Annotated in this window: 50 protein-coding genes (1 of these 50 cut by a window edge); 20 read left to right on the forward strand and 30 right to left on the reverse strand. The window is 62.9% G+C overall.

Annotated elements, in window-relative coordinates:
* The 3 genes from hppD to Q1V51_RS05620 all read left to right on the forward strand — a co-directional run.
* Positions 1–1,006: 4-hydroxyphenylpyruvate dioxygenase (gene hppD / locus Q1V51_RS05610; RefSeq protein ID WP_300553992.1), on the forward strand; the 1,006-nt coding region annotated here is incomplete at its 5' end.
* 10 nt (positions 1,007–1,016) lie between these two features.
* The gene (locus Q1V51_RS05615; RefSeq protein WP_300553994.1) at positions 1,017–1,550 is read left to right on the forward strand and encodes a VOC family protein; all 534 of its coding nucleotides are present in this window, start codon (positions 1,017–1,019) and stop codon (positions 1,548–1,550) included.
* Between the two features lie 174 nt (positions 1,551–1,724).
* Positions 1,725–2,432, forward strand: coding sequence for a hypothetical protein (locus Q1V51_RS05620; RefSeq protein WP_300553997.1), 708 nt, complete (start codon positions 1,725–1,727; stop codon positions 2,430–2,432).
* Here the strand turns inward: Q1V51_RS05620 and Q1V51_RS05625 are convergent.
* From Q1V51_RS05625 to Q1V51_RS05635, 3 genes are all read right to left on the reverse strand, one after another.
* Complete coding sequence (locus Q1V51_RS05625) at positions 2,429–2,911, reverse strand: hypothetical protein (RefSeq protein ID WP_300553999.1); 483 nt, start codon at positions 2,909–2,911, stop codon at positions 2,429–2,431. The two genes, Q1V51_RS05620 and Q1V51_RS05625, sit on opposite strands and share 4 nt — an antisense overlap.
* A gap of 100 nt (positions 2,912–3,011) precedes the next feature.
* Positions 3,012–3,149: a hypothetical protein gene (locus Q1V51_RS05630; protein ID WP_300554002.1), complete on the reverse strand. Its 138-nt coding sequence runs from the start codon at positions 3,147–3,149 to the stop codon at positions 3,012–3,014.
* A 61-nt stretch (positions 3,150–3,210) separates the two neighbouring features.
* Entirely contained in the window at positions 3,211–3,903 is a 693-nt protein-coding gene (locus Q1V51_RS05635) for an SOS response-associated peptidase (RefSeq protein WP_300554005.1), read from the reverse strand.
* Between the two features lie 197 nt (positions 3,904–4,100).
* On the opposite strand from Q1V51_RS05635, the gene rfaE1 reads away from it, so the two are divergent.
* The 3 genes from rfaE1 to rfaD are packed head-to-tail and all read left to right on the forward strand — an operon-like array spanning position 4,101 to position 7,074.
* Positions 4,101–5,549, forward strand: a complete 1,449-nt coding sequence (gene rfaE1, locus Q1V51_RS05640) for a D-glycero-beta-D-manno-heptose-7-phosphate kinase (protein ID WP_300554008.1) — start codon at positions 4,101–4,103, stop codon at positions 5,547–5,549.
* Between the two features lie 5 nt (positions 5,550–5,554).
* Positions 5,555–6,085, forward strand: a complete 531-nt coding sequence (locus Q1V51_RS05645; protein ID WP_300554011.1) for an HAD family hydrolase — start codon at positions 5,555–5,557, stop codon at positions 6,083–6,085.
* 5 nt (positions 6,086–6,090) lie between these two features.
* Complete coding sequence (rfaD, locus tag Q1V51_RS05650) at positions 6,091–7,074, forward strand: ADP-glyceromanno-heptose 6-epimerase (RefSeq protein ID WP_300554013.1); 984 nt, start codon at positions 6,091–6,093, stop codon at positions 7,072–7,074.
* Here the strand turns inward: rfaD and glpK are convergent.
* Complete coding sequence (gene glpK, locus Q1V51_RS05655) at positions 7,071–8,561, reverse strand: glycerol kinase GlpK (protein WP_300554015.1); 1,491 nt, start codon at positions 8,559–8,561, stop codon at positions 7,071–7,073. The genes rfaD and glpK overlap by 4 nt on opposite strands.
* A 90-nt stretch (positions 8,562–8,651) precedes the next feature.
* Here glpK and Q1V51_RS05660 point away from each other — a divergent pair, with 90 nt between their 5' ends.
* The 5 genes from Q1V51_RS05660 (at position 8,652) to Q1V51_RS05680 (ending at position 15,648) form a co-directional block, all read left to right on the forward strand.
* Complete coding sequence (locus Q1V51_RS05660) at positions 8,652–9,593, forward strand: alpha/beta hydrolase (RefSeq protein ID WP_300554017.1); 942 nt, start codon at positions 8,652–8,654, stop codon at positions 9,591–9,593.
* The gene (locus Q1V51_RS05665; RefSeq protein ID WP_300554020.1) at positions 9,590–10,771 is read left to right on the forward strand and encodes an NAD(P)/FAD-dependent oxidoreductase; all 1,182 of its coding nucleotides are present in this window, start codon (positions 9,590–9,592) and stop codon (positions 10,769–10,771) included. Before Q1V51_RS05660 ends, Q1V51_RS05665 begins: the two co-directional genes overlap by 4 nt.
* A 144-nt stretch (positions 10,772–10,915) precedes the next feature.
* Complete coding sequence (locus tag Q1V51_RS05670) at positions 10,916–11,989, forward strand: efflux RND transporter periplasmic adaptor subunit (protein ID WP_300554023.1); 1,074 nt, start codon at positions 10,916–10,918, stop codon at positions 11,987–11,989.
* Positions 11,986–15,219 (forward strand): efflux RND transporter permease subunit, encoded by a 3,234-nt coding sequence (locus Q1V51_RS05675; RefSeq protein WP_300554026.1) that lies wholly within the window; start codon positions 11,986–11,988, stop codon positions 15,217–15,219. Before Q1V51_RS05670 ends, Q1V51_RS05675 begins: the two co-directional genes overlap by 4 nt.
* A gap of 12 nt (positions 15,220–15,231) precedes the next feature.
* Positions 15,232–15,648, forward strand: coding sequence for a DUF1330 domain-containing protein (locus Q1V51_RS05680; protein ID WP_300554029.1), 417 nt, complete (start codon positions 15,232–15,234; stop codon positions 15,646–15,648).
* A gap of 10 nt (positions 15,649–15,658) precedes the next feature.
* Here Q1V51_RS05680 and Q1V51_RS05685 read toward each other — a convergent pair whose 3' ends face one another.
* Positions 15,659–16,759 carry a PQQ-dependent sugar dehydrogenase gene (locus tag Q1V51_RS05685; RefSeq protein WP_300554032.1) on the reverse strand — a complete coding sequence of 367 codons (1,101 nt, stop codon included), beginning with the start codon at positions 16,757–16,759 and terminating at the stop codon, positions 15,659–15,661.
* Between the two features lie 100 nt (positions 16,760–16,859).
* Here Q1V51_RS05685 and Q1V51_RS05690 point away from each other — a divergent pair, with 100 nt between their 5' ends.
* From Q1V51_RS05690 to Q1V51_RS05705, 4 genes are all read left to right on the forward strand, one after another.
* Entirely contained in the window at positions 16,860–17,318 is a 459-nt protein-coding gene (locus Q1V51_RS05690; protein WP_300554034.1) for a hypothetical protein, read from the forward strand.
* 104 nt (positions 17,319–17,422) lie between these two features.
* A complete protein-coding gene (locus Q1V51_RS05695; protein WP_300554037.1) occupies positions 17,423–18,631 on the forward strand; it encodes a hypothetical protein in 1,209 nt (402 codons plus the stop codon).
* A gap of 134 nt (positions 18,632–18,765) precedes the next feature.
* Positions 18,766–19,908, forward strand: a complete 1,143-nt coding sequence (locus Q1V51_RS05700) for a hypothetical protein (RefSeq protein WP_300554040.1) — start codon at positions 18,766–18,768, stop codon at positions 19,906–19,908.
* 53 nt (positions 19,909–19,961) lie between these two features.
* Positions 19,962–21,773: an ATP-binding cassette domain-containing protein gene (locus Q1V51_RS05705; protein WP_300554042.1), complete on the forward strand. Its 1,812-nt coding sequence runs from the start codon at positions 19,962–19,964 to the stop codon at positions 21,771–21,773.
* On the opposite strand, the gene Q1V51_RS05710 is transcribed toward Q1V51_RS05705, so the two are convergent.
* The 3 genes from Q1V51_RS05710 to Q1V51_RS05720 form a co-directional block, all read right to left on the reverse strand.
* Positions 21,770–22,654, reverse strand: a complete 885-nt coding sequence (locus Q1V51_RS05710) for an AraC family transcriptional regulator (RefSeq protein ID WP_300554044.1) — start codon at positions 22,652–22,654, stop codon at positions 21,770–21,772. The genes Q1V51_RS05705 and Q1V51_RS05710 overlap by 4 nt on opposite strands.
* A 197-nt stretch (positions 22,655–22,851) precedes the next feature.
* Positions 22,852–25,500, reverse strand: coding sequence for a M14 family metallopeptidase (locus tag Q1V51_RS05715; RefSeq protein ID WP_300554047.1), 2,649 nt, complete (start codon positions 25,498–25,500; stop codon positions 22,852–22,854).
* A gap of 68 nt (positions 25,501–25,568) precedes the next feature.
* Entirely contained in the window at positions 25,569–27,584 is a 2,016-nt protein-coding gene (locus tag Q1V51_RS05720; protein WP_300554050.1) for an alkyl sulfatase dimerization domain-containing protein, read from the reverse strand.
* 165 nt (positions 27,585–27,749) lie between these two features.
* Between Q1V51_RS05720 and Q1V51_RS05725 the strand changes: the two genes are divergently transcribed.
* Positions 27,750–28,433: a Crp/Fnr family transcriptional regulator gene (locus Q1V51_RS05725; RefSeq protein WP_300554053.1), complete on the forward strand. Its 684-nt coding sequence runs from the start codon at positions 27,750–27,752 to the stop codon at positions 28,431–28,433.
* On the opposite strand, the gene Q1V51_RS05730 is transcribed toward Q1V51_RS05725, so the two are convergent.
* The 4 genes from Q1V51_RS05730 to Q1V51_RS05745 form a co-directional block, all read right to left on the reverse strand.
* Positions 28,362–30,245 carry an adenylate/guanylate cyclase domain-containing protein gene (locus Q1V51_RS05730; protein WP_300554056.1) on the reverse strand — a complete coding sequence of 628 codons (1,884 nt, stop codon included), beginning with the start codon at positions 30,243–30,245 and terminating at the stop codon, positions 28,362–28,364. The two genes, Q1V51_RS05725 and Q1V51_RS05730, sit on opposite strands and share 72 nt — an antisense overlap.
* A 57-nt stretch (positions 30,246–30,302) precedes the next feature.
* Entirely contained in the window at positions 30,303–30,911 is a 609-nt protein-coding gene (locus Q1V51_RS05735; RefSeq protein ID WP_300554058.1) for a hypothetical protein, read from the reverse strand.
* Positions 30,912–31,009: 98 nt separating this feature from the next.
* Positions 31,010–33,055, reverse strand: a complete 2,046-nt coding sequence (locus tag Q1V51_RS05740) for a toll/interleukin-1 receptor domain-containing protein (protein ID WP_300554060.1) — start codon at positions 33,053–33,055, stop codon at positions 31,010–31,012.
* Positions 33,056–33,318: 263 nt separating this feature from the next.
* Positions 33,319–34,155 carry a DUF3108 domain-containing protein gene (locus Q1V51_RS05745; RefSeq protein ID WP_300554062.1) on the reverse strand — a complete coding sequence of 279 codons (837 nt, stop codon included), beginning with the start codon at positions 34,153–34,155 and terminating at the stop codon, positions 33,319–33,321.
* A 115-nt stretch (positions 34,156–34,270) separates the two neighbouring features.
* Between Q1V51_RS05745 and Q1V51_RS05750 the strand changes: the two genes are divergently transcribed.
* Positions 34,271–35,227, forward strand: a complete 957-nt coding sequence (locus Q1V51_RS05750; RefSeq protein ID WP_300554065.1) for a hypothetical protein — start codon at positions 34,271–34,273, stop codon at positions 35,225–35,227.
* On the opposite strand, the gene Q1V51_RS05755 is transcribed toward Q1V51_RS05750, so the two are convergent.
* Positions 35,224–36,147, reverse strand: coding sequence for a hypothetical protein (locus Q1V51_RS05755; protein ID WP_300554067.1), 924 nt, complete (start codon positions 36,145–36,147; stop codon positions 35,224–35,226). The genes Q1V51_RS05750 and Q1V51_RS05755 overlap by 4 nt on opposite strands.
* Before the next feature lie 142 nt (positions 36,148–36,289).
* Between Q1V51_RS05755 and Q1V51_RS05760 the strand changes: the two genes are divergently transcribed.
* From Q1V51_RS05760 to Q1V51_RS05770, 3 genes are read left to right on the forward strand one after another with little or no spacing between them, the layout of a single operon-like run.
* A complete protein-coding gene (locus Q1V51_RS05760) occupies positions 36,290–37,501 on the forward strand; it encodes a DegT/DnrJ/EryC1/StrS family aminotransferase (RefSeq protein WP_300554069.1) in 1,212 nt (403 codons plus the stop codon).
* An 11-nt stretch (positions 37,502–37,512) separates the two neighbouring features.
* A complete protein-coding gene (locus tag Q1V51_RS05765; protein WP_300554071.1) occupies positions 37,513–38,223 on the forward strand; it encodes a class I SAM-dependent methyltransferase in 711 nt (236 codons plus the stop codon).
* A gap of 24 nt (positions 38,224–38,247) precedes the next feature.
* A complete protein-coding gene (locus Q1V51_RS05770) occupies positions 38,248–39,162 on the forward strand; it encodes a GNAT family N-acetyltransferase (RefSeq protein WP_300554074.1) in 915 nt (304 codons plus the stop codon).
* Positions 39,163–39,256: 94 nt separating this feature from the next.
* Here the strand turns inward: Q1V51_RS05770 and Q1V51_RS05775 are convergent, their stop codons facing one another.
* The 17 genes from Q1V51_RS05775 to Q1V51_RS05855 form a co-directional block, all read right to left on the reverse strand.
* Positions 39,257–40,423: a hypothetical protein gene (locus Q1V51_RS05775; protein ID WP_300554075.1), complete on the reverse strand. Its 1,167-nt coding sequence runs from the start codon at positions 40,421–40,423 to the stop codon at positions 39,257–39,259.
* Between the two features lie 28 nt (positions 40,424–40,451).
* Positions 40,452–40,760 (reverse strand): hypothetical protein, encoded by a 309-nt coding sequence (locus Q1V51_RS05780; RefSeq protein WP_300554077.1) that lies wholly within the window; start codon positions 40,758–40,760, stop codon positions 40,452–40,454.
* A 337-nt stretch (positions 40,761–41,097) separates the two neighbouring features.
* Complete coding sequence (locus tag Q1V51_RS05785; RefSeq protein WP_300554078.1) at positions 41,098–42,360, reverse strand: tetratricopeptide repeat protein; 1,263 nt, start codon at positions 42,358–42,360, stop codon at positions 41,098–41,100.
* Positions 42,353–43,561 (reverse strand): hypothetical protein, encoded by a 1,209-nt coding sequence (locus Q1V51_RS05790; protein WP_300554079.1) that lies wholly within the window; start codon positions 43,559–43,561, stop codon positions 42,353–42,355. Before Q1V51_RS05790 ends, Q1V51_RS05785 begins: the two co-directional genes overlap by 8 nt.
* Positions 43,558–46,695 (reverse strand): FG-GAP-like repeat-containing protein, encoded by a 3,138-nt coding sequence (locus Q1V51_RS05795; RefSeq protein ID WP_300554080.1) that lies wholly within the window; start codon positions 46,693–46,695, stop codon positions 43,558–43,560. Before Q1V51_RS05795 ends, Q1V51_RS05790 begins: the two co-directional genes overlap by 4 nt.
* Positions 46,692–47,489, reverse strand: a complete 798-nt coding sequence (locus Q1V51_RS05800; RefSeq protein ID WP_300554081.1) for a type II secretion system protein GspK — start codon at positions 47,487–47,489, stop codon at positions 46,692–46,694. Before Q1V51_RS05800 ends, Q1V51_RS05795 begins: the two co-directional genes overlap by 4 nt.
* A gap of 4 nt (positions 47,490–47,493) precedes the next feature.
* Entirely contained in the window at positions 47,494–49,536 is a 2,043-nt protein-coding gene (gspD, locus tag Q1V51_RS05805) for a type II secretion system secretin GspD (RefSeq protein WP_300554082.1), read from the reverse strand.
* Between the two features lie 62 nt (positions 49,537–49,598).
* Positions 49,599–50,021 (reverse strand): hypothetical protein, encoded by a 423-nt coding sequence (locus Q1V51_RS05810; protein ID WP_300554084.1) that lies wholly within the window; start codon positions 50,019–50,021, stop codon positions 49,599–49,601.
* The gene (locus Q1V51_RS05815; protein WP_300554086.1) at positions 50,011–50,559 is read right to left on the reverse strand and encodes a hypothetical protein; all 549 of its coding nucleotides are present in this window, start codon (positions 50,557–50,559) and stop codon (positions 50,011–50,013) included. Before Q1V51_RS05815 ends, Q1V51_RS05810 begins: the two co-directional genes overlap by 11 nt.
* The gene (locus Q1V51_RS05820) at positions 50,552–51,502 is read right to left on the reverse strand and encodes a hypothetical protein (protein ID WP_300554088.1); all 951 of its coding nucleotides are present in this window, start codon (positions 51,500–51,502) and stop codon (positions 50,552–50,554) included. Before Q1V51_RS05820 ends, Q1V51_RS05815 begins: the two co-directional genes overlap by 8 nt.
* On the reverse strand, positions 51,495–52,097 hold the full coding sequence (locus Q1V51_RS05825; RefSeq protein ID WP_300554090.1) for a prepilin-type N-terminal cleavage/methylation domain-containing protein: 603 nt from the start codon (positions 52,095–52,097) through the stop codon (positions 51,495–51,497). Before Q1V51_RS05825 ends, Q1V51_RS05820 begins: the two co-directional genes overlap by 8 nt.
* Positions 52,094–52,471: a hypothetical protein gene (locus Q1V51_RS05830; RefSeq protein WP_300554092.1), complete on the reverse strand. Its 378-nt coding sequence runs from the start codon at positions 52,469–52,471 to the stop codon at positions 52,094–52,096. The genes Q1V51_RS05825 and Q1V51_RS05830 overlap by 4 nt, the downstream gene beginning before the upstream one ends.
* Entirely contained in the window at positions 52,464–52,925 is a 462-nt protein-coding gene (locus Q1V51_RS05835; protein WP_300554094.1) for a type II secretion system protein, read from the reverse strand. The genes Q1V51_RS05830 and Q1V51_RS05835 overlap by 8 nt, the downstream gene beginning before the upstream one ends.
* The gene (gspG, locus tag Q1V51_RS05840) at positions 52,903–53,349 is read right to left on the reverse strand and encodes a type II secretion system major pseudopilin GspG (protein ID WP_300554096.1); all 447 of its coding nucleotides are present in this window, start codon (positions 53,347–53,349) and stop codon (positions 52,903–52,905) included. Before gspG ends, Q1V51_RS05835 begins: the two co-directional genes overlap by 23 nt.
* On the reverse strand, positions 53,349–54,560 hold the full coding sequence (locus Q1V51_RS05845) for a type II secretion system F family protein (protein WP_300554098.1): 1,212 nt from the start codon (positions 54,558–54,560) through the stop codon (positions 53,349–53,351). Before Q1V51_RS05845 ends, gspG begins: the two co-directional genes overlap by 1 nt.
* Complete coding sequence (locus Q1V51_RS05850) at positions 54,557–56,158, reverse strand: GspE/PulE family protein (RefSeq protein WP_300554100.1); 1,602 nt, start codon at positions 56,156–56,158, stop codon at positions 54,557–54,559. Before Q1V51_RS05850 ends, Q1V51_RS05845 begins: the two co-directional genes overlap by 4 nt.
* A gap of 125 nt (positions 56,159–56,283) precedes the next feature.
* On the reverse strand, positions 56,284–57,553 hold the final stretch of the coding sequence (locus Q1V51_RS05855) for an Ig-like domain-containing protein (RefSeq protein ID WP_300554101.1). The gene runs 6,755 nt beyond the window's last position; 1,270 of the gene's 8,025 nt are visible here — the last part of the coding sequence; the start codon falls outside the window, past its right edge; the stop codon is at positions 56,284–56,286.

A 57,553-nucleotide genomic window follows, 5' to 3' on the forward strand; every position in this document is an offset into this window, starting at 1 on the left:
TATCGAGCCGATTTTCGAAGCCATGGGCTTCACCCACATCGCCAACCACCGCTCCAAGGATGTCGAGCTGTGGCGCCAGGGCGGCATCAACTTCCTGATCAATTACGAGCCGGAAACCCAGGCTTACTTCTTCGCCAAAGAGCACGGCCCGTCCGCGTGCGGCATGGGCTTCCGCGTCAAGGACGCAGCCGCGGCCTATGAAGAATGCCTCGAGCGCGGCGCCGAGCCGGTGCTGACCGAGCCGGGCATTTCCGAGCTGGTCATCCCCGCCATCAAGGGTATTGGCGGCGCCTCGATCTATCTCATCGACCGTTTCGAGGACGGCAAGTCGATCTACGACATCGATTTCGAATATCTCGATGGCGTCGACATCCATCCGGAAGGCTGTGGCTTCAAGATCATCGATCACCTGACCCACAACGTCTACAAGGGCCGTATGGACTACTGGGCGAATTACTACGAGAATCTCTTCAACTTCCGTGAGATCCGCTATTTCGACATCAAGGGTGAATACACCGCGCTCTTGTCGCGCGCGATGACCGCTCCGGACGGCCTGATCCGTATCCCGCTGAATGAAGAGAAGTCGGAAAAAGTCGGCCAGATCGAAGAATATCTGCGCGAGTACAAGGGCGAGGGCATCCAACACATCGCCTTCTCCTGTGACGACCTCGTCGCCTGCTGGGACCGTCTGAAAAAGGCCGGCACCCAGTTCATGACGGCGCCGCCGGACACCTATTACGACATGCTGGAAGAGCGCCTGCCGGGCCATGGCGAGCCGACCGAGGAATTCCGCAAGCGCGGCATCCTGCTCGACGGCACCACCGAGGGCGGCTCCCCGCGTCTGCTGCTGCAGATCTTCTCGGAAAAGGCCATCGGCCCGATCTTCTTCGAGTTCATCCAGCGCAAGGAAGATGAAGGCTTCGGCGAGGGCAATTTCAAGGCCCTGTTCGAGTCGATCGAACGCGACCAGATCAATCGCGGCGTACTGAACACCGAAAACGCTTAAGGAGGCCGGCATGAGCGTCGAACTCAAGCGCATTCACCACGTCGCCTATCGCTGCAAGGATGCGAAGGAGACGACCGAGTTCTACAAGAAGGTGATGGGTATGGACCTGGTCCTGGCCATCGCCGAGAACGAGGTGCCGTCGACGAAAGAGCCCGACCCCTACATGCACATCTTCCTCGATGCGGGGATGGGCAATGTGCTGGCCTTTTTCGAACTGCCCAACTCCCCGGAGATGGGCCGCGACGAGCAGACCCCGCAATGGGTGCAGCACATCGCCTTCGAGGTGGAAGACCTCGACGCGCTGAACAAGGCCAAGGAGCATATTGAAGGCGAAGGCCTGGACGTGCTCGGCCCGGTCAATCACGGCGTCTTCAAGTCGATCTATTTCTTCGACCCGAATGGTCACCGCCTCGAACTGGCCGCCAATACCGGCACGCCGGAACAGATGAAGCAGCTCAATGAAGTTGCGCCTCTGATGATCGAGGAATGGAGCCAGACCAAGCGCGCGCCCAAGCACGCCGCCTGGCTGCACGAGCAGGACTAGCGGCGCCAGCCGCAGTCCCGGACTTGCCCCCTCTAACGGAAGCGGGGGATCCGGGATCGAGAGACGACAAACGCCCCGGCCCCCAGCGCCGGGGCGTTTTCATTTGCCGCCGCACACCGCATTGGGGATAAGGCTGACTATGACAGGCTATGACCAGTTAACCCCGGGGCTGCCATGATCATCTCCCGCCTCACCAAGGCCGTCCGCGAACAGAACTGGTTCGCTGTCGCGCTGGAATTCGTCATTGTCATTTCCGGTGTCGCCATTGGTTTCCAGATCACCGCCTGGAATGAAACCCGCCAGGATGAAGCGCGTGAAGCGCTGGTTCTGGCCCGGTTGCAGACCGATTTCGAGGTCATCCACGCCAATACCGAAACCGCCCTGGCAGACCTGGAACAGCGCGCCGGCCATGCCGCCGCCTTTGTCGAGGTGATCACCGATGAGGCGGTCCCCTCCCACTCCGAGGACTTCCGCACCGCCCTGGCCCTCACCATCGGCACACCGGTCCCGGCCGGCCGGTCGGCGACCTATATCGAGCTGCTGGCCAGCGGCGAGATGCGACTGGTCCGCTCAGAGGCCCTGCGGCGGGCCCTGGTCGAGTTTGATGAACAGGTCAGGCGGCACGAACTGGCCTATGGAACACTCGCCCAGCTGGTCATCGATAACAACGCCATTCTGCTGGAATACCAGTCACTTCTGATCGCGACACAGGGCGAAAACGGCCCCTATCAGGGCGATATCGAACGGATCCGCACGTCGGCGGAGCTGCTCTCCAGCGCCCAGTTGATGGACAGTGTCAGCCGCTTCAATCTGAGTTGGCACCAGGGCCGTCTGGAGACCGCGGATGCGGTATTGCAGGCCCTGGCCGCCGGTACGGACTAGTCCACCGGTTCACTCAGACGCGCCATCAGCGGCCGCGCCTTGAGGCTCCGGCTCAGTCGCTCGACCGTTTGCGCCAGGTCGACCCCCAGCTCCGCATCGAGCGCGCGATAAATCTCTTCCATCTTCGGCGACAGGCGCATCAGGGCCTCGGCCTGGCGATAGCCTACCTGGGTGAGGAGAAAATCTACCCGCTGGGCCCGCGGCTGCACGCTGCGCCGGGCATAGCGCTGCTCGACCAGCTTGCGCACCCGGCGCCCGACCACGGCCGGGCTCTCCCCGACGCTTTCGGCCAGCAGATTGAGCGACATTGGCCCGTACTGCCACAGGGAAAGCAGGATGGTGGTGCACTCCGGTGGGCTCTCGATGCCGTGCTCGGCGGCAATGGTCTCGACCTGGTTGTCGAGCTGGCGTAGGAGGCGGTGCAGCCGCGAAATATAGAGCATGCGGCCGAGATCGGGATCGTCATAAATGAGGGGCATGGCGGGGACCTGTCTTGTCCGCCAAACGTGATCACCTCGGGCTTGCCCCCGCCTTGCGGCCAGATTGCGCTTTGGTCATGCCGCAGACAGGTCCGGCCGCTCAGCCTTCGCGGCGGGCAAACAGCGCCGCCCAGGCCGTCAGAACGAGGCCGGCCACGAGCGGGGTCAGGAATACCATCCACAGCGCGGCAATATCGCTGCGCAGACAAGCCCCGGCCGGGTCCGCCGATATCTCCATACCGTGTGTGTCGCGCCACTTAGACAGTATTTGATCTCGGGATGGGTCACCGCCACCGCTCCTAGACCAGCCGGGCCTGGGTACCTTCGCCGGGCACGGTCAGCCACTCGCCCTCCTGGCGCACATTGCCGACCGATTTATTGGCCTCGGAATATTCCAGACTGCCATCGGGTAATCCCGTCAGCAGCGGTTCGATCGCGTCGCGGTCATTGGCGGGGTCGAGCCAGAGGTCATAATGATCCGGCCGCAGGATCACCGGCATGCGCGAATGCAGTTGCGACATTTCCTGATTGGGCCGGGTGGTGAGGATGGTGAAGCTCTCCACCCGCTGCCCCTCGATCTCGGTGCGATCCCAGAGCCCCGCAAACCCGAACCAGTCCTGATCCTTCACCGTGATCCACCAAGGCTGTTTGGCGCCCTTTTCACCGGTCCACTCGTAGAACCCGATCGCCGGCACGATGCAGCGGCGCTTGCGGAACGGGTCGCGGAAACTGGCGGTCGAGGCCGCAGTCTCAGACTTGGCATTGAAGGTGGAATATTTCATCTCCGACAACGGCTTGGACCAGAAATGCGGCACCAGACCCCAGCGCGCCATGACGGCTTCGCGGTGATCCTCGACATGACGGATGATCGGTGCGTCCTGCGTCGGGGCGATATTCCAGCGGGGCTGCATATTCAGCGCCGCCTGCTGGAGCTTGAACATCTCCTGCAGGATCCACCACTCCAGCTTTCCCAACGCATACCGTCCGCACATCCAGCCAGACTAGCGCGGCTGGCGGACGATCGCGAGCCCATTCGATTAGGATTTGAACCAGGATACTCCGGCCCCGCAGCCGGCGAGACCGGCGGGCCGGCATGCTTCATCCCGCGCTTTCGCTCGTCTCCACAGCAGCTTATACAGGTTGGAACTTGCGGCCCTGCGGCCGCGCGGCGCCTGAAGGGGGCTTTGGCATGTCGCGGACGAGTGATTGGATCGACGCCTTTTCCGGCCGGCGGCTGACCGTGTTCGGCGATGTCATGCTCGACCGTTTCACCTTCGGCGACACAACCCGGATTTCCCCGGAAGCCCCGACCCCGGTCTTCCGCGTCGACCGCTATGAGCAGATGGTCGGCGGCGCCGGCAATGTGGCGCGCAATATCGCGTCGCTGGGCGGTGACGCGGTTCTGGTCGGCCTGATCGGGACGGACAAGGTCGGCGATGCCCTGCTCGAGGCGGCGGCCTCGACCGAGCGACTGGAAACGCGCCTGGCTCGCACAACCGATGCCCGCACCTCGGTAAAAACCCGTTTCGTCGCCAAGAGCCAGCAAATGCTGCGCGTCGATGAGGAAGATGTCGGTCCGCCGTCCAGCGCCGGGCTGGACGACATGATGGCGGAGCTCTCACGCGCCCTCGACCAGGCTCATGCCCTGGTCCTGTCCGATTATGCCAAGGGCGTGCTCAGCGATGAGGCGATCAAGCGTGCCTCCGTCCTGGCTGCAGACCGCGGCATCCCGGTCATCGTCGATCCGAAATCGCGCGAGCTGTCGCGCTATCGCGGCGCCACGGTGATCACGCCGAACGCCAAGGAAGCGGAAGAAGCGACCGGAATCTCCTGTGCCGATGATGCCGGTGCCGAGCGGGCCGCCGCCGCGATCAGCGCCGCGGTCGGCTGCCCCTTCGTGGTCATTACCCGCGGCCCGAACGGAATGACCGTGCTCAACAAGGATGGCGAGGTCCGTCACTTGCCCACCGCAGCCCAGGAAGTCTTCGACGTCTCCGGCGCCGGTGACACGGTGGTTGCCGCGCTCGCCCTCGGCCTGGCCTGTGGTGCGCCGATCGAGGCGGCGGCCGAGCTCGCCAATCGCGCCGCCGGGGTCGTTGTCGGCAAGATCGGCACGGCGACCGTCTCGGCCGCCGAGCTTCATGTCGCCCTGCATGGCGGCGGACCGGACGGCTCCATTATTGTCGACCTTGAGGGCGCCAGGCGCGCGACGCAGGCCTGGCAGGCCCAGGGGCTGAAAGTCGTCTTCACCAATGGCTGTTTCGACCTCATCCATCCCGGCCACATCTCCATTCTCGGCTTCGCCAAATCCCAGGGCGACAAGCTCATCGTGGCCCTCAATACCGATGCCTCGGTTCAGCGCCTGAAGGGCCCGACCCGCCCGGTCCAGGATGAAGCTTCCCGCGCCACCGTGATGGCGGCCCTGCGCGATGTGGATCTTGTCGTGCTGTTCAACGAGGACACGCCGCTCGAAGCAATCACCGAGATTGGCCCGGACGTGCTGGTCAAGGGCGCCGACTACAAGCCGGACGAAGTCGTCGGCGGCGATGTGGTCCGGGCGCGCGGCGGCGAGGTTGTCCTGGCGCCGCTGGTGCCGGGCAAGTCCACCACGGCGGCCATTGCGCGGGCCAAGAGCTGAGCGGAATGACCGGACCTTACCTCGTCCTGCTTGATCGCGACGGCACCATCAATGTCGACAAGCATTACCTGGCCGATCCGGACGGGCTGGACCTGCTTCCGCAGGCTCTGGACGGCCTGAAGGCGATGCAGGATGACGGGGCGGTGCTGACCCTCGTCACCAACCAGTCCGGCGTCGGCCGCGGTTATTTCGACCTGGACACGGCCCATGCCATCAATGACCGCCTGGTCGGCATGCTAGCCGATGCCGGCATCCATATCCGGCATGTCGCCATGTGCCCGCATGCACCGGGCGAGGACTGTCACTGCCGCAAGCCTAAAACCGGCATGGCCGAGGAAATCGCCCGCGAGACCGGTCTCGAGCTGAGCCAGGCCTGGGTCATCGGCGACAAGGCCAGCGATGTCGAACTCGGCCTCAATATCGGCGGGCGCAGCCTCTTGATCGGGCCCGCCGATGCGGCCGATCATGGCCAGGCTGCCAGCGTGCCCCATCTCGCGGCGGCGGCCGCCCATATCCTTTCCAGCAAAGCGAGCTGACACCCATGTTCATCGTCACCGGCGGCGCCGGCTTCATCGGATCGAATATCGTCGCGGACCTTGCGGCGCAAGGCAAAGCCGTCGCCCTCATCGACGAGCTGGGCACTGACGCAAAGTGGAAGAATATCGCCAAGCATACGCTGGAGGACGTGATCCATCCCGATCAGACGTTCGAGGCGCTGGATTACCATGCCGGCCGGATTGAGGGCATCATCCATATGGGCGCGATCTCGGCCACGACCGAGCGCGATGGCGACCTGATTGCGCGCACCAATTTCACCCTGTCACGTGATCTCTGGGACTGGTGCTCGGCGCGCGATGTGCCCTTTGTCTATGCCTCCTCAGCGGCCACCTATGGCGATGGCGAGCAGGGCTTTGATGATGATGACGACCTCGTTTCGATGTCGAAACTGCGCCCCTTGAATGCCTATGGTTGGTCGAAATGGCTGTTTGATTGCTGGGCCCGCCGCCAGGTCGACGAGAAACGGGCCGCGCCGCCGCGCTGGGCCGGGCTGAAATTCTTCAACGTCTATGGCCCCAATGAGCAGCATAAGGGCTCGATGCGCTCGGTCGCCATCCAGGTCTTCGAACAGGTCTCCGAGACCGGCAAGATGAAACTCTTCGCCTCCGACCATCCCGATTACGAGGATGGCGGGCAGATGCGCGATTTCGTCTGGGTCGAGGATTGTGCCCGCACGGCAATCTGGTGCGCGACCGGTCTGCAGGAGAACGGCATCTACAATGTCGGCTCCGGCAAGGCGCGCAGCTTCAAGGATCTCGCCCTGGCGGTCTTCGCCGCCATGGAGCGCGAGCCGCAGATCGAATTCATCGACATGCCGGACAAGCTCAAGGGCCAGTACCAGTATTTCACCCAGGCCCGGATGAGCCGCCTGGTTGCGGCCGGCTGCCCGGTCAATGGCACCGCCCTGGAAGACGGCGTCGGCCAGTATGTCCGCGACTTCCTCGCGACCGACGACCCGTTCCGCTAGCCGGTCCGAACCCGTGCCACGGCCTTGGCCCAGCCGGCCCGCGCGGACTGGCGCGCCTGGCCGTCGAAGTCCGGCTTGAAAGCCCGGTCCGCCTGCCATAGCGCGCGCCCATCCTCGAGCGATTTGAACATCCCGACCTTGAGACCGGCCAGGAAAGCCGCACCCCATGCGGTCGTCTCGGTATTGACCGGGCGCACCACTTCGGCGCCGGACATGTCGGCCATGCGTTGCAGGAAGGCGTTATTGCGGGCCATGCCGCCATCGACCCGCAGGGCCTTGGTCTGCATTCCGTCCGCGGCCATGGCATCGAGCAAGTCACAGGTCTGCTGCACCGTGCTGTCGATCGCCGCAGCTGCGATCTCGGCCCGGCCATCACCGCGGGTCAGCCCGGTAATGGCGCCGCGCGCTTCGGGATCCCAATAGGGCGCGCCGAGCCCGGTAAAGGCCGGCACGAGATGCACGGTGTGATCCGGCTTGGCCGCCGCGGCGAGCGCCTCGATCTCGCTCGCCTGTGCGATCAGGCCCAGCCCATCCCTTAACCACTGGATTGTCGCGCCGGCGGAAAGTACAGACCCTTCAAGGGCATAACTCGTTTCGCCGGCGATACGATAGGCGATCGTGGTTAACAGCTTGGCCCTGGAAGTCACGGCTTCAGAACCCGTATTGAGCAGCATGAAGGCGCCGGTGCCATAGGTGGATTTCATCTCGCCGGGCGCAAAACAGGCCTGGCCGATGGTCGCCGATTGCTGGTCTCCGGCGACACCAAGGATCGGAATATCGCGGCCGAAATGGGCCGCATCCGTCGCCCCGAAATCATCGGCGCAATCCTTGACCTCGGGCAGCATGGAGGCGGGGACCTTGAACAGGTCCAGCATCGCCGCATCCCAGGTGTTGGAGCCGATATTGAAGAGCGAGGTGCGGCTGGCATTGGTGGCGTCGGTGGCGTGGACCTGGCCGCCGGTGAGGCGCCAGATCAACCAGCTGTCGACCGTGCCGAAGGCCAGCTCGCCGCGCTTGGCCCGGTCCCGGGCCCCATCGACCTGGTCGAGGATCCAGGCGATCTTGGTGGCCGAGAAATAGGGGTCGAGCAGCAGACCCGTCGCCGCCTGCACCGCCGCACCATGGCCGCCCGCTTCCAGCCCGGCACAGATCTCGGCGGTCCGTCGGTCCTGCCAGACAATGGCATTGTGCAGCGGCCGGCCGGTCTTGCGGTCCCAGACCAGGGTCGTCTCGCGCTGATTGGTGATGCCGATGGCCTCGACCCGCCAGCCCTTCTTCTCCGCGGCGCTCAGGGCTTCGCGTGCCGTCGACAGCACGGTGGCCCAGATCACTTCCGGATCATGTTCAACCCAACCCGGCTGCGGGTAGATTTGCGGGAATTCGGACTGGGCGATGGCAATCGTCTCGCCCTTGAGGCTGAACACGATGGCGCGCGAACTCGTCGTACCCTGATCAATCGCCAGCAAGGCCTTGCGCTTTTTGAACATCGTCTCCCCCGAATGATTTATAGCGGAACTATAACCGTGACGGCGGCGGACGAAACACGCTAGGTTCAGCGCGGGCAGGGAAAGACTTTTATGACCGATCCAGAATTCCAGCAGTCGCGGCTGAAAAGCCCGACCGGTGCCGATCTGGCGCTCTACACCTATGAGGCCGAGACAACGCCGCGCGGCATTGTCCAGATCAATCACGGCCTGGCTGAATATGCCGGCCGCTATGCGCCCTTTGCGGCCTATCTCGCCTCACGCGGCTATCATACCATCGGCCACGACCATCGCGGCCATGGCCGCACCGAAGCCGAGGACGGTGCCCCGCGTCGCTTTGCCGACAAGGATGGCTGGATCAAGGTGATGGATGATGTCGCCGCGGTTCAGGCCGAGGCGCGTAAGCGCTGGCCGGGTCTGCCTCTGGTCATTTTCGGCCACTCGATGGGCTCGGTGATTTCGATGAATTTCGTCATGCGCCATCCCGATGCGGTCCAGGGCGCAGCGCTGTGGAATGGCAATATGGCGCTTGGTGCCAACAAGGTCGCCATGCGGATCGTCCTGTTCTTTGAAGCCCTGGTCGGCGGCCCCTTCACACCCAGCCTGACGCTGGAGAACCTGACCTTCAAGGGCTGGAACAAGCGCTTCCCGGAAGGCCGCACGGACGCCGATTGGCTGTCCCGCGATACCGCCGAGGTCGACAAATACGCCGAGGACGAGATCTGCGGCTGGCCGTCTTCCGTCTCGCTCTGGCGCGATTTTCTCGGCGGTGTTTCCTATGCGGAGAAGGACCAGAACCTGGCCAATATCCCGCGCGCCCTGCCCTTCCACCTGATCGGCGGGTCCAAGGACCCGGCCACGGATAACGGCAAGGCCGTCAAACACCTGGCCAAGCGCCTCAAGCGCGCCCAGTTCCGTGATGTGCAGCTCGAAGTGCTCGAGGACTTCCGCCACGAGACGCTGATGGAAATCGGCCGCGAGGAGCAGATGGCGGCCTTCGCTGACTGGCTGGACCGCGTCACCGGCCACGCATGAGCCGGGCCGACGTCGCCATTATCGGCGCCGGCGCCGCGGGCATGTTCTGCGCCATCGAGGCTGGCCGCCGCGGCCGCAAGGTGGTGATCATCGATCATGCCAAGGCTCCGGGCGAGAAGATCCGCATTTCCGGTGGCGGCCGCTGCAACTTCACCAATATCCACGCCGCGCCGGAAAATTTCCTCAGCGAGAACCCGCATTTCGTCAAATCGGCGCTGAAGCAATACACCCAGTATGACTTCATTGACTGGGTCGATCGCCACGGCATTGCCTGGCATGAAAAGACGCTGGGCCAGCTCTTCTGCGACAACTCCGCCAAGGACATTATCGCCGCCCTGCGCGAGGATATGAGCGAAGCCGGGGTGGATCTGCACCAGCGCGAAACCCTCGAGTCTTATGCGCGCACCGCGGACGGGTTTGCCCTTACCCTCGGATCCGGGGAGCGGCTGGAGGTTGGATCCCTCGTTATAGCCTGTGGCGGCAGGTCGATCCCGAAAATGGGCGCCACCGGGTTTGGCTATGAGATTGCCGAGCATTTCGGCCTCGCCGTCACGGAAACCCGCCCGGCCCTGGTGCCGATGACCTTCGATACGGCCGCCCTGGAGGAGTTCTCCGCCCTTGCCGGTGTTGCAGCGGACGTTCGTGCCTTCAACGCCAAGGCCAGTTTCGACGAGGCCATGCTGTTCACCCATCGCGGCCTGTCCGGCCCGGCCATCCTCCAGCTGTCCTCCTATTGGCGCGAGGGCGAGGATATCGAGATCCGCCTGGCGCCTGGCACCGACTGGCTCGAGGCCCTGCGCGACCGGCGCAAGAACCAGGGTGGCCAGTCTCCGGAAGCCGTCCTCAGCCAGATCCTGCCCAAACGCCTGGGCAGTTTCCTGGCCGAGAAAATGGGCGCCCAGGGCAAGCTCGCAGAATGGTCGGAAAAACGGCTCCGGGCCCTTGCCCATGACCTTGAACACTGGACGCTCCGCCCCGTCGGGTCGGAGGGCTATCGCACAGCGGAAGTGACGCTGGGCGGTGTCGACACGGCCGGGCTCAACAGCAAGACGATGGAAGCCAAGACCCAAAAAGGCCTCTACTTCATCGGTGAAGTTGTTGACGTGACGGGCTGGCTCGGCGGATACAACTTCCAGTGGGCCTGGTCATCAGGCTGGTGCGCGGGCCAGCACGTCTGATCCCGCATCACGGGTAAAGCATTCGAGTACAGCTGGTTGCACAAAAAACCTTAGCAATATTCGGTCTGTGCAGGTATCAAGACTTTGGTAAACGCTGTTCGCCGCCAACCCTGATTTACATGTTTGAGCACCGGATACTTCCGCATGCCGATGAATAAGTCCTATCTAACAGCCTTGGTCATTTTCGCCGCTATTGTGCTTCTGTTTGCGGTGGGAACGCTGATGGGCGGCGGCAATGCATCGACACGGACCAATACCGAGAAAACCGCACCGCTATTTCAGGTCGTAACGCGCCGAGTCGAAGCCCAGCCGCGTCCCGCCATCCTCGCCCTGCGCGGCCGCACCGAAGCCTTTCGGGAAGTCGTCGTTCGAGCCGAAACCGGCGGCCGCGTGGTAGCCACTCCGGCCCTCGAAGGCGGGCTGATTGCCGCGGGCGATGTGATGTGCCGCCTCGATGTTGATGCCCGTGCAGCTGCGCTCGACCAGGCCGAGGCAGATCTGCGCGCCCGCCAGCTGGAATATGATGCCGCCGTGGAGCTCTCGGCCCGCGGTCACCGCTCGGCCAACCAGGTCGCAGCCCTGGAAGCGGCACGTGATGCCGCTCGGGCGCGCTTGCAGGCGGCGCGTGAAGAGATCGCCAATATCGAGCTCTTGGCCCCGTTTGACGGGATTTTCGACGGCCGCATCGCCGAAATCGGCGATTATCTGCGCCCCGGCGACCCGTGCGGCACGGTGGTCCAGCTGGACCCGATCCTGATTGTTGCGGAAGTCGCGGAGCGCGATGTGAGCGCCCTGGAATCCGGCATGCCGGGCCGGGCTGAACTGGTCACCGGCGATGCCATTGAGGGCCAGGTCCGCTTTGTCGAGCGCCGCGCCGACCCGGCAACGCGGACCTTCCGCGTCGAACTGGAAGCATCCAATCCGGACGGGGCCTATCGCTCCGGCGTCACCGCCAATATCGCCATTCCGCTGGCCGCGGCACCGGCCCATCGTGTTCCGACCTCGGTCCTGACCCTGAACGCATCCGGCGATCTCGGCGTCCGCATCGTCACCAATGGCGACACGGTCCGCTTCATGACGGTCGAACTGCTCGCCGATGATGGCGAAGAGGTCTGGGTGTCGGGCCTTCCGACCATCGCCGAGGTGATCGTGCTGGGACAGGAATTCGTCTCCGACGGGACCCGGGTGGAGGTCGCTCCCGAGGAGGCTGGCCAGTGACGGGTATCGTCGATTTCGCGATCAACCGGTCGCGCATGATCCTGGCCATCTTCCTGTGCGCCCTTGTCGCGGGAATGATTTCCTTCATCACCCTGCCGCGCGAAGCCGACCCGGATATCCCCTTCCCCTTTGTCATCGTCACCGTGCCGCTGGCCGGCATTTCACCGGAAGACGCCGAGCGCCTGATCGTTCGCCCGACCGAGACCGAGCTGCGGGCGCTGGACAATATCGAGGAACTCGACAGTGTCGGCGCGCTCGGCGCCGGTTTCCTCGTCGCCGAATTCGACGTGCCTTTCGACAGCGAGCAATCCGTCCTCGATGTGCGAGAAGCGGTCGACATGGCCCGCCGGGAATACCCGGAGGATGCACGCGAGCCGATCATCCAGGAATTCAATTCCGCCCTCGCGCCAACCATTGCCGTCCAGGTCTATGGCGAGGCGCCGGAACGCACGCTCTATCGCATCGCCCGCGACCTGCAGGACGAGCTGGAAGCCCTGCCGCAAATCCTCGAGGTCAATATCCAGGGCATCCGCGAGGAATTGCTGGAAATCGTCGTCGATCCAGCCTTGCTGGAGACCTATGGCGTTACCTATGGCCAGCTCTTCCAGGCCGTGCAGTCAAACAATCAGCTGATCGCTGCCGGGGCGCTCGACAGCGGCGAGGCGCGTTTCCAGGTCAAGGTGCCGGGCCTGTTTGAAAGCGCTGATGACGCCCTCAACCTGCCGCTCGCCTCCTCCGGAGATGCCGTGGTCACGCTGGCTGATGTCGCTAATGTGCGCCGCACCTTCAAGGATGCCGACAGCTTCTCGCGCTATAATGGCGAGACCGCCTTCACACTTCAGGTCGTGCGGCGCTCCGGCGAGAATATCATGGACACGTCCGCCGCGGTGCGCGCGACCACGGCGGAAATGGCCGAGACCTGGCCGGCCACAGTGCGCCATGATTTCAGCCTCGATCTTTCCACCTATGTGCGCGACAGCCTGCAGAGCCTGACCAGCTCGATCATGCTGGCCATTCTCCTCGTTCTCATCCTCGTGATCGCCGCGCTGGGCGTGCGCTCGGCCCTCCTGGTCGGCCTCGCCATTCCCTCCAGCTTCCTGTTCTCCTTCCTGCTACTCGATGTCTACGGGCTGACGATCAACATGATGGTGATGTTCGCCATGGTGCTGGCGGTGGGACTGCTGGTCGATGGCGCCATCGTCGTGGTCGAATATGCCGACCGCAAGCTGGCCGAGGGCGACACACGGCGCGAAGCCTATCTGGCGGCCGGCAAGCGCATGTTCTGGCCGATCGTATCCTCAACGGCGACGACGCTGGCGGCTTTCCTGCCCTTCCTGTTCTGGGATTCCATTCCGGGCCAGTACATGGCCTATCTGCCGCTGACGCTGATCTTCGTGCTGTCAGCTGCGCTGGTCATGGCGCTGATCTTCCTGCCGACGCTCGGCTCGGTCCTCGGCCGCAAGGGCGGGGTGGTCGATGAGGCCAGCGCTGTCGCTTACCTCAACGCCCAGGAAGGCGGCGACCCGCGGCAATTGCCGGGCTTTACCGGCTGGTATGCCAAGCTGATCGCGGCGCTGGTGCAGCGCCCGCTGGCGGTCTCCGGAGCGGCCGTGGCCGTGGTCATCGTGGTCCTGTTCAGCTTCATCGCCCAGGCCAATTCCATGTTCGGACTGGAGCCGAAACGCTCCGAATTCTTCCTCGATAGCGAGCCGGAGCAGCTTTACGTCTTCGTGCGCGCGCGCGGCAATCTCTCCCCGACCGAGCAATACGAGCTGTCACTGGAGGCTGAACGCCGGATCGCCGGGATTGAAGGCATCAAGGGCTATTACACGGTTGCCGGCCAGTCGCCGGGCCAGTCGCCCTTTGACGGCACCCGCTCCCCGCCGGCCGACAGCGTGGCGCGCATCTTCATCGAGTTCTATCCCTATGGCGAGCGCCCGAATGGGCGCCTGATCGAACGTCAGATCCGCGAGGCCTTGGTGGGTATCCCCGGCGTCATTATCGAGGTTCGTCCCTTCGAGCAGGGCCCGCCCGTGGGCAAGGATGTCCAGGTCCAGCTACGCTCGGATGACATGACCGCCCTGGTCGAGGCCACCCGCCTGGTACGGGGCTATATCGACCAGGTCGAGGGCCTCACCGATATCGAGGACACCCTGCCTCTCCCGGGTGTGGAATGGCGTCTGCAGGTCGATCGCGAGGAAGCTGGTCGCTTCGGCGCCGATGTCAGCCAGGTCGGCGCGGCCGTCCAACTGGTTACCGCCGGCTCCCTGGTCGGACGCTATCGTCCCGATGATGCCGATGAGGAAGTCGATATCCGCGTGCGCTTCCCGGAGAGCGATCGCGATATCAGCCGGCTCGATGATCTGCGCGTCAACACGCCCAATGGTGCCGTGCCGATCTCCAATTTTGTCACCCGCGAGGCCCGGCCGCGCGTCGACACCATCAATCGTCGCGACGGCAAGCGCTATTTCATGGTCCGCGCCAATGCCGAAGAGGGCTTTGCCGGCAATGTCCTGTTGATGGAAGTCCAGGCCTGGGTCGAAAGCCAGATCGCCTCCGGCACCATCCCGGCTCAGGTCGAGGTCAGCTATCTCGGCGCCGACGAGGAAAATGCCGAGGCCGGCCAGTTCTTTATTGGCGCCATGCTCGCCTCGCTCTTCATGATGGGCGTCATCCTCTTGTGGCAGTTCAATAATTTCTGGCACGTCATTCTGACCCTGCAGGCGGTAATCCTGTCCGTTGTCGGCGTGCTGCTCGGCGTGATCCTGACCTTCCCCTATATCTCGGTGCTCTTCCTGGGCACCGGTATCGTCACCCTCGCCGGCATTGTGGTGAACAATAACATCGTCCTGATCGACACCTTCCACCGCCTGCGCGGGCTCGGCATGAGTGTCGATGAGGCCGTGGTTCGCACCGCCTCCCAGCGCCTGCGCCCGGTCATGCTGACGACGATCACGACGATTTTCGGCCTGCTTCCGATGGTGTTCCAGATCAATGCCAATTTCGCCAGCGCCCAGCTCTCGATCGGCGGGCCGGCGAGTGAATGGTGGGTGCAGCTCTCCTCAGCCGTGGTCTGGGGTCTGGGCTTCTCCACCCTGCTGACGCTGCTCTTGACCCCGGTCCTGCTCGGCGCGCCGAGCCGTATGGGTGATTGGCGGCGCAAGGTGATCGGCCAGGTGCTCGGCCGCCCGGCCTCGCAGCCGAACCCGCAGCCGGAACCGGCGGAATAGAGGAAATCACAGATGAGCCATATCGATCCGACCCGTGACGCTTTCCAGACCTTCAAGGATCTCGACCGGTCCCAGCCGATCGAAATGCTCAACCTGATCCGCCTGCGCGACAAGGCCGCCTATCCCGACGGCCGCGAGGCGACCGGGGCCGAGGCCTATGCCAATTACGGCAAGTTCTCCGGCCCCATCTTCCAGGGTGTCGGCGGCAAGATCATCTGGCGCGGTCAGCCGCAAAGCATGCTGATCGGCCCCGCCGATGAAGCCTGGGATATTGCTTTCATAGCTGCCTATCCGAGCGCTGGCGCCTTCCTGGAAATGGTCACCAACAAGACCTACCAGACAGACGCAGTGCCTCACCGCCAGGCCGCCGTGCGCGACAGCCGCCTGGTCCGGCACCTGCCGCTTGGCGGCGGCGATCAGTTCGGCTAGTTGCGCCTGATCAGTCGCGATAGACCCGGATCAAGCGACCATCCGGGGCATCTTCCAGGACCAGAAGCGATCCGTCCGGAGCGACGCGGACATCGCGCAGGCGGGCTTCCAGCTCACCGAGGATAATCGCCTCGCCGACGACTTCGCTGCCGTCCAGGTCGACAATACGCAAATGCCCGCCCGCCGTGCCGGCATCGCCGGCAATCAGGGCCGAGATGATGAGGTCGCCATCCCATTCGGGGAACATCTCGCCGCGATAGATGGCCATGCCGGCCGGAGCGATCGAGGGCGTCCAGTAATGGACCGGATCGGTGACGCCGGGATAGGTCTCGAACGGGGTCACGATAGCGCCGGTATAATCAATGCCATAGCTGGTGATCGGCCAGCCATAATTGGCCCCGGCGCGGAGGATATTGATCTCGTCGCCGCCGCGCGGACCGTGCTCATGGGAGTAGACCGTGCCGGTCTGTGGGTCGCGCACCACCGCCTGCGGATTGCGGTGGCCATAGGTGAAGACGCCCGGCCCACCGCCCTCGACGGCACTCGGCATCGGCGTGCCGTCATCTGCGAGATGGACATAGGTGCCGAAATGGGTTTCCGGTCGCTGGGCCTCTTCGCGCAGATCAAATCCGTCGCCAATACCGAGCAGGATGGAATTATCCTCAAGGAAGACCATGCGCGCACCGTAATGCACATCGGTGGGGCGGCGCGGTTCGGCGGCGAAGATCTCTTCGAAATCCACCAGCGCACCCGCTTCAAACCGGCCCCGGCCCAGTTTCAGCGTATTGTCGCGCGGCGTGCCCTCCGACCAGGTCAGGTAGACAAGGTTATTGGTCTCGAAGTCCGGGTGCAGCACCACATCGAGCAGACCGCCCTGGCCGGAATAGAGCGAGGCCGGAACGCCGGAGACCGGCGTATCAGCGAGCGCGCCGGTCGTGTACCAGCGCAAGGCCCCAGACTTTTCCGTGATCAGCATATCGCGGTCAGGCAGGACGGCGACGGCCCAGGGATGGTCGAGCCCTGCGGTCACGATTTCAGTGGAATACTCATCTTGCGCCCACACAGCGCCGTTCAATCCTGCGGCCAGGATCAAGCTGGTCAAGAAACGCACGGTCAGCCCCTTCGCTAGTCTGTCAATCAATCTAGCACTCCGAGCGCTTGACGCCACCTGCTGGTCATGGCTCGCTAGGCCGGAAGAGATGGAGGGGTTCATGCTTCGCACGATTACGGTTTTCCTGCTGGCGCTGATCACCGGCACAATCCTGGTATCGATAGCCAACACCCATGTCGTACTGGAAGGCCTGACCGGCGTCGGCGCGGAAATCCCGACAGCGGTCCGGGCCGAGGCCATTTTGGATGATCTGACCGGTTTCGGGCCGGTTCTGGGGATCCTGCTCCTGATCGGTTTCCTGATCGCCTTCCCGGTGGCGGGCTTCACAGCGCGGCTTCTCGGACCGGGCTGGCGTAATATCGGATACACGCTGGCGGGCGGTGTCGCCGTCTTCGCCATCATCAGCGGCATCACGCTTTACTATAACCAGATGCTGGATTCGACGATCACGCCTGTGGCCTCGGGCCGTAACTGGTCGGGATTGCTTGTGCTTTCACTCGGTGGCGCGGCCGCTGGCCTTGTCTTTGCCCTGCTCAAACCCGCCGCTCACACCGAATAAGGTCAATGCCGGCCGCATAATCTGTCTCAAATCCGGCTCGAAATCCGGACAGCTCTTTAAAAGCCCGCCCCTAACGTCTCTTTCCGGATTGAAGGAGTGGCGGCATGCATCAGTTGAGGCAGACGGTACGGGCGGATTTGCGCCGCTTGGTCAAGGGCGGAGCCACGACCCGGATCCTCGACCTGCATTCCATCGCCCGGAAATGGGGTCATACGGACGAACATGGCGCCGAGCCCTTCTTCCACAATTCCCGCCTCAATCGTTGCTTCATCATCAAACACACCGTGCGCGCCCATGAACGCTCCTATGTGATGTCGAACCAGCCCGTGGTGACGAAAATCCTCATCCCGCTGGCAGAAGAGGACCTGTCGCTCGGCGGGCATGCCGTCTTCGTTGAGGAGATCGGTTTCGCCAACAAGATCCGCAGCCATTTCGAGATCGCAGCCGACCCTCACCTGACCGATCTCGACCTCTTGCGCCTGCGCGAGCTGGCCGCCATCCCGTCCTTCGACCCCTTCTTGCTGTCCGAGCGCTTCCGCAATCACCCCCGCCCGGTCGCGGAATGCTATTTCGACATCACCGAGGATGAGTCGCGGCGTATGATCGACAGCGTCGCCGGGCAGATTCTGGGTGTGGTCGCTCTTGCCTTCAATGATGAGAAAAAGAGTGCCAAGGATGATGCCCGGGCGATGAATTTCGCCCGCCAGCTCCTGTCCAGCGAGGACAATGGCAAGCTGGAATTCCTGCGCCTCTCCCTCGATATGAGCCCGTCGGAGTTCAAGTCCGGCATCTTCGGCTGGAAGGGCATTCTGTATTACCGCTGGTGCATGACCGAGACGCTCAATGCGGTAAAGGATTTCCTGCGCCAGATGACCGATCTGACCATCGTCAATGCCAACCAGATCGAGCTCGTCGAGCTGGAGCATATGCGCCAGACCATCATCTCCGAGACGCGGGCGCGCTGGTCCAACCTGACCCTGATCATGCAGGAATACGAAGCGGTCTTTGCCCGTTTCTGCGCCGGCGAGGACGCGCGGGGTTTCCAGGACTTCCTGCTCAAAGCCCCCAACCTGTTCTATGACATCGGCAGCGACCTGTCCGTGGTCAGTCATATTCCGGGCTATTGGCGCTATTGGGATGATCAGAACGCCAAGGGCTATCTCAATGCCCGCGAAGCCATGCCACTGTTTGCCAGCTTCGTTGCCAGCGTGACACGCGAACGCCTGACCGAGAGCGGCCAGGAGCCCGAGCGCGTGCACCGCTCCACCTCCGTGATCCCGCGTCCTCAGGTCTTCGTTCCACCGGCCGCGTGAAGGGCGCAGCGTGACAGGGGGCGCGTTATGAATCCATTCACCAATGAAACAGAAACCGGCTCCGATTAACGCCCGGAGTAACGCGATCATCGCCAACCGCGACGATACTGGGGGATCGAGGCAGCGAGTTGGGCATGGCGCGGGCACAAGATACGGGCAATTTACGGCGAATGGTTCAGGGCGGAGCAACTCCGCGCATCCTGGACCTGTATTCGATCGCCCGGCGCTTCAGCCGTTTCGATGCGCATGGCAGTCAGCCCATGTTCAACGACAGCCGCCTCAATACCGGCTTCCTGATCAAGCACACCGTACGCCCGCATGAGCGCCCCTATCTGATCTCCGACACCCCGGTTGCTACCAAGATCATCGTCCCGGTCACCGTCAGTAATCTCAATATGGGCGGCCATGCCTTCTTCGTGGAGGAGCGCGGTTTCGAGCCCCGCTTCCGCCAATTCTTCGGCGTCGACAATGATGCGTCGATCTACTCGGAAGATCTCGCCCGGGTTCGCGAGCTGTCGAGCATGCCGTCCTTCGACCCATTCCGGCTGTCGCACCGTTTTCGCCAGCATGAGCGCCCCGACGCAGAGTGTTATTTCGACATTTCCGAAGACGAACTCCAGCGCATGGAAAAATATGTTGCCGAGCAGATTTCCGACATGGTGACGCTCGCCTTCGGTCAGGACAGCGGCATTGGAGATGCGGAGCGGGCCCAGACCTTTGCCCGGTTTATCCTGGCCGGCGAGGACGAGGAAAAATTCACCAAGCTGCGCCACGCCCTGTCGATGACCGAGGAACAATATCGTGAGGCGATTTTTGGCTGGAAGGGCCTGCTTTATTACCGTTGGCGCATCGACCAGGTTCGCGATGCCCTGAAACGCTTCATCATCGAGATCAATGACGTCATTGTGCTGGGCGTTTCCCAACACGAACGCATCGCCATCGATGACATCCGCCGCCATATCCTCGGCGAAACACGCAAGCGCTGGACCTCTCTCATGGGCATTATGGCGGACTATGAGCATGAATTCGCAGCCTTTACCCAGCGCGGCGATGCCGGGGCGGTTCGCCGGTTCCTGCTCAAGGCACCGGGGTATTTCGCCCAGCTGGGATATGATCTCGCCGCCGTCAGCCATATCACCTCCTACTGGTCCTACTGGTGGCGCGACCGCGAACCGGGCAAGCTGGCCGCCCGTGACGCCATGGAAATCTTCCCCGGCTTCCTGCGCAGCCTGATCCGGGAACAATATGATGATGAGGAAGAGCGCATGGCGAGCTGACGCCTCTGCCGCGCGAGGGTGACCCCGCGCGCCGCTCAGCGTATGTCAGAGCCATGTCTCCGCCGCTTCTCACGCTCCAGAATGTCCACCTCACCTTTGGCGTGACGCCGCTTCTCGACGGCGCCGATCTCACCGTGTCCGAGGGTGAGCGCCTGTGCCTGGTTGGCCGCAACGGGTCGGGCAAGTCGACCTTGATGAAAGTGGCGGCCGGCCTGATGGAAGCCGATGAGGGTGACCGCTTCGTGCAGCCGGGCACGACGATGCGCTATCTGGAACAGGATCCCGATGTCAGCGCTTTCAAGACCATTATGGACTATGTCCGCTCGGGTCTGGCGCCCGGTGATGCGGGGTATCGCGCGCCCTATCTGCTCGAGCATCTGGGCCTGAGCGGTGAAGAAAACCCATCACGCATGTCCGGCGGTGAAATCCGGCGCGCGGCCCTCGCCCGCGCCCTGGCACCGGACCCGGATATCCTGCTGCTGGACGAGCCGACCAACCATCTCGACCTGCCGGTCATTGAATGGCTGGAAGAGGAGTTGCGCTCGATTCGCTCCGCCCTGGTCCTGATCTCCCACGATCGGCGTTTTCTGAGCCATTTGTCGCGCTCGACCCTGTGGCTGGATCGCGGCCGGACCCGCTTGCTCAACAAGGGCTTTGCACACTTCGAAAGCTGGCGCGACGAGCTGCTCGAACAGGAACAGCTCGACCTGCACAAGCTCGATCGCAAGATTGTCCGTGAGGAGCACTGGCTGCGCTATGGCGTGACGGCCCGGCGGAAGCGCAATGTGCGCCGGCTGTCCGAATTGCAGGACCTGCGCAAGCAGCGGGCCGAGCATCGCGGGCCCCAGGGCAATGTCAAACTGGAAGCCACAACCGCCTCGGAGACCGGCAAGCTGATCTGCGAGGCCGAGGGGATCTCAAAGCGCTTTGGCGACAAGATCATCGCCGAGGATTTCTCGATCAAGATTGCCCGTGGCGCACGTATCGGTCTGATCGGACCCAATGGTGCGGGCAAGACGACCCTGCTCAACATGCTGACCGGCGCGCTGGAATCCGACAGCGGCCGGATCAAGCTGGGTTTGCGGCTTGAAATGGCGACGCTTGACCAGAAGCGCACCGTGCTGAAGCCAGACTGGACCGTGTCGGAAGCCCTGACCCAGGGCGGCGGCGACATGGTCGAGGTCAATAATAGCCGAAAGCATGTCATGGCTTACATGAAGGACTTCCTGTTCGCGCCGGAACAGGCCAACACCCCGGTAGAGGTGCTGTCCGGCGGCGAGAAGGCCAGGCTGATGCTCGCCCGCGCCATGGCGCTGCCGTCCAATGTGCTGATCCTGGACGAGCCGACCAATGATCTCGACCTGGAGACGCTTGATCTCCTGCAGGACATGGTCAGCCATTACCAGGGCACGGTCTTCCTCGTCTCCCACGATCGCGACTTCATCGACCGGACCTGTACCAGCGTGCTGATCACCGACGGCGATGGCCGCTGGACCGAGTATGCCGGCGGGTATACCGACATGGTCAATCTGCGCGGCTATGGCGTCCGCAAACCCGAGCAACAGGTGGCCAAGCCGGCGGCGGCGGCAGGCAAGGTCAGCGCCAGCAAACCGGCCTCTGCGCCGCAACGCAAGCGCATGGCCAACAAGGACAAATACGAGCTCAAACACTTGCCCGAGGAAATCGACGCGCTGGGCGAGACCATTGCCGCGCTTGAAACCCGGCTGGCCGACCCCAAACTGGCCGCCGACCCCGCGGCCTTTGCCAAGGCCAGCGCCGAACTCGGCACCGCCGTCGAGCAATTGGCCCAAAAGGAAGATCGCTGGCTCGAACTGGAAGCGCTGCGCGAGGAGCTGGAAGGCTAGCCGCGCTGTTTAACCACATCGCTGGGTGAATAGCCGAAGGTTCGCTTGAAGGCTTTCGAGAAGGTCGGGTAGTCACTGAAACCGCCGCGCTCTGCTGCTTCACGCGGTGTCAGCTCGGTCACGGTCAGAACCGAACGCAACCAGCCCAGCCGGATGGCCCTGTGATACACCGCCGGCGTGCACTGGTAAGCATCACGGAAATAGCGGGCGAACTGCGCTGAAGACAGACCGCAATGGCGCCCGGCCTCATCCACCGTCACCGCTTCCGACGCCTTGCTCGACAGGAAATAGCGGGCAGCCTCGAGGCGCGAGATAATATCCTCGCGCTTGGCCTGCCCTGTCACGCTGAGGCGTTTCGCGCACATGCTCAAACGGCGCAGCGTGCGGTAGGTGCGCGCCTGCAGTTTGAGGAATATCTCGTCCGTCATCGTGATCGCGCCGTCAAGCAGCGCATTGGGCATCCCGCCCAGAATGGCGCCCCGAGGCAAACGGAAGACGACATCACGCGGTACGGCCTGGCGTTCGATATCGAATTGCCGCTTCAGCGTTTGCGGCGCAAATTGCAGGCACACCCCCTCGACGATATCGCCCTCGCCGACGGTCAGGCGGAAGGGCGTGTCGATACCGACCAAGAGTACGGTATCCGGCGTGAGGACGAAATCCCGGTCATGAATGCGGTAGTGTTCGACACCGCTCCGGATCGTTTTCAGGCTGATCGACTGAGAGACATTCTCGGCTTCAATATCGCTCAGGCGCGAGCGGACATAGCGGCTGGAAGACGGCGGCACATAGTCATCGCCATCGGTATCGATGCGATGGAAGACCTCTTGGCCAGGATTTTCAGACGCCTTTTGCATGGATATTTGCGCAGTTTCTGACATGCCCCGCTCGGGCTCGCTAGGGTAGCGTGCGATTGTCTTGGTGCAAGCATACCGCAACAAGATGCGTAACAGCGGGTTACGACCCGCGCGCGCCAGGTTTTTATTCTGTGCGATAGATACCGGGCTATCAGACCGCGGCGGTTCCACTTTCCGCACAAAGTGGACCGCTGCGGTTCCTAATCCGGCCGTTTGCGTCCCTAGCGCAGGCGGCCGGATCTAGCCGGCCCCAGGATCACTGCATTCATCAGCAGGAGATCGAGCCCGTTGAGATAGGCACGGGTAGTCGGGGACTGAGTAAAGGCAATGACCTGCCCGGAGCCCATGGAACGCGCGATCAGATAAGGCTTCTGGGCCAGCTGCTCGGCGTAATCCTCCCACAGATACCCGCCCGCCAGGAGGTCCTCGACCTCGGCATAGCGCATCACGGTATCGGCATCATCCATGGCAACCGGCGCATAGATATCCGAACCGGTCACCAGGGCGGCTGCCCCGCCATCATAGCCGGCCGACAACCAACTATTGGGGTTGGCGACGATGTTCACCATGGCGCCGGGCGAATTGTCCGGCATGGCTCCGGCGGACGCTTCCGCTGCCTCGCGCTCATCGACCGAGGTCAGGATAATCCCATCCGTTGTCGCAGACGGCGTCGCCGCATTATCGCGCGGTGTGTCGGCGGCACGCTCTCGCTGGGCCGGAATGAAGCCATTGTCCGGATCGGACAGCCAGCGGGTTGCCGAACCCAGACCGATCAGCGTTCCGCCTTCGCGGGCGAACTCCTGCAAGGGAGCGGCCTGCAGCGCGCTGGAATACCCCGGGAAACCCTGGTCCGGCAGGATGATGACGTCATAGCGGGAAAGGTCCGCCCGCATCAGCGTATTGGGCCGGATAATGGTGACCGGCAGACCAAAGCGCTGCTCGAGCACATAACGTGTGGCGCCCGTCGAGGTCGGGCTGGTCCCGTTACCCCAGGCCAGGGCGATGCGCGGGGCGCGGATTGGCTGGAACTCGCTGGAGCCCGGATTGGGGCCATCATCAACCCAGCTGGATACCATGCCAGCATAGCGGGCACCGCTTTCCGCAGCCAGGCGGGCCAGGGTGAAGTCGAGCTCTACCGGTGCACCGGCACGCGGGATCACGACGGAACCGCGCGGATAGGTGGTCGATCCGATCCGGAACGCAGTGTCGGTGGAGCGCATCGGGATGCCTTCACGCGCCAGCTGGGCCACCAGGCGGGCCTGACCGGCATCATCCCAGGGAATGACATAGCCCCAGCGGGCCTCGCCGCCGAGGGAGCCGTGCGGCATCTCATCATCGGCATTGACCGGTTCGCCGGACAGGGTGGGCAGGCGGCGGCAGGATGCGGCGGGCACATTGTGCATCAGCGGCAGCGACCAGGCGGTCACGTCGTAGAGCTGTGCGGCCAGCCCGGCTTCCCGGCGCCGCTCCTGTTCGGCCATGAAGTCAGCCGGCAGGTCCGTGGTCGGCTCCAGCAGGGTGCGGGCCAATCGGCCCGACGGCTGGTCATAGCGCACCAGGAAGGCGCCATCGCTATAGGTCACGCCACAGGCATTGACGCGGCCATCGAGGCGCTCGACCCGGATACCCTGGGCGACCAGCTGGCGGGCCATGTTTTCCGCATTCCAGCGATTGGTCGAGGCGTCGATGATCGTGCCTTCAACGCCATCGCCATCGGCACCGCTGCGGGCCTCAACCCAGCTTTCCAGGAAAGCGCGACGATTACGCGCCGTCGCTTCGGCAGTGGACAGGCTGGCGACGAAATTGCGGTGAACACCGTCCTGGTAGGTCAGCAGATCGCCGTCATTCTGGCGCCAGAACAGGCCGCGTGCGGAGGCCTGCTCATAGGTCATGCCAACACCGCCCTGCATGGTCGGCCACATATCGCCATAGCCCGGATAGAAGGCGTCGAAGATCTCGCGGGTGAAATATTCATAGCCGAGCAGGTCGAAATAGCCGCCATTATTGCGGCCGATCGTGTCCTGCACCTGACGCTGGGCATCGATGATGTTCGGATTGAACGGTTCAGCCGAGGGCGCAAAGAAATAGGTGCTGTCGCCGCCCATTTCGTGGGAATCGACCACGACCTGCGGGTGCCAGTCCTGCATGGCGGCAACGCGGCCGCGGGTCTCCGGCTGGCTCAGCGTGAACCAGTCGCGGTTGAGATCGAAGAGATAGTGATTGAAACGACCGCGCGGCCAGGGCTGATCATGCTCGACGGCATAGCGGTCCTCGTCCGCCTGCAGTCCACGGGCATTGGAGAAGCTGGCGATGAAACGGGCCCGCCCGTCCGGGTTCTGGATCGGGTCGATGATGACGATGGTGTTGGCGAAAATGCTCTGCACCACCGCATCATCTTCTGCCGCCAGAAGGTGATAGGCGGTCATCAGGCCACTATCGGTGGGGCTGATCTCGTCGCCATGGACGCTGTAACCGAGCCACACGACCGACGGGACGCGGGCCAGCAAGGCCTCGCGGGTCGCAGCATCAAGCGCATCCGGATCGGCAAGGCGCTGGATATCCGCCTGGATTTCATCGAGACGCGCCATGTTCTCGCGTGATGCGATGACGCCATAGACCAGGTCGCGGCCCTGCCAGCTTTGCGCGTAATCGACCACACGCATCCGGTCCGGCGCCGCGGCAGCGAGGGTCCGCAGGTAATCGACCGCGTCCTCGGGGGTCGTGATCTCGTCACCGAAATCATAGCCATAGACCTCAACCAGGGTCGGAATACCCTCGTCATAGCTGACCTCGAAGGGCGAGGTCTGGGCCGGTGCGGCTGCGGCAAGGGTGAAACTGCCCGCCAGAGCGAGGAGTGCGGTACGGATCATGGAAGCCCCCCAGGGGTTGAGAATTCCAACCAATTAAGCAGGTTTTGCCAGTGACGCCAAAACAGATGTCAGGGCGTGACGATCGGGAAATCGGTCTGCGGGTCCTGCAAGAGCGCAAAGAATCCCAGCAAGGCGGTCCGATCACCTTCAACGGCGAAATCCTGCGATGTGATCATGTCAACTAGGCCCGCATCATCGCCGATCAAGCGCATCCAGAAGGCCCGCGTCAGCGTCACCGTGGCATCGGCTTGTTCCGCCTGACGCCCCCGGTAATGCCGCATGACCCCGTTAGACACCTCGATGAGATAATCCTCGCCGACATCGGTGAAGCGGAAATTGAAAGCAAGATCGCGGTCTCCGGCCTCGAGCCCGTCCAGACGGGTGGCCATGGCCGAGAAAAACATGTCGAGCGGAATGGAATTGAGGATGTCATCGGCCGCACTTTCCGCGTCTACCGCCTCGACACCATGGCGCAGCTCATAGGCGCCGGTGAGATAATTGTCGCGCCACGGGCCGGATTCGGCCTGATAACCCATCTGTTCATAGCTGCGGGCCAGGGCTTCGCGTGCGGCCTCACTGTCGGGAACCGCGAACACGGCGTGCTGCTGCAGCTCGGCGGCCCAGCGGAAATCCCCGTCATCAAACGCACTCTGTGCCAGGGCCAGGGTCGCATCGAGCCCGCCAAACCCGTCGACATAACGCGCCGCGGCCTCACTGCGGGGAACGGGATTGAGATGCGCCGGCACCCCGTCATACCAGCCGAAATAGCGCTGATAGACGGCCCGGGAATTATGCCGGAGCGTGCCGTAATAGCCGCGGATAGAGAAGACATTTTCCAGGGCCGGCGGCAGGCTGATGGTCTCGGCAATTTCATCCGGCGTCAGCCCCTGCCCGGCCAGGCGCAGAGTCTGGTCGTGGATGTATTTGTAGATGTCGCGCTGGGCCTCGAGATAATTCTGCACCTCCGCCTGACCCCAGACCGGCCAGTGATGGCTGTTGAAGATCACCTCGGTATTGTCGCCGAACAGGGTCAGAGCGTCATCGATCGCTGCCGACCAGGCCACCGCATCGCGGACCTGGGCCCCGCGCAGGGTGTAGAGATTGTGCATGTTGCGCGACACGATCTCGGCGCCGCACCAGGCGTTGAATTGCGGCAGGAATATCGTCAGTTCGGCCGGCGCCTCGGTATGGGGAGCATGCTGGAAGACCAGCTCGACCCCGTCGATCGTCACCCGCTCCCCGGTCCGCGTGATCGTCCGCGTCGGCGCCGCGATGGTGTGGGTTCCGATGGCGGGGTGTTTGCCCAGACCGCTGCCGATATGGCCGCGCGGTGAGCGCGGCAGCGCCATGCCATACATGAAGCCGGCACGGCGGCTCATGACAGCGCCGGCAAGTACGTTTTCGCTGACCGCTTCCTCAAGAAAATGTTCCGGCGCGATGATCTCGATCTCACCGCTGGCCAGTTCCTCGGCTGAGGCAATGGCGCCAACACCGCCGAAATGATCAATATGGCTGTGAGTGAGGATGATCGCGCGGATCGGACGTTCACCGAGCTCGCGCTCGACCAGGTTAAGCGCCGCGCGGGCCGTCTCTACCGAGGTCAGCGGGTCAATGATGATCCGCCCGGTCTCGGTCTCGATGACCGACATGTTGGACAAGTCGTAGCCGCGCACCTGGTAGATGCCCGGCACGACCTCGAACAGGCCATGAATATTGTTGAGCCGCGCCTGGCGCCAGAGGCTGGGATTGGCTGTGGCGGCCGGGTCATTCGCAAGGAAGGCATAATCAGCCGGTCGCCAGACCACCTCGCCGCCCGGACCGCGTATATCCAGACCCGGCTCGTGGGCGATCAGGCCACGCTGGGCCAGTTCAAAATCTGTGTCATCAGCCATGAAACCGGCGCCGGCCACCGCGCTTTGCGCCGCCACCGTGGCCGGAGCTGCGGCCCGGAACCCGGCCGCATCGACCTCGGCCCCCGGATCGTACTCCGCCACGTCCACCACCGGATTCGGCTCGACACAGGCCGCGAGCAGGGCAAGCGACGCACAGGGAAGAAGAACACGCCGGACGGTGTGAGACAGCATTGAAATCAATTCCAGTAGCAAAACGACCGAGCGCCATGCTGGGGGCGGGATTGGCAAAGCGCAAGACCCGCAATCCGGTGGAGCCTTGCCTGCAGCCATAAATGCTATGCATACAGGAAGCACAACTCTCGCCTGCGCCCGCGCACACCATTCTGGAGCACCGTTTTGGACACCCGCCCTTTCTGGCCTGCCGTCTTCAAGCATCTGGGCATTCAGGACGCCTCGGCGGAAGCCGCCATTATCGCCGCGGCCGAGATCCGCACCGTTGATAGCGGCTCGGTGATCATCGCCCAGGATGATGATGACGACATGGTCTTCATCATTCTCGACGGCGAGGCCCGGGTCGTCCTGCTCTCCGCCAGCGGCCAGGAAATCTGGATCGATGCCCTGCAGACCGGGGCGGTTCTGGGCGAGCTGGCCGTCCTGACCAGCCAGCGGCGCACATCGGAAATCATCGCACAGACAGACTGTATTCTCGCCTGTTTTCCGGCGCGCGACTTCCTTGAACTCTCCGCGGCCCATGGCGCGCTCGGCCTCGCCCTGGCCCGGATTCTGGCCGGCCGGGTTCATCACACCACCCAGCGCATGTTCGAGCTGTCCGCCTTGTCGGCCACGGGCCGGGTCTATGCCGAGCTGCTTCGCATCTCCGAGCCCTCGGCGGATGGCGAGACGCGGTATATCCGCCCGAAACCGACCTGGACAGTGCTGGCGCAGCGGGTGAATACCAGCCGTGAAACGGCGTCTCGGACCATAAGCGATCTGGAAAAGCGCGGCCTGTTACGGCGCGTCGAGGGCGGGTTTGAACTCGTCGACCCGGATCAGCTCAGCCGCCTGAGCTCGACCAGCTGAGCAGCGATACATCTGCGCCATGACCGAGTCGGTCGCGACACCGCGCAGGGCAAACAACGGCAGTTTCGGCAGGGCCGCATCGATTTCGGTTCGGCCGATATATTCACAGCGAAACTCGCCGCCCTGATCCATGGCCAGGACGGCTGCAAAGGCTTCACTAACACAAATCGAGCCCGGGACAGCACAGGGCTCGATACGCGCGGCAATCGCGACCTGGGCGCCAAACAAGGTCGGACGTTTCTGTAACGGATCCTCGCCCTCATGGACTGGCCCGTAATGACCGCCAATGCGAATATCGAGACTGTCGGGCAGGCCGGCCGCCGCAAGATCAATCGCTGCGAAGGTCGCGCGCAGGCGCGTGGCAGCGCGGGCCGCCGCAGCGGCCCGGTCAAACGCCAGGAACAGGCCATCCCCCCAGCTATCGGAGTAGACCGGCGCGTCCTCAAGTCCCTCCACCTCCTCGACGAGGCGGCGCAGTACCTGCTCAACAAAGGCCGGAACCCGGTCCTCCGGCACCCTCGAGGAGGCGCTGATATCCATGAACAGCATGGCCCGCATGACAGGGCGGAAGCCGGGCATGGCGGCGTCCGCAGCGCTCTGTGCGACCGGCCATGCCGGCGCTTGCGGTCGGCGCAATGGGATCACGGTCTGGGCCAGACCCGCCTGCCGCCACTGCGTCCCGTCATGAACCGTGCCATAGCTGCGCACCGCAGCAGCGTCCGGATCGCTGACCAGCACCTGGTGTGGCGCCGTCGCCAGAACCTCGGCCCGCATACGCGCCAGGCCCATGGCCACGCCACTGGAGAAATTCAGGGTTTCGCCAGAGATAATACGCCGGTCTGACGTCACCTCGATGATTTGAGAAGCCTCATTGAGGCAGACCTCACACCGCTTCACCCAGGCCTCGCCAAAGGGCCTGACCGAGCTCTCGATGAAGACGGCGACCGGGACCGGCAGGACGATATTGAGCGATCCGCTGCGACGCAGGACGGCCTCGGCGATCAGGATATCAGCCCCGGCAGCCAATGCCCCGAAAGCCGGTCCGGCGGCGATCTTGTCCAGCGCGGCATCGATGTGTTGAGCAAGCCGGGTCTGGACGGTGTCCGATACTTCGCCCGGGCCGCTCCCGAGGGCGAAAATATGACCGGCGAAATGAAGCGGCCGGCCCGGTTCCATACCGGCGAAAATACTGTCGGGCTGGTTCAGCGCGCGGCCGATCAGACGGAGTTGTTGCAGGCTGGTGGCGTGCGCAATCGTATTATCCGGATCACAATCGCGCGCCGCGCCCAGGGCGAGGCGCATGGCGCGTGCATCACCAAGCAGGAGATGAGCCTCGGCCTGGCTCGCGCCACGATAATACGCGTCCTCGGGGCCCTGGGCCGGCCCGCCCAGACTTTCATTGAGGACCCTGCGGGCCAGATCCTGCGCCCGTGGTTGATCGCCCGCGAGCATATACATACTGGCAGCATTGATACCGGGATAGTGCCCCCCAGTGGCGTCGAATACACCCTCATAGCGCTCTGCGGCAGTTCGGGCCTTGGCCGAGAATTCGCCGGCCCCAGCCTCGAACGCCGAGGCCTTTTCCAGGCGCGCTCCCAGTGCGAGGCAGTCTTCGTCAAAATCGGCCCGGTCGAGCTGGAAGCGTTTATAGAATCCGCGGGCGCGTTCCAGGGCGCCTGATTTTACCAGGCAGAGCACAGCCCGGTGGCGAAGCCACAAATCATCCGGCGCCTTGTCCAGCTGATCGAGACAAAGGTCGAAAGCAGCCGCGAGATCGCCGCGCTTGAAGCGTTCTTCGATGATTTGCCGCAAATCGGACAAGTCCTTCTTCCGGGAGCCCTCAGCTCCCGGAAGCCAGTCTAGCTTGATTTACTGTGGCGGCGTCACATGGATTTTCGGGTCAATGATCAGGCGCGTCGCCTGATTACCCGCATCCTGGGAGGCCTGAACAAACAGGGCGAATTCATACTCAGCCGGGGCCGTACCGGCGATTGCATTGATCTCGAAGCTGAACGGACGGCGCACATCACCGTTCAGTGTCAGCCAGGACAGGCCGCAGAAAGCGCGTGCGGCGGCCTCGTCCTTGAACTTGATGCGGGCCTCCTCAAAGCCCCAGCCGGGGACATGCAGATTGAAGATCATCCGAGTATGGCCCTGGACATGCTGGTCGAAGGGACAGGGATCCACGGCCCCGCACGGCGTCCACATCCCGGCCAGCGCGGCGGTTACAGCAAGGCGCAACGTTGCGGCATCGGATCCAGGATAGGCATCAACGGTCTCGGCAAAGATCACGAAAATCTGCGTGATCTGGGCATCGTCGAACTCATCCCGGTTCATATCGCTGCCATTGATGACGACGAAACCGTCCACGCCGCGCGCCACTAGGCTGATATGGGTCTGGTGGACGTTGATGTTGCAGGGATCGGCTAGCCCGTCCTGAATCTTGGATCCGTCGAAAGCATCACGAATGGAAGACATGGCAAAACCCCTCTTGCTTGCCCAAGTAAACACGCCGGCCCGTCTGGCCAGGCGATGAAAGCGGCTGTCATGACCCGCATAACAGCCGGGATTCCGGGTTATTCCGCCGCGAGGTTGCTGGCGTCCAAGGCTGCCCGAGCCCGCTCCAGTTCGGCCGCCGTGTCGAGGCGCAGCCGATCCCGCGAACCATCAAGGGCATCGACCAGGACACGCCGGACCTGATGTGCGTCCTCATCTTCGCCACTGCGCTCAAGCAGCTCGGCGAGCAGGTTGGAGGCGACCGCGAAAAGATAGGGACCGCGATCAATCTGGGTCGACCAATCCTCGGCGAGATGCAGGGAATCCAGCAGGCTCTCCACCGCCTCCCGGGCCGAGGCCGTATCACCAAGGGCGACGAAGAGCTTGACTTCGTTCAGGGTGGCATAGAGCCGGGTGGACTCAAAGCGGGGGCCCTCGGCGGCCATCCAGGACGGGTGCGCCATGAAGCGGGTGGCGTCGAGATAGGCTGAGCGAGCCTCATCCGCATAACCAGCCAGCAGAAGGGCGCGGGTCAGGCGCAGCCGCTGGCGCACCGAGATGAGACGCCAGTCCTGATTGTCCGGATCATGGGAAACCAGCGCATCGGCCTCCATGGCCCCGGTCTGCAGAATCTGGACGGCCTGGGCAATATCCTCAGCCGAAGCCTCGGCCTCATCCATGATCAGCAGGCGAGCGATCGCATATTCGGCCAGCATGGCATCCCGGCGCATGCGCCAATCGGTATCGAGCGCCTCTGCGCGCTCATAGACGCGGATTTGCTCGTGCAGGGCCGACATCGCCGCTTCACGACCACCGACGAATTCGGACACATTCGCCAGCCAGCCCCAGGCATCCGCCAGCTCATAGAGCGCCTGGCTGGACTCGGGCTGAGCGTCGAGCAGGGCCTGAAACAATGAGAGCGAGGACGTGACCGAACGGTGCGCCTCCTCATAACGGCGTTGCTGCAGGTAGAGCGTACCCAGATTGGAATAGGCGTAGGCGGCCTCGGTCTGGTACTCGATGTTATCCGGATCGCTGTCGACCAACGCGGCGGTCAGGTCACGGTATTCGAGGAAACGGGCCTCGGTGGCCTCCAGATCGCGCTGCCGCCAGGCAAAGAAGCCGACCCAATAGGCGCTCTGGGAATGTTCATAGATACGTGCCGGCTCACCCGGATCGACGGACAGGATCCGGCTGGTGGCCTCATAGGCCGTACGGAAATGCTGATAGGCGCTGTCGAGATCGCCCTGGGCTTCATCAATTCGTCCGAGAAGATGGAAGGCGCGAGCCCGGCGTCCGAGAGAGTCCGCCGACATCTCATTGGGCGGCTGCGCCGCATAATAGTCGATCACCTTGGCCCCGACGGCATCGAGCACTTCCAGCCGGCCCACGGGCGCGAGCCTGTCTGTCAGATCTTCCAGCATGAATTCAATCAAATCCTCTGCCTCGGCTTTTCGACGTTCCGCTTCCGACCGCGCTGTCGTGGCCACTAACGTCAAGCCGCCCATTATTAGAGCCAGAGCAATCGAAATGACTGTGACGGCCATCACGCGCTGTTGCCGTCTTTGCAGATCACGCTGGATGATCTGGTCGAGGCGCAGATCGAGCAGGCCGGCCACCAGCTTGACCAGGGCGACCCGCTTTCCATCACCCTTGCGGCGGAAATCGGCGCCGGCCGGCTCGGTTTCGCGTCCGTCGCGCATCGGTTCAAGAATGGCCGCCGGATAGCATTCCCGGGCCACGTCGAACCCATTGCGCTGAGCATCCGGCTCGCCATCGAGGATCGCTGTGAGAATCTCGCCATCGGGATTGAGCTCGCGGAAGACCTCGATTTCCTGATTGACCCATTGTGACGCCGCCGCCGCGGGCGAGCACAGCACGATCAGGGTTTCACTGGCCGCCAGGGCTTCGCGTACCGAGGCCGACAGGTCGCCGCCCGCCGACAATTCATCCCGGTCGCGGAACACCCGGCCCACCCGGCGCGGCACCGGGCCTTTGGCGCTGTCTTGCCCGACCAGATGGCGGGGCACCCGGTAGGTCTCGAGGCGCGAATGGATCCAGCGTGCCCAGCCTTCATCGCTATGGCTGTAGGAAATGAATGCGCGATAGTGCTTGGCCCCAGCCATGACATGCCCCTTTTTCCCAAGGACAGGCATATTCAAACACACGCCTGACGGGCGCAAGCGTACGGACACAACAATGCTGACACTACCTCAGCGGGTAGAACGCGGGAGTGGCGGGACACGACACGGAGTTGGGGCTCCGCCTTGGGCAAGCTCGTATCCCGCCTGACCGCGCGTTCGAGATGGATGTCTTGGGGCCATCCGGGTGCGGTCATAGGATATTAGCGCGCGCGGCAGGGCGTGCGTGTGACGGCGGTCACGCCGGCCTAATTTGTCTGGGGCGTCGTGATGATTTCGCGGGCTTCAATTGTCACCCCGCCAAAACCGGCGCGGGTGTGGAGACGAACCGGCAAGTGAAAGGCGCCGTCATTGAACGGGGCCAGCCAGATCTCAAGCGGCAGCCGGGTCTCCCGTTCGGACGGATAATCCTCCGGGTCATAGCCGGAAATCGGTTCGTAATAGGCGTGACAGACCAGGGCCTCGCCGCGCCAGGCCCGGGTGCGGACCTGCTGGCGGCCAGCCGGTTCGAGATTGAGATTATAACGGGCCTTGCCATCGAACACCGGGATCTGTCCGGTGCAGCCCTCACCCGGCATACCACCGGTCAGCGTGCCGGAGAGCTGGAAGAAGGCCGACATCGGATCAATCGCGCCGGTCCGGTCGCTCTCCGAAGCCGGGGGAACGCCCCAGGAGCCAAACGGCGGCTCGACCTGCGAGGAGGCGATATTACCTTCAAAGGACACATCGACCGCCCGGACTTTTTCGCCGGTACGCTCAACATGGGCATAGCGTTCCGGGTCCGGCGTACCACCTTGTAACTGGCCGGCAACTTGCGATCGGATATCGAAATCGGTGAACAAGGCAGCCAGTCCCGCCGCAGCGACAAAGCTGTCCGCCTCATAAGCGGTATCATCGAAACGGGCATTGAGCTCGATCTCGCCGACCTTGAACACCAGCACCCAGCCATCATAGCGAGCGGAGATCTCTGTCCTATTTTGCGCTTCGGCCATCTCATCCACCGCTGTATTGGCAAAGCCAGCAGATGAGAGTGGAGCGAGACCGTACACCAAAATGACCACGGCAATCGGGATGCACACGCGCATAAACAGAGAAAACTCCATTCGAGAAGGTTGAGATTGCAACTGACGCACTAGCCCGGCTAGTTTACCCTAACCAACTTTATCTAGGCAAACTCCTGCTTACGGCTAAGAAACTGGCATGGCAAAGACTGTCTACCTACATTTCGGACGCGGCAAGACCGGCACCACCTATCTCCAAGCCTACCTCGCCCGCAATCGCGCGCGATTGCGACAATTCGGTATCGACTATATCCCGGCCGACGGCAGGGATGGTGAGGCAGGCCATCAGCAATTTGCCAAGAGTTTCATTGACGCGCTGCCCCGCTATATGGAGGAGCCACGTGCGCCTTTAGCCGCGCGCCAGGCTGTTCAGGCCGCGGTTCTCGCCAGCGCGTCTGAGCATATCTTGATCAGCTCCGAGAACTTCCCGCTATGCAAATTTGAGGCCCTGCGCACCTTTTTTACTCGCCTCGACAATGTGGCGGCCGTTCATGTCATCTTCTTTGTTCGCAGCCAGGATGAGTTGGCGGAATCCGAGTACAATCAAATCGTCAAGCTTAAGGGCGAAACCTGCTGTTTCGAGACCTACGCGACATCACGGATAGAAGGTTGCGACTACTTTGAAGAAGCCACACGCTTAGAGGCCGTGTTTGGGGCCAAGCATATACAGTTTGGGGTTTTTGATGCCGCGGCGCGCAATATCGTCCCGCAATTCCTTGATATGCTGGGCATCGACTACACCGAATTTGAAACACCCAACACCGAGGCCGCTAATGACCAGTTTGGCAATATCTCATTAGGCTACTATGCGTTGCAGGCCGTCCGGGCGCTCAATGCAATCGCGATGATCGATCGACGTGCAATCGATCAGGCGATCAGCTCGGCGCTTAAGGGCCGGGATGTGCCGGCCCTGATGTTTGACAGCGATTGGGGGCGCCGCTTCCGCGAGACCTATGCCGCAAGCAATGAAGCCTTCTCAAGGCGCTTTCTCGGCCGAACCATGACCGATCTTGGGGGCCGCCGCTACAGCGACGATGAGCGCGATGCAATACGCCAGCAGATTGCAGGCCTGAACGCGCAATTCAAGCGGGGCTAGCGGACCGCGTCGGGGAAGGGAAACACCCCGCTAGTGATGGCCTCGACACGCGACTGAAAAACCGCATTCGAGCCTGTCAAGTCAGCGGTCATCAATGCATCGAAGGCGGCTGGCTGACAAAATATTTTCTGCCGGTCGAACGCCTTCAATCCTAGATAATGCATCAGACGGATATCGGCCATTTCGTCGGGAAACAGCTCGTCGCAAAGCTCATAATTGGGATAGTTGAAACGCGGAACAAGTTCCCGGGTCGGGAGCGCCAGATCGATACATGTCAGCGCTAGGCTAACCTGGGATGCCCACCAGTGGGTCACATGGCGCGCGACCGGTTCAAACAACTCTCTGTCCCGAGCGGCGAAACACTTGAGCATTGACGGAGTGCCCACAAATACCCCGTAGTTAATATAAAACGGTGTCGGCTGGTGCGGCGCCAAAAGAAAGCGATGATCTAGGTCGAGGCGGTAGCCGAGCACATCTTCGGCAATTTCCTGCCAGTCTTTCTCTGGCTCTCTCGACTGGCGATTCGGCATCGGAAAAGGATAATGCGCCATCACTCCTGCAAGCGCGGGAGTTTGCACAAGCTCAGTAATCAGGTCGTCGAATGCGGCTAGTGGCGCAACATCCGCATCGCATATGAAGCACAGGTCCGCCCCGTCGCGCAGAACGTCGAAGCGCCGATAGTGCTGTGCTGAATGTACGATATTCTCGGCTCCGGGCTCGTGTGCCCAGACTATTTCGATGCGCTCAAGATACGGCACCCATTCCTCGGGGATCGACGCTTCGGTGTGATCGCCCAGCAAAGCGACGAGACGAGCATCGCGGTAGTGTCCACCAAGCGCGTCCAGGCACAGTCGGAAAAAAGCAAATTGAGACAAGAACCCCGGCGTCACACTACCGCACAACAGGAAATCGAGTTTCATCGCTTAGCCTTTCCCCCAAGAGGACGATTGGTAGGGCGACGGCCTCGTCGAGGCAAGTAGCTATTCAGATTGCGGTTTCTATCCACGTCTTGTGTTATGGTAATAAGACCTCTATCCGTCAGTCTAGCGGAGTTCGACGGATTTGAGCCAATTGCAGAAAGAGCGTTTCAGTGATTTTGCACTCTGGGGAGGTGAACCGGCGTTTAGTCACCCCCAACACGTCAACCGGCCATTTATTGCCAACCGGGAGAGGTTCGAGGCGCGTATTCGAGACGCCTTGGACCGCGGCTGGCTAACCAATGGCGGTCCGCTTGTTTGTGAACTCGAGCAACGTCTGGCTGACTATCTCGGCACCAAACACTGCGTGCTAACGGCCAATGCTACACTGGGTCTCGAACTGGTTCTGCAGGCCCTGAAGGTGGAGGGAGAGGTCATCATGCCCTCATTTACCTTCGTTTCCACCGCCCACACGCTGACCAAGCTCGGCCTAACACCGGTTTTTGCCGATATCCGGCGAAACGATCACAATCTGGATCTCGCCGCTTGCGAAGCGCTGGCGTCGGAGCGTACGGGCGCGATCATTCCAACTCATATCTGGGGTCAACCGGGAGACCTTGAGGGCTTCGCCAAGCTCTCCGAGCAGCTCGGCTGCCCGCTTATCTATGACGCCGCTCACGCTTTTGACACACAACGAGGTGATCGCTGGCTTGGACAATTCGGGCGCGCCGAGGTTTTCTCCCTCCATGCCACCAAATACTTCCATGCCGTGGAAGGCGGGGCCATAACCACCTCGGACGATGATTTGGCGGCACAAATCCAACTGACCCGGAATTTCGGCTTCGAGGATTATGATAGGGTCGCAAGCCTCGGCACAAACGCAAAAATGTCGGAACTGCATGCGGCAATGGGGTTGAGCAATCTGGAAAATATAGAGCTGATCCGGGACCGAGCGCACAAGGTCCATTCGACCTATTCGGCAGGCTTGAATGGTATTGCAGGCTTGAGATTCCTGTCGCTCGACGTCGATTGCCATTCCAATCGCCAGTATTGCGTCACCGAGATCGATCCGGATGTCTTCGGCCTGCAACGCGATCAGGTAATTACGCTCCTGCACGCCGAGAACGTGTTTGCGCGCCGGTATTTCTACCCCGGCAGCCATAATCTAAAGCCGCATTGTTACACCAGCCCGCCGCCGAACCTTCCAGTAACCGAAGAGGTTGGTGCATCCATCCTTGTATTGCCTGGCGGTGCAGCGATGGAAGCGGACCAGGCGAGCAATATCGCGTCATTGCTCGGCGAGATCCAGCGCTCTGCCGATCAGCTGCGCCAGCGCTTCGCTGCCAGCCTGAGCTAGGATGGCCACCGATGAACCAGATCGCCGATCACTATCGCCACCGTGTCGAAACGTCGGAATCGACAGATTTCCTTGCGCAAGTCGGCCATACGCTCAACGGCCAGGCAGTCGCCCCGGCTCATGTCGAGGCTATGAAACAGCAGATTGTCGACGTACTGGACCTAGCGGAAGGCGACCATCTCTTGGATCTGGGATGCGGCAATGGCGTCTTCACAGTAGATTTGGTGCGCATCACAGGGTCGGGTCTAGGACTCGACCTCTCTCCAAGCCTCATTGAGCTCGCGCGGACGCACCATTCCACCGTAGGACTGGACTATGTAGCCGTGGATCTGAAGGCGCTCGCAGCGAACCCGGCGGGGCTGGACAAGCGCTTCAATAAAGTCCTAATGCACGCGGCCCTACAGCATTTCCAGCCGCACGGTTTCGGTGCCTTGCTCGATTCGGTGCTCGACCGCTGTGAGCCGGAATGTACACTGTTTTTTGCTCTGGTTCCCGACAGCAGCAAACGCTGGACCTTCTACAACACGCTGGAAAGACGGGTTCGGTACGTTTGGGAACGCTTCCGGGGTCGGCACCTGTTCGGCTACTGGTGGTCCCCGCGATACGTTGAGCAGGCCTGTAGGGAGAGGGACCTAGAGATTAATTTTCCACCGGTACCGCAAATCCTAGACTCCGCGCGCTACCGTTTCGGGATCAAGATCCGTCGAACGGACCCGCAATGAGCCGCATGTTAGACGCAATTGGTTATGACCGAGCATGAGCATCCCTATGCAAGCCAAGCTTACGCTGCAGCGCTCTGTGCCATGGAAGGGCGCATCGGATTCCTGGAAACACTGGGCATCTGGGTCGAAATCAACCGGATTCCGGAAAGCGACGCCTATGATGCTCGCGGTGTCTATCCATTCAGCCCGTCATTGCAGCAAACCGGACAAGAGACCCTGCAGGACGAACTCCGGGCTCTGGGCTTAGTCTCATTAGTCCTGGTGACCGATGCGCTCGAGGATCAACCAGACACCCTCCTCGCCGCGTTTGATGTTAGACGGAGTTACAAGGAACACTTCACCTATCGCCCGGGATCGGTACAGACGGAGTTTTCGGCCAATAATCAACGATACCTCAGACGCGCGCGACGGCGATGCCAGTTCCGGGACATTGATCTGGTAGACCATTTTGATGAGTGGATCGCGCTATACGATCACCTTATCCGCCGGCACGGCCTGACCGGGCGCCACCAGTTTTCGCACACCTATATGAAGCATCTGGCCCAGTCGGGACGGTTTGATGCAATTGGTGCGTTCTTTGATGGCCGGCTGATCGGCTGTCAGACATGGCTCACCCACAACGGGTGCGCCTACGGGCATATCGGCGCGTCCAATGATGAGGGTTACCGGCACGGCGCGGCTTTTGGCCTATACGGTCATGCGATAGAAAAATATGCGGGTTGCAGGGAATTGGACCTAGGGGGAGCGCCGGACCGGGAACGGGTCCCGGGCGGCCTTAGCAGCTTCAAGAGTGGTTTTGCGAATGGCCGACGGTCTAATTTCCTTCTGGGGAGTATCGCCGACCCATCGCAATATGATGCGCTATGTCGCCTTCACAAAGCGACACCCCGGCAAGAGGGCTTTTTCCCGGCCTACCGGGGCCCGGCCACGTTATCATGAATCTGGGCTAGACTAGGCAGGGTCTAAAAGCAAAGCAGCCCGCCAATACAAGCGGGCTGCAGCACAATTTCACTATCAATACCGCAAATTGAGCCTATTGCAGATCAGTACGTTCGGCTTCGAGCGCGGTGATACGCTCGTTCAACTGTGCAATGTAGCGATGCGCGTATTCCAGCTCGCTCAGCATTCCGCCGACCTTGGTAGAAAGGTTGAAGGGGCCTTCTTCCGGCGTCGGTCCAACATGCATAAGATGACGGTTGGAATACATGTACTCGGCGTGCTCTTCAATTGACGGCAGATCATAATCTGCATCGAAAACGGCATCACAACCACCGGCACAGGAACCAGTCGTCGTGATCGTACCGGCGATCACCAAGTCACCGTCATGCTCAACCACCATCGCCGGACCTCCGACCGCATCGGAATCAATAATGAAACGGCCTGAGGCAGCGTTCTCGTGGGTCAGATACCAAGTATCACCGCTCGCTGTATTCGCCATGCGGATCCAGGAACCGCCATTATTAACCGTTCCCAGCACTTCGCGAGCACCGGCAGTCGAGCTGATATCCTCAATCAGCAAGCCAGCGCTGCCATTCGAGCGCCGAACGTGCAGAGCCGCCTGCGGTGAGCTCGTACCCATGCCGACATCACCGTCAGCAGCGATATCAATCGAGCTTTCCGGAGCGCCCGGACGCATGCGGAAGCCAAGACGGCTGCCATTGGTCACGTCGCGGATGAAGAAATTGGTCTCGTTCGCCGCGATATCATAAGTCTGAGCGGTAAAGCCAGACGTGCCATCCTGTTCAAGACGGATCGTCGGGGTATCGCCCGAGGTGATGTGGACCTCAGTGATCGGGGTCTGTTGGCCGATACCGACATCGCCGGCAGCGTCGATCCAGAGCGAACCGGTCGGCGCACCAGCCTGGACGCGGAACGGCGTGCGGCCGCCGGTCACATCATCAATCGCGAAATAGTTCTCGCCGCCATTATTCGAGGAGTTGACCTCGATTTCCCAGTCATTGCTCGGGAAGCTGGCCGAAGTGGACGTATCATTGAAGCCGATACGCAGATTGTTTTCCTTCAGTCGAATCGTGTCGAAACCGAAGCTCTCACCATTCACACAGTCATTGCCCACACAAAGCGAGAAGCTGATGATGACATCGTCATTAAAGACCTGGTCAGCGGTCGCTGCCGTGGAAAGCCCCAGCATCATGGAGCCCGCAATCGCAACGGCGCTGGCCGTGGAAAGAAGTTGTTTCATGGTCATTCCCCCAGAATGATGTTGGTGCTTATTCTTCGGTCACGCTCTGGTCGACCGGAATGATCTGGCCATCGCGCACTTGGAAACTGCCGGACATTTGACGACCGACGTAAAGATTGGCCGACGTCCCGGACCGGCCGTTGCGCGCCAGTTCGTCGGCGCCGACCCGGCGCTCGATCTGAGACGTGGCTGCGGACAGCGACCAGCGATAGATGCCATCCTCAAGCTCACCATAATCGGCGAGACGCAGTGACGGCGCCCGGCGCTCGGAATGACGCTCGGCGGTGTAATTCCCCGGCCCGGTCACGCGAAGCGTATAGTTGGAGAGGCCCGGCACGGCGTTGAATGCGACGCGGCCGCCAGACAGCTGCGGCTCAAAAGCCGGCGCAGCAGATTCGACAGGGCCAGAGCGGAAGCTTTGCGCTGAGACAGATCCTGAAAATACAATAAATGCAGACGCAGCCAAAACGGCCGCCAGACGAGGTCTCGCCCCCATTTGCTCACTCCCCGAGATCATGGATTCGCGATGCATAAGCGAACCGGATATCATCATTAATACACAATTCCCGAGCGCATTACAGTTTAAATTTGTAATTTTTTGTGGCGAAGCACGCGCTCTGGTAGAGCGCCCTCGCGTCTAGAAAAACGGGGCGCCGCCCCCGGGGCAAGCCGGGCTATTGCTGCAATGATCGCTGAAATTCCTGCACATCGCGCTGCGCTTGCTGCAGGCTTTCTCGGGACATTTCCAAGGCGAGTGCATCGCGCAACTCGGCAGCACCAGCGACCCCAAGTAGAGCGGCGTGCGAAAACCAAAAATATGCGGTTCGGTAGTTTTGTGGAACAAACTGCCCCCGCGCATGGAGCAAACCCAGATTCAGTGCGGCACTCCCCAGCCCGCCGCGCGCCGCCCGCTCAAGTCTTCGGACCCCTTCCGGTGCGTCGAGCTGGACGCCAAACCCTCCCAGATAGCGCAACCCGGTCAGGTAAAGCGCGACGATGTCTCCAGCCTGCGCCGCCTGCACCTCGGAGGCCGAAACCGCCTGTGTCCAATCCGGCCGCACCAGCCGTGGATCAACCGGAAAACCGGTGCGGAGGAGGAGGTCACGGAATGATTCGCCCTCCAGAGCCCGTGCCTGGCGCAAAAGCTCAACGGCGAAGGCCTCATCAAGATCCACCCCGAAGCCATTCTCGTAAAGTACTGAAAGATTTCGCAAAGCCTGGGGTAGCCCTTGCGCCGCCGCCCGCTCGAACCAGACCACAGCCGCTTCATAATCCCGTTCGACACCGGTCCCGCGCGAATACATCAGACCCAGATTATTCTGCGCTCGGCCATCGCCCGCTTCGGCGGCACGGCGAAACAGGTTGAACGCCCGGCCGGGGTCGGCTTCCACACCCCTGCCGTCGAGATAAAGAACACCCAGACTTGTCACCGATGGGGCAAAATCCTGCTCTGCGGCGCGCCGGTACCAGTCGAGCGCCTCGCCCAGTCGGCTCTCACCGCCATAGGCCTCCAGAGCAACAGCGTAATCATGCGCCATGGAGGCATCGCCCGAGGCTGCCGCCCGCGAGAGCCATTCAAGGCCCGCGGGCAAATCAGCCGGGCGGCCACGGCCGATAGTCAGTCCCCGCCCGTATTCATTCATCGCCGCTCCCAGGCCCTGCTCGGCGGCGGCGCGAAACTGATCCATCGCAGCGGCATCATCTTGTGGCAATCCAGTGCCATTGAGCAGCATCGATCCGTAGGCGAGCTGGGCTTCCGCCTCACCGGCCTCGACGCGCGGCAGCACCAATGCGAGGGCGGCATCCGCATCGCCACGCGCGATGGCGGCCGTGACTTCTTCCTGGAACGTGGACTGAGCCAGGCTGGCGGGCGCAAGAGCCAGGCCCGCGCTACCGGCCAGGGCCAGCAAGACCGTGCGCAGCACAGGCCTAGTCATTGCGGGCGCGCTCCAGCCATTCGGTAGCGGACTCCTGCGCTTGTTCAAGCTCTTCCGGACTCAGGAAGCGCGCAACGGCATCGCGTTGCTCTGCAGCCCCGTCGATGCCGGCCGCAGCGGCCAGATTGGACCAGATATGGGCCTGGACATAATCCTGATTGACCCCATCGCCGGTGGCAAAACGCTGCGACATGGCGAGCTGCGCCCGGGCCGAGCCGGCCTCGGCAGCCCGGCTCTGAAAATCCAGTCCGCGTCGCGCGTTCTGGGGCAGGACCTCCCCCTCGATATAGAATTCGGCGAGCACGGCGAGCGCATCCGGATCGCCACTCTCGGCCGCCTGTTCCAGCCAGGCAGCCGAAGGCGCATGACCGCCGCGAGCCGCAGCCCCGACCCAGGACACGGCGTCAAACTCGGACTGAACCGGCATTTCACCATTGGCAATCAGGGCGCCCAGCCGGGCATCGACACCCGGGGCTCCGGCGCTGAGCGCGTTGAGATACCAACGCGCCGCTTCTGGGATATTGCGCTCAGTGCCGCGCCCGGTCTCATACAGCATGCCCAGGATAGGCTGGGCCCGGACCAGGCCGGTCTCGGAAGCCGCCAGGTACCAGCGGAAGGCCTCGGCATCGCTCTGCGCGACCCCCCGACCGGTCAGATAGGCATAACCGAGATTGGACTGGGCCCGGACGTCGCCGGCCGCGGCTGGTCGAGCCAGCAGTTCGATTGCCCGCTCCGGGTCAGCCGCGACCGCCGTGCCCGACAGATAATAGGACCCCAGCACGGTCATCGCTTCCATACTGTCGACATCGACAGCGCGTTGATACCATTCGACCCCGGCCTCGAGGCTGTCCGCCGCCTCGGCTCGCTCGATATACATCCCCGCCAGCGCTTCACCGGCCGGTGCATATTCAGCGGCATAGGCCCGGGCGAGATACTCTGCCGCGCGATCAGCATCCGGCTCTACACCGCGTCCGTCGAGATACATCATGCCCAGGCGATACTGGGCCAGCAGATTATCCTCTTCAGCCAGTTCAGCGAGAATTTCCGCGGTCCGCGCATAATCGGTCGAAGCGAAGGCTTCCTCGGCATCCGCCATCGAGTACTCACTCGGCGTGTCGCCGCCGCGTGTCACCAGCCAGGCAATTATGACCAACAGCACCACGACGCCGCCGGCGCCAGCGAAGACATATTCGCGTTTCATTCGCTTCTCTCCCCGACCGGCGCGTCCAGGCGCCGGGTGATCGTATAGGTCGAACCCGCTGCCAGCGGCTCGCTCAATTCTGTTGTCGAGCCATCCGGCCAGCGGATGGACAGGCTGTCAGCCGCACTTTGATCGCCCAGACCAAAATGCGCCACAGGTGCGTCAAATGACATGAAGCCTCCGCCAAGCTGAAGCTCACGCACCTGCAGCCCCTCATCCGTACGCAGCTCGACACGGGCACCGATGGCGTCACGATTGCCGGCCTCGTCGACCAGCCGGACCGCCAGGGCATTGGCATCCTGCACGTTATTGCGGAAGTGCACCGGCGGCCCGTTGACCGGAACGGTGAGGATATCGAGATCGCCATCGCCGTCGAAATCGGCCAGCGAGGCCGCGGCCGTCATCAGATAGTCTTCCAGACCCCATTGCGGCGTGAGCTCCTCAAAATCGCCATTACCGCGATTGCGCAGGAAGATATTGGACGGCGTGACCTCATTGGGCACCCAGGTCCCGTTGACGATGTAGACGTCCTGCCAGCCATCGAGATCGAAATCGCCGGTTGAGACATCCCAGCTCCAGCCGCCAATCTCAAGCCCGCGCGCCTCGGCCGTCTCGTCGTAGCGGCCGTCCTCACGAAGCTCCATTAGGACATTCCGAGCCAGAATCTGGCGCACAGCCTCGTCCTGTTCACGCGCCGTCATGGTCCGGGAGGGCCAGAAATGCAGATCGCAATAAGAGCGGATGCGAGTCTGGTCGGTCGCGATCAGTCGACAAAGGCCGGGATCATTGCTCTGGATGGCCAGGTCCTTGATCATCATCGCCCGGCATTCCGCCTGCATCACCCCGGTGAGCTCGGCGCAACGGCGGGCATTGGCCGGATCCAGGCTGTTGCCGGCGCGATACCAGCTCTTGATGTCGATATTTTCCTGGCACACGGCGCGGTCTTCGGCCCGTTCGATGTCGAGGCAGTAATCCTCGATCGGCTGCATCCGCAAGCGGCTCGATATGCCCGAGGCCCGGCCGGCGATCTGGGCCGCGTAGAGCTCCATATTGCCGTCATTGGTGAAATCGACCGAACTCAACGACATGGTGGTGGTCGTGGTCATCGGTATGACCCCGTCCTGATAGGTAATGGCGTCAAACCCGCCACGGCCATCGCCGATATAGAAGTAATCCGGCACCTCGAAATCATTGCCGACAATGAGATCGAGCGCGGCATCATTGTTGATATCGCTGAGCAGGATGGAGAGGGTTTCACCGGGGATACCCGGCAGGTCGTGATAGCGTCCACCGGACAGACGACCGCCATCATTGAACAGGATGCGATTGCGCGATTCCTCGCCCGGGACGCGGCGATACCAGCCAGCCGCCCAGTTTCCGAGAGCGGCATCGATATAGCCATCCCGGTCAACATCGCCGAAGCTGGCCGCCAGGACCAGCGGCGCATTCTCGCGATTGGCGACGGGCCGCAATTGCGACACATCAAACGTGCCGCCGGTATTGGGCAGGACGTAGACACCCTCGCGATAGGTCGTCAGGAACAGGTCAGGATAGCCAGAATTGTCGATATCGACGAGGACAGCATTGAAAACCGGCATGTCCGCAATGGCACCGAGATCGACCGGCATGCGGGTGAACTCGCCGCTGCCATCATTGCTGTAGAGGTAGAGACCACCGCGCGTGGAGGCGAAAACCAGGTCGATATCGCCGTCACCATCAATATCGCCGGAGGATATGCTGCGTCCTTCCCAGAAAGGCGGCCACATATCACCGAAGGAGAATTCGACCCCGTGATCAATGCCGATATGCCAGGCTTCCTGCCGGGTGAAAATCGTGTCCCCAGCCGGTGAGACCGGGTTGAAGGGCGTGCTCTCGACCTCGATCCGCGTCGCTCCGCCGGCGGCGGGGGCTGCGGTGGCAGCGACAGGCTCGTCGGCGGTTGAGGATTGTTCGAGCCGGGTCTCGACCTGCTCGATCGGGGCACTGAGAAGGTCCAGCGCCCGCGCGGTCTGATACCGGTGCCAGGCATCGGCGCCGAAACCCGCGAAGAGGCCGAGCACGGCCACCATTGCGGCCAGCATCCAGGCTGCACGCCAGCCAATAGCGCCGCCGACAATGAGGAAGGAGTAGACCGAGAAGCTGCCAAGGGTGAAGACCAGGGTCATGACATAGCCGTGCCCGACGCCGGAATTCATCAAGGCACCGGAGACCACAACATCAAACCCGATCGGCACCGGGAAGAACGTGCCGGCGACTGCGGCGATCACCAGCAGCAGCGGGCTCGACTCGCGCCCGGCCAATGCGTCCGGCGGCAGGAGGTTGGCGACCAGCGCCCCGAGCACACCGGCCAGGATCATCAGCGGCACGGCGACCCGGATGATGAACCAGAGGTTCCGTGCATAATCGCGGACAAAACCCGTCAGGGCCGAGGTCAGGTCCTCTTCCAAAAAAACATCGTCATCATCACCGGACGCCGTGGGCGCCTCAGGCCCGGCACGCCCGTCATCAACGGTGCGCAGGAGTTTTTCCGGCGGAATGAAACGGCACAGGATCGGCACACCGATGAGAATGACCAACAGGCTGAGCGCCACTTTGGTCACGGCGATGTAGAAGGGCAGGATGGAGAAGGCCATCGTCAGCACGACGAAATTCAAGGTCGGCGAGGCCACCATGGCCGACAGCGTCGTCTCGGCCCGCGAGCCCCCTTGATAGAGACCCTTGGCAATCGGCGCGGCGCAATTGACGCAAACGCCAAGCGGCGCCCCCAACACCATGCCGTACAGCGAATTGGCGAAGGGTCCGGAGAAACTGCGCCGCCGCAAATAGCCCAGCACTGTCAGGAAGGCGGCGCCCATCAACAAGCCGAACGTCATGCCCTTCTTGTTGGTATCGATCCAGTTGACCGAGGAGTAGGACCAGCGCTGCAAGAAGGGCTGGTCCGGCGTCACCGGGATCACCGCCTCGAAGCTGAGCGGATCTTCCAGCGTGATCGCGCCGGACATCATCGCCTTTTCATCCAGTGACGGATAACGCGAACCGGTCCAGAACATGACCGCCAGAACGACAACCAGCAAGCCGGCTAGGGCCAACCGGACATACCGTCCCTGGTCCGAGCGCAAGGTCAGGGTCGTCACAATTCACTCTCCTCGTTACAGATCTGGTTCCCCAGGCTTTCCGGCGCCTGTGCCACCCACTCGAACGGGCGAGCATCGCTGGCCCCGAAATGTGCCAACGCGAAGCGTTCCCGACTGCGGCCACCCTCGCTTTCCACACGGGCCAGCAGTGCGACGCGCACGCCGGTCAGGTCATTGAGGTCAGCATTCAATCCGGTCTGGTCCTGCGGCTGCGGTGTCCCGCCAAAGACCGTGAGCTGGGAAGAAAGGCACGACCAGAGCGCCGGGCTCATTCCCCGCACCGCAAGCAATTCCTCAACCGAGACGAAGGGGCGATTGGCCGGCTTGCGGCGCCAGCCATCGGGATAGGCACCGGCCTCGCCGCCCTCGGGCCGGGCCTGGGTATCATTATCACGCCAGTCGAGTATGCCCTGGGCCAGGCGGCGGGCCCGGCCGGGCGCGAGACCGGCGCGCTGCAGCAGATCCATCCAGCGGGTCTCGTCGGCCATGTTGATATCCATCAGCCCCTGCTGCCGGGCGAGGAAGACCGTGACCTGCCCGCCCTCGAGCGGAAAACTGCGCGGAAGATCACCGATCGCGGCCCGGCCGGACAGGGCCAGGTCGAAGGCGACCAGATCAAGGGCCGAGCTGAGCTGCGCGTCGAGCTGGCTGTCCAGGCGCTGTGCCGCCGTCATCCGGGCCTGTTGCTGCACCAGTCCCGTGGCCCCGGCGAGCAGAACCGCCACCAGGAGCGAGGTCCACAGGACATAGAGGAGAGCGCTACCGGTATCTTTGCGGGGCGGGTCGCAGGTCATCGGGCTAGTCGAACAGGTTGGGCTGGCGGGCTTCCAGAGCTTCAAGTTCACGCCGCATGTGCGACAGCGCATCAGCAGCATCTTGCTCGTTCTCGATAATTCGCGGCGTCAGGAAGATCACCAGCTCGCTGCGCTCACTACTCAGACTGCGATCCTTGAACGCATTGCCGACGCCGGGAATGCGGCTGAGCAGCGGAATGCCGCTCTCATTGTCGGAATGGCTCTCGCGGATCAGACCGCCGAGGGCAATTGTCCGCTCCGAGCGTACCGCGACGGTCGAGGTGAATTCGAGCGTCTGGATGGTCGGGCTGTCGATCCCGGATGTGGTCGTCGGGCGCACGCTGGAAACTTCCTGGTCGACTTCGAGCACAACCACGCCGGAGGCGTTGATGCGCGGCGTCACTTCCAGGATCACGCCGGTATCGCGCATTTCCACGGTCGAGACGATGGGCGCGCTGGGATCGGTCACCGCCGACGCCGTCTGGGTAATGATCGGCACTTCATCACCGACGCGCAGGTTCGCGGTCTGGTTATTCTGCACCATGATCGACGGCGCCGAGAGCACGGTGACATCGGTGAGCGAATTGAGCGCCGAAAGCGTCGCCGTCAGGTCCGCACCGGTAAAGGCGTAGTTGAAGCCCGGGAAGGTCGGATTGGCGGTGCCATTGGCATTATCCGTGAAGGAAATGTTCGACGTGCCATCACCGCTCTGGTTCTCGAAGAACCAGCGCACACCGAAATTCAGCCCATCAACCAGCCGCACCTCGGCGATGGTCGCTTCGATCAGCACTTGCGGCGGCATGACATCCATGCGCTCGAGGAGCTCCAGAATTTCCCGGTATTCCTGGTCCGTTGCCCGGATGATCAGGGCGTTATTCAGCTGGTCGGGGATGATCGCGAGACGCCCCTCAGGACCCTCATCCCGGACCTCACCGGAATCGGCAGCGCGTTCAGAAGCGAGCGTGCTCTGGAATACCGCGCCATCACCGGCCGCGCCGCCAGCGAACGCGGCGGTAATCTGGGACGCCAGCGTAGCAGCCGGCGCATTGCGGGCAGTGTAGTAACGCAGCCGGCGCTCATCGCCACCAGACGGCGTATCGAAACGCTCGACCAGTTCGCGAACCTGCTCGAAACCGGCGCGATCACGGGCGGCGACAAAAAGCAGGTTGGGCCGCGGCAGGGCGATGGTCCGCACCGCACCGGAGGCCATACCCATCCCGGTCAATACCGCATCAACTTCGCTCTTGGCAGCCTGGGCGTTGACGTAGCGAAGCTCATACATGCCAAAGACGCGATCGGTCAGGAACGGCCGGTCAAAAGTCCGGACCGCATCCTGGGCAGCGCGGACTTCAGAAGCCGGCCCGGCCAGTACCAACACGCCTTCTTCATCACGCGGCACAGCCTCGACGCGGCTGGACAGGAAGGGGTCAATCAGCGTCAGGATTGAGCTCGGATTGGTATGCTCGACCGGCAGGACCAGCCCGCCATAACCGATCTGGCCGCTGCCGCTCAAATTCGCCCGAACTTCGCCGGACTGGGTCAGCAGGAAGCCGGATTCGCGCTCGACAAGCGCATAACCGCTTTCCGACAGCACGGTTTCCAGCGCCGTCAGCGCTGTGCGGGCCGATGTCGGCTCTGCCGCGGTCAGGGTGATACGGCCCTCGACACCGGTCGCAACCATGACCGGCTGGCCCAGCGCTTCCTCGATAATGGCTCGCACCGCATCGACCACGGGAGCATCAACGAATTCGAGGCGCATGGTGCGGTCATCGAGATCAGATCCGCCCCGGCGCGACAGGGCACCGCGGACATTGCGCTCCTGGTAAAACACCAGGCGTTCCGGCTCGGCGACCGGATCAGCTTGCGGAGCGGCCGGCTCGGGCGTGACGGCGCGCTCAAGCGGCGCGGCCTGTACACGTTCTGCCGGTAGCGACACCGGTGCGGGGTCAGCCTGGCGACCGGGCAGGGTCAGGCCGGTTGCGCAGCCCGTCAGCGCCAGCGCAGACAGCGCCGCGGCAAACCCTTTGTAATAGCCGTGAATTTTCATACGCTCCCCCTGCACAGCGTGCAGTTTAGACGCAATCTGTGAGCGTCTCCAGCGAATTAACCTTACTCGTTCAGCTCCAGCAGTACCGATTGCGAGCCCTGATCGAAGCGCGCCCCGCGGCCGGTAATTTCAACCAGGACAAAGCCCTCGAGCTCCTCGCCCAGGCGCAGGGACACAACACCATCGGAGCCGGACACCAGAACCACGGTCTGGTCCTCGGTTTCGACCAGGCCAATGAGGCGGTAATCCTCAAGCGGCGAGGCCTGGCGGACAGTCTGGTTCTGCGCCCCTATGCGGCCCGGTTGCACCCATTCGGCCAGCGGTTCAAGCGAGACGGTCTCGGCCTTGTGATCATCCGACCCCAACCCGGCTTGCGACGTCGGATGGCTGATGGCCGCCGGTCCGGGCCAGTAGGACAGGACCGCGCCAAGCAGCAACAGGCCGGTTAGGCCGATCGCCAATATGTCTCCCCGGTCACGCAGCATTGCCGGCCTCCAGCTGATAGCGACAGGCCATGGTCAGACTGACCCGGATACGGCCATCGGCCAGCGCCAGGAGCTCGAATTCCATGACATCGAGATCGATCAAGGCCGGCCCGGACAGCAAGGTCAGCGCGGTCGGCGCATCGGCAATAAAGGCGATATCCGCAGCGAGGCTGGCCGCCTCGGTCGTGAGCGGCAGATCGTAGATTTCCGTCACCCGCAGGATATCGACCGGAGCATTGGCCAAGGCCTCGGAAAAGGCCGCCAGTCCTTCACTTAACTCGCCCTCGGCGATGCCTTGCGACAGGCGCATATCCAGCGCGGCAGGCTCCAGGCCGGCTGCTTCAAGCGTAGCCTCGAGGGTCTGGGCAAGACGTGCCTCGGCTACGTCGAGCCGGGCAACCTCGCTGGCGAGGCCGGCGCGAGCACTGAGTGAGGCTGCAAGCTCGCGGCCGGCAAACACAAGCGGCATGGCCAGGGCTAGCACCAGGACAGGCAGGGCCAACGCCCCGGCCATGCGTATCAGCGCCGGACTATTCATCACCGTCCTCCGGATACAGAGGCAGAACAAGACGAGTCTGGCGGAATCCCACTTCCCCGTCATGGAATTGGCCCTCAAGGACAATCTGGTCGCCGCCCTCATAACGCAGACGATGCACGCTGTCGGGACGCTCCGGATCGCTGGCGGCGGAGGCAGCGACATCGAGTACATGCGCCAATACCGGGGCCGGCGCCCCGGCGATGGCTTCCAGCGCCTCGGCCCGGGCGCGCAGCTGGCGGATTTCCGCGATCGCCGCAGATCGGGCCGACTGGGCCTCGGCATTGGCAATCTCGAGCTGGGCATTCCAGCTGATCAGGCAGACTAGCAGCGCAGCGTAGACGAGGCCGGCACGTCGCAGGAGTTTCATCGCGCCATCCCAGGGACGGTGCGCGCCGAACTGGAAGCGGGCCGCGCCATCGGCGGCCACCTCCCCGGCGATCCGTCCTGTAGGCCGGCCTTCAAGTGCCGCCAGGGCCTGTTCGAAATCGCTGCGCCGGACCAGAGCCAGCTCGATCTCGGCCATGCCATTGGCCTCGCCAAGCACCTCATAGCCAAACGCCACATCTTCGGGCGGCAGGGGCGAGAGGTCGGCCAGGCGCAGGGCCACAGCGCGGCGGCCGCGGCGCAGAGCGGTGCTGCTGATCCTGTCGCGGCGACGGAACTGGCGCTCCGGCGCGATCAGAACCAGGCGCGCATCCGGCTTGGCTTCATGCCCACCTTGCGTCCGGCGCGGCTCGCCGAGCCAGCTGCACTCAACAAGACCGACGCGCTTCAACCCGCCATCGGCTTGCAGCTCGACAATCTCGACCGGGTCACGACGGCCAAGCCCCCGCAAGAAAGCCGGCACCAAGGCGCGAAGATCGGCCAGCCGTGCGGCGATGAAGGCCGACAGGGTCGTCAGCCCGCCGGTCAGGGCGCTATCCGAGATTTTCAGCTCAGCCATCCAGGCAGGCCCCCGCATCACTATCGAAATCGCAATCGAACCGGGCGCCGCCGCCGACCAGAGCCTCGACCCGCCAGGCACCGCGGCCGGGCTCGTCGATCTCCAGCGACACCAGCCGCGGCAGGTCCGGGCCGGGCCAGCTGTCATACCAGGCCGCACGATCCGTATTTTCCAGCTTACCGTAATAGGCCAGCCGGGCCCGCGATAGGCCATCGATCAGCATCACCGCATCGGTATTCGCATTGATCGCGCCCAACGGTGTCAGCGTCATCGAGACAGCATCGCCTTGCACCTGCACATTGACCTGCGACGGCGTCATCCGGCCCGGCAGCTGGGCCAGGGTCTGAAAACCCAGACTGCTACCTTCGAATGCCCCATTGGCGCCGTTGGGCCCGCGATAAGAATAAGTCAGCGCATCACGCAGCGTCTCATTGAGCAGGACCCGGTTTTCCTGTCCCGCAGCCAGGCGCGTCACGCCGGCCTGGGCGTCGGTCATGCCGCGCAGGACCAGCACCAGGCCTACCGATATGGAGGCCATCAGCACGATACCGATCAGGGCTTCGATCAGGGTGAAGCCGGCTTGCCGCTCGCTCATGGCTCGCCTCCCGGATTAAGGCGGCCCGGTTCGAGATAGATGATCTCGAAGGAAAGCGCCGCATATCCGGTATGGGTCAGATTGGCCCGGCTCATCACCGCGCCTGTGCGCGGATCGACGGGGCGATCGACTGGGGTGATGGCGATCTGCCAATCCGGATAGAGCTCAGCCGTTGTTTCTGGCGGCAGGCCGGCGCGCAGGCGTGCGGCAATATTCTGGGCCTCAATGGTCGCGGTCTGAACCGCCTCCGCCCGCTGACCGGCCCGCAAGGCGCCCGTCATGCCGGTCATGGCCATAGCGATCACGGCCGCTGCAATGGCGCTGGCAACCAGCACCTCGGTCAACACGTATCCGCCCTCGCTCGGCCTAGTCATCGCTGACCCGCCCCGTGATCGGGTCCACCCGCAGCACGCGCCGGCCCGCAGCGTTTTCCAGCTCGACCTCAAGCGCCGGCCAGGCGAGGCGTTCGGGGGGCAGAAAAACCCGCGCGGCGGGCTTGAACCCGTCACCATCATCGCGCTGCCAGCGCGCCGTCAGGCCCTCACTCCAGACCCGTTCAACGCCGAGCATGTCGATGCGATAGCCATCCTCGGCAATCATGATCACCGCCGGCTCGCCCCGTCCTCTCACCAAGAGACGTACCCGGCGCAGATCATCGGCCAGCTGGTCGGACTGGCGCTGCAGGGCCCAGCCCTGCGACCGGCCCGACAGCGAAACACCGACCAGGGTCAGGGCGGTCGCCATGACGATCAGCGCGATGAGGAGTTCAAATAGGGTAAAGCCGGCCTGAGACGACCGGCGCGTATCAGCTGCGTGAGAGATCGGCATTTTCTCCCTCGCCGCCTTCCTCGCCATCGCTACCAAGCGTGCGAATGGTGAAACGGTCGCCGGTCTCTTCCAGCGTATAGAGATAGGGTCGCCCCCAGGGGTCGGTGAGACCGGATTCCTCGCGGAAATACGGGCCTTGCCACATCGGGCTGTTTTCCGGCGCCTCGACCAGCACGCGCAGTCCGTCCTCGGCCCGCGGATATCGGCCCATATCGATATAGTAGAGCTCAAGCGAGGTCGCGATCGAGGCCATCTGGGCTTCCGCCACCTGGCCCCGGGACTGCCCGAGATAGCGCATCACATTCGGTGCCACGAGTGCCGCGAGAAGCGCGATGATCAGCAGCACGACGAGGATCTCCAACAGGGTAATCCCGGACTCCTTGTCGCCACAGCGCAGGATCTCATTCGGATTGGCTTGGGTCATCAGAACACCACTTCATTCAAGCTGAGAACGCCGGACATCACCGACAGGATTACACCGCCAACCGCCAGGCCAAGCAGGGCTGTCAGGCCGGGGCCAATGAGGTTGAGCGCTCGACCGGCGAAACGCTCCTGGGCCGTCTGGCTGAGCTGGGCCGCCCGCGAAAGCATGGCTGCCAGTTCACCGCTCTTCTCCCCGAGGGCGACCAGACGCAGGGTTTCCGCCTCAAACAGATACGTGCCGGCCAGAGCCTTCGACAATGCCGTGCCGGCGCGCAAGCGCGACGCTGCATCATCCAGGCGCGCTCGAGCCAAGGCGCTGTCCAGCGTGGCCCGCGCCACGGCCTCGGCCCGCGCCATCGGTGCCCCGGAAGCCAGAAGAAAGCCCAGTGCCCCGCAATAACGCGCCGCCAGCCCCTTCCGGGTCAGTGAACCCAGCACCGGCAGCCCCAGCCGAGCCCGGTCGAGAACGTCTGGATAGGTCCGGGCCAGCATCTGCACGCCGATCGCCAAGCCGATCACCGCCGCCGGCAACCAGATCCCGAAATCACGCAGGAAACTGCCCGCCGCGAAGACGAAAGCGGTTTGCGGCGGCGGGGTCGCATTCGCGTTGGCGAAGACGGTCTCGAATTGTGGCAACACGATGTAGGCGAGAAACAAAAGCGTCACGAAAATGAAGCCGACCAGAGCGGCCGGATAGACCAATTGCCCGATCAGGGTCTGGCGCATCTCGTTTTCCGCCTCGATCTGGTCGGCATAGCGCCGCAGCACCGCACCGAGATCGCCGGTTTCCTCACCGGCGCGAGCTAGACCGATCAAAAGGTTGGGCGGCTGGGCGGGGTCGCTGGACAGGGCCGCGGTCAGGCTCTCGCCCGCCATGATACGGGCCGACAGGCGCTCGAGGAAGCGCCGCAGGACCCGGCGTTTTTCGCCCTGGGCCAGATTATTGACCGCTTCGGCTAACCCGATCCCGGCCTGCAACAGATCCGCGAGGCCGCGCACGAAGGCCTCGATCTCGGCCGGGCTAAGACGCGCCCGCGAACCGCTGAAAGCCGCAAAACTGACCCGGGCCGGGGACACATCGATCGGGGTGACGCCCAGCCGACGCACCTGGTTAAGGGCATCGGCCTCATCGCGACCGGCGAGCTCGCCGCGCACGGTTTCGCCGTCGCGGGTTTCACCCAGATAGCGCCAGATGCGGGCCGGTTCGTTCATCGCGGGCCTACGCCCCCAATGGCTCGGCGGATCTCCTCGGGCGAGGTCAGCCCGTCGCGCAACTTCGCCTCGGCGTCCTCGGCCATGGATACAAAGCCCTGGGCCTCAAGCGCCGGCTGGAATTCATGCTCGAAGCGGGCGCCGCGGATAGCGCTGCGCAGCTCTTCATCGACTTCAAAGGCCTCGGCCAACGCCAGCCGCCCCTTATAGCCGGTGCCTTCACAGGCTTCGCATCCCGTGCCCTGACAGGTCTGGCAGGTCCGTCGGACCAGGCGCTGCCCCATCACGCCGACCAGGGTCGAGGCTAGCAGATAGTCCTCCACCCCCATATCGATCAGCCGCAAAATGGCCGAGGGCGCATCATTTGTGTGCAAGGTGGAGAGAACGAGATGGCCCGTCATCGCCGCCTGGACCGCGGTCTTGGCTGTCTCGGTATCGCGGATCTCGCCGACCATGACGACATCAGGGTCATGGCGCAGGAAGGAGCGCAGAGCGCTGGCAAACGTCACGCCAATGGCCGGATTGGTCTGCGACTGGGCGATGCCGGCGAGACGGTATTCGATCGGGTCCTCGATGGTGAGGATTTTGCGCTCGCCATCGGCAAGCCGGCGCAGGAAGGCGTAAAGCGAGGTGGTTTTGCCACTGCCGGTCGGGCCGGTAACCAGGATCAGGCCATGCGGCTTGGACAGGGCGCGGCTGGCCAGCTGGGTGACCTGCTCGGAAAAGCCGAGCTCGGTAAGTTCATGCAGGCTGGCATCGGGATCGAGCAGGCGGATCACCACGCCCTCGCCGAACTGGCCCGGCACGACCGAGACCCGGAGATCGATCGAGCGCCCCTCGACCGGCAGGCTGAGGCGACCATCCTGGGAGCGGCGGCGCTCGGCGATATCGAGATCGGCAAGGACCTTGATACGCGAGATCAGCGCCAGCGCCTGGGCCGCAGGCAGCGATCGCTCATCGCGCAACACCCCGTCGACCCGGAAGCGCACCCCGGCATCGCGGGCACCGGGCTCGATATGGATATCACTGGCGCGCGCTTTCACGGCGGCCGTGATCAGCACATTGACCAGGCGCACCGTCGGCGCCGCGCCGGCCAGGTCCCGCAGGCGTTCCGCATCGGCGCTAACATCGACCGCATCGAGCCCGTCCTCGGCCATGACCTGGCCGAACCGGTCCTCATAGGCTGCGTTGAATTGCGAGATGGTGGCGACCAGGGGCCGGACGGGCCGTCTCAGGGCGAAGCTGAGACCGTCAATGGCCGTCCGATGCGCCGGATCGACGACCGCGGCAATGATCGCCTCACCGTCGAGACGCAAGGGCAGGATACGCTCGCGCCGCAGGAATTCCGCGTTGAGCTCGCGGCGCCAGTCATCCGGTCCGTCTTCGGTCCGCAGATCGGCATCGCTGGCGAGCGCCAGCCCGGCCTCGCTGGCAAAGCTTTCGGCGAGCATGGTTTCCGACATCAGCCCGAGCTGGGAGATGATCTGGTCGACCGGTTCTCCGGTACGCTCCGCCAGCTCGAGCGCATGCGCCGCATCGGCCGTCGAAAGACGGCCCTGGGTCTGCAATTGGTCGAGGCGGTCGCGGATCGTGCTCATGAGGAAAGTCTACGGCAGGCCGGTCGCCGGGGCTAGCGCCAGGCCCTGTGGCTGTACGGGACCCTGGAATGCGAAAGCCGCGGCGGAGACCGCCGCGGCTTTGCACTGTTCAAGGTCATGCCGGCCTACTGCATGCTGAGCGGCAGGCGGACACGGACCATGGCGCTGTTGGCTTCCAGATCGCTCTCGCCCAGGCCCTGAACCGAGACCTCGCCGGAGAGAATGCCGCCATTGCTCAGTTCGGCATTGAAGCCGAGGCGGGCGTCCGCGCGGAAATCGCCGAGGCTCGTTAGCACGCCATTGGAGTTGTAGACGTCGGCATCATCATAATCCCAGACACCGTTGACGCGGACATAGGGCTCGAAATAGCCGCCATTCGGATTGTCCATCCGGTAGGCGAATTCCGGGCCGAAGTTCAGGCGGCCAATGGTGATGTCCTGGGACGGGATGGTGAAGCCGAGGCTGTCGGTATAGGCGCTCTGCTCCTCGGTGAAATAGGCCAGGCCGATCTCCGGAGAGATACGCCAGCCACCCGAGAAATAGTCACCGGTCAGGTTGGCTTCGAGCAACCAGCGGTCGGTCTCGAAGTCATCCCAATAGGTCCCGATCGGATTGACCTGGTTTTCCGACTGGCCGTAGGCCCCGCGTGCGTCGAAATACAGGTTCTCCGACAGGCGGGCGACCATATACGGGCCGGCCATCCAGCCATCACCCTCAACCCGCGAGCGCAGGGCGCCGGTGACAGTCTCAGCCGTATCCCACTGGATAAGGGCACCGATCATCACATCCTCGGAGACCATCATGTCGGCACCGAGATAGTAGATGCCGAAATCGCTTTCCGCATCGAGACCGGCACGATTGTCGTCAACCGAGCTGTAGGTGGCCTGGAACCAGATATCGGTCGAACCGACACCGCCCTGGTTGTTCGCTGCGAGGACATCGCTTTGCGGCATGGACTTCTCGTTTGCCGCGCGGATCGCGTTGAGGCTGGTGGAGAAGTTGGCCTGGAAACGACCATCGCGGAAGTCAGCCGAGAAATGGTTCGGCGTCGTGGCTTCGTCACCGGACCGCATGCGCTGCGCCAGGCGCGGCGAATTGGTCAGGATCTGGTCGGCACGGGCTGCCATGAAGGAGCGGATCGCCGACAGGGTGACTTCCTGGATGTAGGCCTCGTTGCGGACGTTGGCGAAGGTACAGACCATGGTCTCTTCAGGATCGAGGTCGATCGTGATGGTGCCATTGGCCAGGTCCACGACATTGCCGCCATCGGTATCACCGGTACAGGTGATGGCCGACAGGTCCCATTCCGCATTTGCCGCCTGGCTGATGGCATAGGTGCCGCGCAGGACGGTGAAGCCGGCCGAGCTGGCCGTACCGTTGGAGGTATTCAGCGTC

The sequence above is a fragment of the Maricaulis sp. genome (genome assembly GCF_030149235.1).
Lineage (GTDB): Bacteria > Pseudomonadota > Alphaproteobacteria > Caulobacterales > Maricaulaceae > Maricaulis.

What these genes read in the sequence shown, in the direction of transcription:
- Q1V51_RS05615 (WP_300553994.1), top strand. Translation starts at nt 1,017, where the DNA reads ATGAGCGTCGAACTCAAGCGCATTCACCACGTCGCCTATCGCTGCAAG.
- Q1V51_RS05620 (WP_300553997.1), top strand. Translation starts at nt 1,725, where the DNA reads ATGATCATCTCCCGCCTCACCAAGGCCGTCCGCGAACAGAACTGGTTC.
- Q1V51_RS05625 (WP_300553999.1), bottom strand. Translation starts at nt 2,911, where the DNA reads ATGCCCCTCATTTATGACGATCCCGATCTCGGCCGCATGCTCTATATT.
- Q1V51_RS05630 (WP_300554002.1), bottom strand. Translation starts at nt 3,149, where the DNA reads ATGGAGATATCGGCGGACCCGGCCGGGGCTTGTCTGCGCAGCGATATT.
- Q1V51_RS05635 (WP_300554005.1), bottom strand. Translation starts at nt 3,903, where the DNA reads ATGTGCGGACGGTATGCGTTGGGAAAGCTGGAGTGGTGGATCCTGCAG.
- rfaE1 (WP_300554008.1), top strand. Translation starts at nt 4,101, where the DNA reads ATGTCGCGGACGAGTGATTGGATCGACGCCTTTTCCGGCCGGCGGCTG.
- Q1V51_RS05645 (WP_300554011.1), top strand. Translation starts at nt 5,555, where the DNA reads ATGACCGGACCTTACCTCGTCCTGCTTGATCGCGACGGCACCATCAAT.
- rfaD (WP_300554013.1), top strand. Translation starts at nt 6,091, where the DNA reads ATGTTCATCGTCACCGGCGGCGCCGGCTTCATCGGATCGAATATCGTC.
- glpK (WP_300554015.1), bottom strand. Translation starts at nt 8,561, where the DNA reads ATGTTCAAAAAGCGCAAGGCCTTGCTGGCGATTGATCAGGGTACGACG.
- Q1V51_RS05660 (WP_300554017.1), top strand. Translation starts at nt 8,652, where the DNA reads ATGACCGATCCAGAATTCCAGCAGTCGCGGCTGAAAAGCCCGACCGGT.
- Q1V51_RS05665 (WP_300554020.1), top strand. Translation starts at nt 9,590, where the DNA reads ATGAGCCGGGCCGACGTCGCCATTATCGGCGCCGGCGCCGCGGGCATG.
- Q1V51_RS05670 (WP_300554023.1), top strand. Translation starts at nt 10,916, where the DNA reads ATGCCGATGAATAAGTCCTATCTAACAGCCTTGGTCATTTTCGCCGCT.
- Q1V51_RS05680 (WP_300554029.1), top strand. Translation starts at nt 15,232, where the DNA reads ATGAGCCATATCGATCCGACCCGTGACGCTTTCCAGACCTTCAAGGAT.
- Q1V51_RS05690 (WP_300554034.1), top strand. Translation starts at nt 16,860, where the DNA reads ATGCTTCGCACGATTACGGTTTTCCTGCTGGCGCTGATCACCGGCACA.
- Q1V51_RS05695 (WP_300554037.1), top strand. Translation starts at nt 17,423, where the DNA reads ATGCATCAGTTGAGGCAGACGGTACGGGCGGATTTGCGCCGCTTGGTC.
- Q1V51_RS05700 (WP_300554040.1), top strand. Translation starts at nt 18,766, where the DNA reads ATGGCGCGGGCACAAGATACGGGCAATTTACGGCGAATGGTTCAGGGC.
- Q1V51_RS05705 (WP_300554042.1), top strand. Translation starts at nt 19,962, where the DNA reads ATGTCTCCGCCGCTTCTCACGCTCCAGAATGTCCACCTCACCTTTGGC.
- Q1V51_RS05710 (WP_300554044.1), bottom strand. Translation starts at nt 22,654, where the DNA reads ATGTCAGAAACTGCGCAAATATCCATGCAAAAGGCGTCTGAAAATCCT.
- Q1V51_RS05715 (WP_300554047.1), bottom strand. Translation starts at nt 25,500, where the DNA reads ATGATCCGTACCGCACTCCTCGCTCTGGCGGGCAGTTTCACCCTTGCC.
- Q1V51_RS05720 (WP_300554050.1), bottom strand. Translation starts at nt 27,584, where the DNA reads ATGCTGTCTCACACCGTCCGGCGTGTTCTTCTTCCCTGTGCGTCGCTT.
- Q1V51_RS05735 (WP_300554058.1), bottom strand. Translation starts at nt 30,911, where the DNA reads ATGTCTTCCATTCGTGATGCTTTCGACGGATCCAAGATTCAGGACGGG.
- Q1V51_RS05740 (WP_300554060.1), bottom strand. Translation starts at nt 33,055, where the DNA reads ATGGCTGGGGCCAAGCACTATCGCGCATTCATTTCCTACAGCCATAGC.
- Q1V51_RS05745 (WP_300554062.1), bottom strand. Translation starts at nt 34,155, where the DNA reads ATGCGCGTGTGCATCCCGATTGCCGTGGTCATTTTGGTGTACGGTCTC.
- Q1V51_RS05750 (WP_300554065.1), top strand. Translation starts at nt 34,271, where the DNA reads ATGGCAAAGACTGTCTACCTACATTTCGGACGCGGCAAGACCGGCACC.
- Q1V51_RS05755 (WP_300554067.1), bottom strand. Translation starts at nt 36,147, where the DNA reads ATGAAACTCGATTTCCTGTTGTGCGGTAGTGTGACGCCGGGGTTCTTG.
- Q1V51_RS05765 (WP_300554071.1), top strand. Translation starts at nt 37,513, where the DNA reads ATGAACCAGATCGCCGATCACTATCGCCACCGTGTCGAAACGTCGGAA.
- Q1V51_RS05770 (WP_300554074.1), top strand. Translation starts at nt 38,248, where the DNA reads ATGACCGAGCATGAGCATCCCTATGCAAGCCAAGCTTACGCTGCAGCG.
- Q1V51_RS05775 (WP_300554075.1), bottom strand. Translation starts at nt 40,423, where the DNA reads ATGAAACAACTTCTTTCCACGGCCAGCGCCGTTGCGATTGCGGGCTCC.
- Q1V51_RS05785 (WP_300554078.1), bottom strand. Translation starts at nt 42,360, where the DNA reads ATGACTAGGCCTGTGCTGCGCACGGTCTTGCTGGCCCTGGCCGGTAGC.
- Q1V51_RS05790 (WP_300554079.1), bottom strand. Translation starts at nt 43,561, where the DNA reads ATGAAACGCGAATATGTCTTCGCTGGCGCCGGCGGCGTCGTGGTGCTG.
- Q1V51_RS05800 (WP_300554081.1), bottom strand. Translation starts at nt 47,489, where the DNA reads ATGACCTGCGACCCGCCCCGCAAAGATACCGGTAGCGCTCTCCTCTAT.
- gspD (WP_300554082.1), bottom strand. Translation starts at nt 49,536, where the DNA reads ATGAAAATTCACGGCTATTACAAAGGGTTTGCCGCGGCGCTGTCTGCG.
- Q1V51_RS05810 (WP_300554084.1), bottom strand. Translation starts at nt 50,021, where the DNA reads ATGCTGCGTGACCGGGGAGACATATTGGCGATCGGCCTAACCGGCCTG.
- Q1V51_RS05815 (WP_300554086.1), bottom strand. Translation starts at nt 50,559, where the DNA reads ATGAATAGTCCGGCGCTGATACGCATGGCCGGGGCGTTGGCCCTGCCT.
- Q1V51_RS05820 (WP_300554088.1), bottom strand. Translation starts at nt 51,502, where the DNA reads ATGGCTGAGCTGAAAATCTCGGATAGCGCCCTGACCGGCGGGCTGACG.
- Q1V51_RS05825 (WP_300554090.1), bottom strand. Translation starts at nt 52,097, where the DNA reads ATGAGCGAGCGGCAAGCCGGCTTCACCCTGATCGAAGCCCTGATCGGT.
- Q1V51_RS05830 (WP_300554092.1), bottom strand. Translation starts at nt 52,471, where the DNA reads ATGACTAGGCCGAGCGAGGGCGGATACGTGTTGACCGAGGTGCTGGTT.
- Q1V51_RS05835 (WP_300554094.1), bottom strand. Translation starts at nt 52,925, where the DNA reads ATGCCGATCTCTCACGCAGCTGATACGCGCCGGTCGTCTCAGGCCGGC.
- gspG (WP_300554096.1), bottom strand. Translation starts at nt 53,349, where the DNA reads ATGACCCAAGCCAATCCGAATGAGATCCTGCGCTGTGGCGACAAGGAG.
- Q1V51_RS05845 (WP_300554098.1), bottom strand. Translation starts at nt 54,560, where the DNA reads ATGAACGAACCGGCCCGCATCTGGCGCTATCTGGGTGAAACCCGCGAC.
- Q1V51_RS05850 (WP_300554100.1), bottom strand. Translation starts at nt 56,158, where the DNA reads ATGAGCACGATCCGCGACCGCCTCGACCAATTGCAGACCCAGGGCCGT.